General features: G+C 68.6%; 51 protein-coding genes and 1 pseudogene (1 of these 52 cut by a window edge). 29 read left to right on the top strand and 23 right to left on the bottom strand.

Features of this window, described 5'->3' with window-relative positions; all coding sequences use genetic code 11:
• The first annotated feature begins 183 nt into the window (after positions 1-183).
• Positions 184-495, top strand: a complete 312-nt coding sequence (locus tag CLV77_RS14590) for a hypothetical protein (RefSeq protein WP_076980280.1) — start codon at positions 184-186, stop codon at positions 493-495.
• A gap of 79 nt (positions 496-574) precedes the next feature.
• On the opposite strand, the gene CLV77_RS14585 is transcribed toward CLV77_RS14590, so the two are convergent.
• From CLV77_RS14585 to CLV77_RS14545, 9 genes are all read right to left on the bottom strand, one after another.
• Positions 575-1159, bottom strand: a complete 585-nt coding sequence (locus tag CLV77_RS14585) for a c-type cytochrome (RefSeq protein WP_233128122.1) — start codon at positions 1157-1159, stop codon at positions 575-577.
• A complete protein-coding gene (locus tag CLV77_RS14580) occupies positions 1156-2583 on the bottom strand; it encodes a multicopper oxidase family protein (protein WP_076980279.1) in 1428 nt (475 codons plus the stop codon). Before CLV77_RS14580 ends, CLV77_RS14585 begins: the two co-directional genes overlap by 4 nt.
• A gap of 217 nt (positions 2584-2800) precedes the next feature.
• On the bottom strand, positions 2801-3763 hold the full coding sequence (locus tag CLV77_RS14575) for a 2-hydroxyacid dehydrogenase (protein ID WP_076980278.1): 963 nt from the start codon (positions 3761-3763) through the stop codon (positions 2801-2803).
• A 28-nt stretch (positions 3764-3791) separates the two neighbouring features.
• Complete coding sequence (locus CLV77_RS14570; RefSeq protein ID WP_076980277.1) at positions 3792-3995, bottom strand: hypothetical protein; 204 nt, start codon at positions 3993-3995, stop codon at positions 3792-3794.
• 74 nt (positions 3996-4069) lie between these two features.
• Positions 4070-5410 carry an amidase gene (locus CLV77_RS14565; RefSeq protein ID WP_076981139.1) on the bottom strand — a complete coding sequence of 447 codons (1341 nt, stop codon included), beginning with the start codon at positions 5408-5410 and terminating at the stop codon, positions 4070-4072.
• Positions 5411-5423: 13 nt separating this feature from the next.
• Positions 5424-6788: a TRAP transporter large permease gene (locus CLV77_RS14560; protein WP_076980276.1), complete on the bottom strand. Its 1365-nt coding sequence runs from the start codon at positions 6786-6788 to the stop codon at positions 5424-5426.
• Between the two features lie 38 nt (positions 6789-6826).
• The gene (locus CLV77_RS14555) at positions 6827-7396 is read right to left on the bottom strand and encodes a TRAP transporter small permease subunit (RefSeq protein WP_076980275.1); all 570 of its coding nucleotides are present in this window, start codon (positions 7394-7396) and stop codon (positions 6827-6829) included.
• A gap of 83 nt (positions 7397-7479) precedes the next feature.
• Positions 7480-8574 carry a TRAP transporter substrate-binding protein gene (locus tag CLV77_RS14550; RefSeq protein ID WP_076980274.1) on the bottom strand — a complete coding sequence of 365 codons (1095 nt, stop codon included), beginning with the start codon at positions 8572-8574 and terminating at the stop codon, positions 7480-7482.
• A 158-nt stretch (positions 8575-8732) separates the two neighbouring features.
• Complete coding sequence (locus CLV77_RS14545) at positions 8733-10178, bottom strand: FAD-binding oxidoreductase (RefSeq protein WP_083707805.1); 1446 nt, start codon at positions 10176-10178, stop codon at positions 8733-8735.
• Positions 10179-10309: 131 nt separating this feature from the next.
• Between CLV77_RS14545 and CLV77_RS14540 the strand changes: the two genes are divergently transcribed.
• The 3 genes from CLV77_RS14540 (at position 10310) to CLV77_RS14530 (ending at position 14641) form a co-directional block, all read left to right on the top strand.
• On the top strand, positions 10310-10966 hold the full coding sequence (locus CLV77_RS14540) for an ABC transporter ATP-binding protein (RefSeq protein WP_076980273.1): 657 nt from the start codon (positions 10310-10312) through the stop codon (positions 10964-10966).
• A gap of 62 nt (positions 10967-11028) precedes the next feature.
• Positions 11029-13512, top strand: coding sequence for an ABC transporter permease (locus CLV77_RS14535; RefSeq protein WP_076980272.1), 2484 nt, complete (start codon positions 11029-11031; stop codon positions 13510-13512).
• On the top strand, positions 13502-14641 hold the full coding sequence (locus tag CLV77_RS14530) for a lipocalin-like domain-containing protein (protein WP_076980271.1): 1140 nt from the start codon (positions 13502-13504) through the stop codon (positions 14639-14641). Before CLV77_RS14535 ends, CLV77_RS14530 begins: the two co-directional genes overlap by 11 nt.
• 15 nt (positions 14642-14656) lie before the next feature.
• Here the strand turns inward: CLV77_RS14530 and CLV77_RS14525 are convergent, their stop codons facing one another.
• Positions 14657-15265, bottom strand: coding sequence for a histidine phosphatase family protein (locus CLV77_RS14525; protein ID WP_076980270.1), 609 nt, complete (start codon positions 15263-15265; stop codon positions 14657-14659).
• The gene (cobU, locus tag CLV77_RS14520) at positions 15262-15876 is read right to left on the bottom strand and encodes a bifunctional adenosylcobinamide kinase/adenosylcobinamide-phosphate guanylyltransferase (RefSeq protein ID WP_083707804.1); all 615 of its coding nucleotides are present in this window, start codon (positions 15874-15876) and stop codon (positions 15262-15264) included. Before cobU ends, CLV77_RS14525 begins: the two co-directional genes overlap by 4 nt.
• A gap of 75 nt (positions 15877-15951) precedes the next feature.
• On the opposite strand from cobU, the gene CLV77_RS14515 reads away from it, so the two are divergent.
• From CLV77_RS14515 to selD, 7 genes are all read left to right on the top strand, one after another.
• A complete protein-coding gene (locus CLV77_RS14515; RefSeq protein ID WP_076980268.1) occupies positions 15952-16830 on the top strand; it encodes an RNA polymerase factor sigma-32 in 879 nt (292 codons plus the stop codon).
• Positions 16831-16883: 53 nt separating this feature from the next.
• Complete coding sequence (locus tag CLV77_RS14510) at positions 16884-17690, top strand: ChaN family lipoprotein (RefSeq protein WP_233128137.1); 807 nt, start codon at positions 16884-16886, stop codon at positions 17688-17690.
• 142 nt (positions 17691-17832) lie between these two features.
• The gene (gene coaBC, locus CLV77_RS14505) at positions 17833-19068 is read left to right on the top strand and encodes a bifunctional phosphopantothenoylcysteine decarboxylase/phosphopantothenate--cysteine ligase CoaBC (protein WP_076981136.1); all 1236 of its coding nucleotides are present in this window, start codon (positions 17833-17835) and stop codon (positions 19066-19068) included.
• Positions 19065-19562 carry a dUTP diphosphatase gene (dut, locus tag CLV77_RS14500; protein WP_083707802.1) on the top strand — a complete coding sequence of 166 codons (498 nt, stop codon included), beginning with the start codon at positions 19065-19067 and terminating at the stop codon, positions 19560-19562. The genes coaBC and dut overlap by 4 nt, the downstream gene beginning before the upstream one ends.
• On the top strand, positions 19562-20698 hold the full coding sequence (locus CLV77_RS14495; protein WP_076980267.1) for a HesA/MoeB/ThiF family protein: 1137 nt from the start codon (positions 19562-19564) through the stop codon (positions 20696-20698). Before dut ends, CLV77_RS14495 begins: the two co-directional genes overlap by 1 nt.
• 110 nt (positions 20699-20808) lie before the next feature.
• Positions 20809-22833 (top strand): M3 family metallopeptidase, encoded by a 2025-nt coding sequence (locus CLV77_RS14490; protein ID WP_076980266.1) that lies wholly within the window; start codon positions 20809-20811, stop codon positions 22831-22833.
• A gap of 137 nt (positions 22834-22970) precedes the next feature.
• Positions 22971-25193, top strand: coding sequence for a selenide, water dikinase SelD (gene selD, locus CLV77_RS14485; protein ID WP_076980265.1), 2223 nt, complete (start codon positions 22971-22973; stop codon positions 25191-25193).
• Here the strand turns inward: selD and mnmH are convergent.
• The gene (mnmH, locus tag CLV77_RS14480) at positions 25190-26281 is read right to left on the bottom strand and encodes a tRNA 2-selenouridine(34) synthase MnmH (RefSeq protein WP_076980264.1); all 1092 of its coding nucleotides are present in this window, start codon (positions 26279-26281) and stop codon (positions 25190-25192) included. The two genes, selD and mnmH, sit on opposite strands and share 4 nt — an antisense overlap.
• Positions 26282-26432: 151 nt before the next feature.
• Here mnmH and CLV77_RS14475 point away from each other — a divergent pair, with 151 nt between their 5' ends.
• Positions 26433-27971 carry a YifB family Mg chelatase-like AAA ATPase gene (locus CLV77_RS14475; protein ID WP_076980263.1) on the top strand — a complete coding sequence of 513 codons (1539 nt, stop codon included), beginning with the start codon at positions 26433-26435 and terminating at the stop codon, positions 27969-27971.
• 57 nt (positions 27972-28028) lie between these two features.
• On the opposite strand, the gene gshB is transcribed toward CLV77_RS14475, so the two are convergent.
• From gshB to rsmI, 3 genes are all read right to left on the bottom strand, one after another.
• The gene (gshB, locus tag CLV77_RS14470; protein ID WP_076980262.1) at positions 28029-28973 is read right to left on the bottom strand and encodes a glutathione synthase; all 945 of its coding nucleotides are present in this window, start codon (positions 28971-28973) and stop codon (positions 28029-28031) included.
• A 183-nt stretch (positions 28974-29156) separates the two neighbouring features.
• Complete coding sequence (locus CLV77_RS14465; RefSeq protein ID WP_083707926.1) at positions 29157-29600, bottom strand: YraN family protein; 444 nt, start codon at positions 29598-29600, stop codon at positions 29157-29159.
• 67 nt (positions 29601-29667) lie between these two features.
• Positions 29668-30528 (bottom strand): 16S rRNA (cytidine(1402)-2'-O)-methyltransferase, encoded by an 861-nt coding sequence (rsmI, locus tag CLV77_RS14460; protein ID WP_076980261.1) that lies wholly within the window; start codon positions 30526-30528, stop codon positions 29668-29670.
• 96 nt (positions 30529-30624) lie between these two features.
• On the opposite strand from rsmI, the gene CLV77_RS14455 reads away from it, so the two are divergent.
• Genes CLV77_RS14455 through murJ form a run of 3 tightly spaced genes read left to right on the top strand, consistent with a single transcriptional unit; the run spans position 30625 to position 36146 of the window.
• On the top strand, positions 30625-31797 hold the full coding sequence (locus CLV77_RS14455; RefSeq protein ID WP_076980260.1) for a penicillin-binding protein activator: 1173 nt from the start codon (positions 30625-30627) through the stop codon (positions 31795-31797).
• Positions 31778-34576: a [protein-PII] uridylyltransferase gene (locus CLV77_RS14450; protein ID WP_416171624.1), complete on the top strand. Its 2799-nt coding sequence runs from the start codon at positions 31778-31780 to the stop codon at positions 34574-34576. Before CLV77_RS14455 ends, CLV77_RS14450 begins: the two co-directional genes overlap by 20 nt.
• Before the next feature lie 28 nt (positions 34577-34604).
• A complete protein-coding gene (gene murJ / locus CLV77_RS14445) occupies positions 34605-36146 on the top strand; it encodes a murein biosynthesis integral membrane protein MurJ (RefSeq protein ID WP_076980259.1) in 1542 nt (513 codons plus the stop codon).
• 45 nt (positions 36147-36191) lie between these two features.
• Here the strand turns inward: murJ and CLV77_RS14440 are convergent, their stop codons facing one another.
• Positions 36192-36872 carry a rhomboid family intramembrane serine protease gene (locus CLV77_RS14440; protein ID WP_076980258.1) on the bottom strand — a complete coding sequence of 227 codons (681 nt, stop codon included), beginning with the start codon at positions 36870-36872 and terminating at the stop codon, positions 36192-36194.
• 145 nt (positions 36873-37017) lie between these two features.
• Between CLV77_RS14440 and trpS the strand changes: the two genes are divergently transcribed.
• Positions 37018-38082 (top strand): tryptophan--tRNA ligase, encoded by a 1065-nt coding sequence (trpS, locus tag CLV77_RS14435; RefSeq protein WP_076980257.1) that lies wholly within the window; start codon positions 37018-37020, stop codon positions 38080-38082.
• 157 nt (positions 38083-38239) lie between these two features.
• On the opposite strand, the gene CLV77_RS14430 is transcribed toward trpS, so the two are convergent.
• Positions 38240-38854, bottom strand: coding sequence for a L,D-transpeptidase (locus tag CLV77_RS14430; protein WP_076980256.1), 615 nt, complete (start codon positions 38852-38854; stop codon positions 38240-38242).
• 356 nt (positions 38855-39210) lie between these two features.
• On the opposite strand from CLV77_RS14430, the gene CLV77_RS14425 reads away from it, so the two are divergent.
• From CLV77_RS14425 to CLV77_RS14365, 13 genes and pseudogenes are all read left to right on the top strand, one after another.
• On the top strand, positions 39211-41118 hold the full coding sequence (locus tag CLV77_RS14425; protein ID WP_076980255.1) for a PhoX family protein: 1908 nt from the start codon (positions 39211-39213) through the stop codon (positions 41116-41118).
• 333 nt (positions 41119-41451) lie between these two features.
• A complete protein-coding gene (locus tag CLV77_RS14420) occupies positions 41452-42570 on the top strand; it encodes an aminodeoxychorismate synthase component I (RefSeq protein WP_076980254.1) in 1119 nt (372 codons plus the stop codon).
• Positions 42567-43226, top strand: a complete 660-nt coding sequence (locus CLV77_RS14415; protein ID WP_076981132.1) for an aminotransferase class IV — start codon at positions 42567-42569, stop codon at positions 43224-43226. The genes CLV77_RS14420 and CLV77_RS14415 overlap by 4 nt, the downstream gene beginning before the upstream one ends.
• 65 nt (positions 43227-43291) lie before the next feature.
• Positions 43292-43747 (top strand): universal stress protein, encoded by a 456-nt coding sequence (locus tag CLV77_RS14410; protein WP_076980253.1) that lies wholly within the window; start codon positions 43292-43294, stop codon positions 43745-43747.
• Between the two features lie 137 nt (positions 43748-43884).
• Complete coding sequence (locus tag CLV77_RS14405; protein WP_076980252.1) at positions 43885-44448, top strand: NifU family protein; 564 nt, start codon at positions 43885-43887, stop codon at positions 44446-44448.
• Positions 44438-45097 (top strand): tRNA (adenosine(37)-N6)-threonylcarbamoyltransferase complex dimerization subunit type 1 TsaB, encoded by a 660-nt coding sequence (gene tsaB, locus CLV77_RS14400; RefSeq protein WP_076980251.1) that lies wholly within the window; start codon positions 44438-44440, stop codon positions 45095-45097. The genes CLV77_RS14405 and tsaB overlap by 11 nt, the downstream gene beginning before the upstream one ends.
• On the top strand, positions 45094-45597 hold the full coding sequence (locus tag CLV77_RS14395) for a GNAT family N-acetyltransferase (RefSeq protein WP_076980250.1): 504 nt from the start codon (positions 45094-45096) through the stop codon (positions 45595-45597). The genes tsaB and CLV77_RS14395 overlap by 4 nt, the downstream gene beginning before the upstream one ends.
• A 173-nt stretch (positions 45598-45770) precedes the next feature.
• A complete protein-coding gene (locus CLV77_RS14390; RefSeq protein ID WP_076980249.1) occupies positions 45771-46760 on the top strand; it encodes a BMP family lipoprotein in 990 nt (329 codons plus the stop codon).
• Between the two features lie 109 nt (positions 46761-46869).
• Positions 46870-48411 (top strand): ABC transporter ATP-binding protein, encoded by a 1542-nt coding sequence (locus tag CLV77_RS14385; RefSeq protein WP_076980248.1) that lies wholly within the window; start codon positions 46870-46872, stop codon positions 48409-48411.
• Positions 48411-49478: pseudogene (locus CLV77_RS14380) on the top strand (ABC transporter permease); the annotation flags it as partial. The gene CLV77_RS14385 and the pseudogene CLV77_RS14380, both read left to right, overlap by 1 nt.
• 228 nt (positions 49479-49706) lie before the next feature.
• Positions 49707-50705, top strand: a complete 999-nt coding sequence (locus CLV77_RS14375; RefSeq protein WP_076980247.1) for an ABC transporter permease — start codon at positions 49707-49709, stop codon at positions 50703-50705.
• A 153-nt stretch (positions 50706-50858) separates the two neighbouring features.
• Entirely contained in the window at positions 50859-51773 is a 915-nt protein-coding gene (locus tag CLV77_RS14370) for a sulfite exporter TauE/SafE family protein (RefSeq protein WP_076980246.1), read from the top strand.
• A gap of 26 nt (positions 51774-51799) precedes the next feature.
• Positions 51800-52696 carry a TIGR02186 family protein gene (locus CLV77_RS14365; protein ID WP_244901602.1) on the top strand — a complete coding sequence of 299 codons (897 nt, stop codon included), beginning with the start codon at positions 51800-51802 and terminating at the stop codon, positions 52694-52696.
• Positions 52697-52759: 63 nt separating this feature from the next.
• Here the strand turns inward: CLV77_RS14365 and CLV77_RS14360 are convergent, their stop codons facing one another.
• The 6 genes from CLV77_RS14360 to ccrA form a co-directional block, all read right to left on the bottom strand.
• On the bottom strand, positions 52760-53491 hold the full coding sequence (locus CLV77_RS14360) for an SDR family oxidoreductase (RefSeq protein ID WP_076980245.1): 732 nt from the start codon (positions 53489-53491) through the stop codon (positions 52760-52762).
• A gap of 181 nt (positions 53492-53672) precedes the next feature.
• Complete coding sequence (locus CLV77_RS14355) at positions 53673-55214, bottom strand: AAA family ATPase (RefSeq protein ID WP_076980244.1); 1542 nt, start codon at positions 55212-55214, stop codon at positions 53673-53675.
• A 73-nt stretch (positions 55215-55287) separates the two neighbouring features.
• Positions 55288-55980 carry an acyl-homoserine-lactone synthase gene (locus tag CLV77_RS14350; protein WP_076980243.1) on the bottom strand — a complete coding sequence of 231 codons (693 nt, stop codon included), beginning with the start codon at positions 55978-55980 and terminating at the stop codon, positions 55288-55290.
• A 119-nt stretch (positions 55981-56099) separates the two neighbouring features.
• On the bottom strand, positions 56100-56879 hold the full coding sequence (locus CLV77_RS14345) for a helix-turn-helix transcriptional regulator (RefSeq protein WP_233128113.1): 780 nt from the start codon (positions 56877-56879) through the stop codon (positions 56100-56102).
• Positions 56836-57045 (bottom strand): hypothetical protein, encoded by a 210-nt coding sequence (locus CLV77_RS16435; RefSeq protein ID WP_157802071.1) that lies wholly within the window; start codon positions 57043-57045, stop codon positions 56836-56838. The genes CLV77_RS14345 and CLV77_RS16435 overlap by 44 nt, the downstream gene beginning before the upstream one ends.
• A 299-nt stretch (positions 57046-57344) precedes the next feature.
• Positions 57345-57671: the 3' end of a crotonyl-CoA carboxylase/reductase gene (gene ccrA / locus CLV77_RS14340; RefSeq protein ID WP_076980241.1), read on the bottom strand. It continues 969 nt past the right edge of the window; only the last 327 of its 1296 coding nucleotides appear in the window; its start codon lies off the right edge, out of view — the gene reads right to left on this strand; it ends in the stop codon at positions 57345-57347.

Here is a 57671-nt window from a genome sequence, read left to right as displayed (position 1 = left end):
AGGCTCCCCCGGCGGGCCCGGGACCCCAACCCGGGACCCCCGCGGCCACGCCCGGGCCGGGCCACCCCCCCGTTGATCCGAAATTGATCGGCGGGGGATTCTCTGGCATGATGGTCAACAGGCAATGAACCGCGGGCCGAGCGACAGAAGAATCGCCGCCCGCCGCATTATCGAGGTAGTGACATGAGGCATGCAGTCCTTACGGCTTTCATCCTGGCATTGACGATCCCGGTCGCGCTTCCGGCCGACGCCGGCCCGATCGAGCGGGCCTGCCTGAGCGGCGGGCGCAAATCGGCAAACCGCGCCCTGTGCGGATGCATCCAGCGGGTGGCCGATTCCACCCTGTCCTGGTCCGAGCAGCGCCGGGCGGCCAAATTCTTCTCGGACCCGCACAAGGCCCAAGAGACGCGTCAATCCTCCAACCGCAAGGACGAACAGTTCTGGCGCACCTACAAGAGCTTCGGCCGCACCGCCGAAAGCTATTGCACCGGCTGATCCCGACACCGACAGGATCGCGACGCAAAAGGGGCGGCCCGGTGCCGCCCCTCTTGCCGTCCGTCTTGGGGGCCTGGTCCTACCGGGCCGCCAGCTCTGCCTCCGTCCGCGCGGCCTGAAGCTTCTGCACCCGGTCCGACCAGGTCGACCGGATATAGGCCAGGATATCGCGGATCTCGTCGTCGGTCAGGCTGTCCCCGAAGCCCGGCATGCCCGAGTTGAACTCGATCCCCTGTTCGGCCAGGGCCTGCTCGCCCCCTTTCTTGACGTAGTTGAAGAGCGTGGGATCCCCGTGGTGCCAGGTGTGGCCGCTTTCGTCATGGGGGGGTGCGGGCACGGTTCCGTCCTCGCGCGGGATGCGCCAGTCGGGCTCGCCCTCAAGTTTCTCGCCATGGCAGGAGGCGCAGTTCTCGGCGTAAAGCTGGGCGCCCGCCTCGAAGCCCGCGCGCGCGATTTGCGCACCTTCCGCAGGGGCGGCATTCTCCGCGGCCTCCTCCCCCACCTGGACGGTCTGCCCCTCGTCCGTCACCGGCGCAGTCTGGGTAGCCGCCTCGCGCCCGACCTGCGGATCGTCCCCGGGCGCCAAGAGCAGCACCACGACACCGATCAGCGCCACAACCGCCAGGCCGATGCCGACCAGGGCCTTCCTGTCCAGTCCGGTCACGACGCCACCTCGATCCGGGTCTTCATGCCCGCGACCTGGTGGCCCAGCATGTGACAGTGGAACAGCCAGCGGCCCGGATTGTCGGCGGCGAAGACGATGGTCACGACCTGGTCGGGATCGACCAGGATTGTGTCACGCCAGGGGCCCAGGGTGCCGTCCTCGTGCTCCTGCCGGAAGTGGTGACCGTGCAGGTGCATGGCGTGGGGGAACATGGTGTCGTTGCGCATAGGGATGCGCAGGGTCTCGCCCCGGCCGACCCCGGCGAAAGGTGCCGCCGGCATGCCCGCCACCCCGTTCAGGGCCCACACCTGCCCCTGCTCGGCCAGTTCGCGGCCCGACATCTCGCGCCCCAGGTATTCCGCCTTGGCCAGGCCGCGCATGGCGCCCCCTTCCAGCAGCATCGGCACCTCGCGCGCGCCCTTCAGGTCGGGCGCCGGCAGGTCGTTGGGCGCCAGGGCCTCGGGCGCGGGGCGCCGGGCCTGGGCGGCCTCGGACCCGGCTTCGAACGTGGCCAGGGCGAAGCCGCCGTCGCGCTCCAGCCCGACCAGGTAGGCCTCTTCGCCCGGCTCGGCGGTCACATCGACGATCAGGTCGATCCGCTGCGCGGGCGCCAGGCGGAAGACTTCCGCCGCAGGCTCGGGCTTTTCCAGCGGCTGCCCGTCCAGGGCCACGACCCAGCCCTCCAGACCTTGAAGGCCCAGATTGAAGATCCGCGCGTTGGCGGTGTTGATCAGCCGCAGGCGCAGACGCTCGCCGCCGCGCACGGGTTGGCGGTGGTCGAACTGGCCGTTGACCGTGACCAGGTTGCCGATGCGGCCGCCATGAGCCTGGTCGTGGAGGCCGTCAAAGCCCCCCGCGATTGCGGCGGTGGTCTGATCCAACCGCCAGTCGTCCAGCGTCAGGATGAGGTCGCGGTCGACGTCGGGGGGCGTCTCCTCGTCGATGATCAGCGGACCGTAAAGCCCCCGCGCCATCTGCTCCCACGAGCGGTTGTGCGTGTGGTACCAGAAGGTGCCGGCGTCGGGGACGGTGAATTCATAGTCGAAGCTTTCGCCGGGGCCGACGGCCTCCTGGGTCAGGCCGGGCACGCCGTCCATCGCGTTGGGCAGGCGCAGCCCGTGCCAGTGGATCGAGGTCGCCTCGGGCAACCCGTTGACCAGGCGTTGGCGCAGCAGTGCGCCGCGCTTTATCCGCAGGGTCGGGCCGGGGGCGGTGCCGTTATAGGCCCAGACCTCGGTCGCGGGATATTCGGCCGGGGTTAGCTGGGCCTTGGCAAGTCCCGCGCGCAGTTCGGCCCAGGCGTCGGCAGAGCCGTCGGCGGCAGCGCCGGAATGGGAGGCCGCCCGCAGCGGGCCGACGAGGGCCCCGTTGGCGACCAGCGCCGCGCCGGTGCCTGCAATCAGCTGGCGTCGTGTGATGGTCATCTGGGATCCTCCGGAAATTCTGACGCTGTCGAGGCGCAAAACTAAGCCCGGGCGGCGCCAATTCCAATGCGCCAGCGCGGTCCGCGACCGGCCCGGGCGGCGCTTTCCATCACGTCTGCGTCAACGCGGCCACCCTTCCAGCGCGGGACATCGGGGCGGGATTGCGCCCCGGACGTGCCCAGGAAGAATCAGGCGCGGCCGCGCTGAGAGGCGGCGCTCAGAGGCGGTCGCGGGGCTCCTGCCCGGCGACAAAGGCATCAAGGTTGTCGAGCGCCCTGAACCCCATGGCGTCGCGGGTCCGCACCGTGGCCGATCCGACGTGGGGCATCATGAAGATGTTGTCGTGATCGGCAAAGGCCGGGTTGCCCCCCGGCTCGACCTTGAAGCAATCCAGACCGGCGGCCATCAGATGCCCCGAGTCCAGCGCCCGCAACAGCGCGTCCTCATCGACCAGCGCGCCCCGGGCCGTGTTGACCAGCACCGCGCCGCGCGGCAGCAGCGCCAGCCGTTCGTCGTTGATCAGATCGACCGTCTGCGGGGTCGCCGGGCAATGAAGCGACAGGAAATCGGCCTGCGGCAACAAGGTCTCGATCGTCTCGTGGAAGGTCGCGCCCTGCTCCTGCTCGGGCGAAAGGCGGCTGCGGTTGTGGTAGTGGATTTCCATCCCCAGCCCGCGCGCCATGGTGGCGAAGGCCCGGCCGACCCGGCCCATGCCGACGATGCCGACCCGCGCGCCCGACACTTGCTTGCCGACCATGAAGGCGGGCGACCAGCTGTCCCACTCGCCGCGTCTCACCATCCGGTCGCCGGCCACCGCATGGCGGGCCGCGCCCAGCATCAGCATCAACGCGATCTCGGCCGTGGCGTCGGACAGCACGTCGGGTGTGTTGGTCACCACGATGCCCCGCCCGCGCAGGGCGTCCAGGTCGCAGTGATCGACACCGACCGAGTGGTTGGCCACGATCTTCAGCCGGGGGTCCAGCCGCTGCACCACCGCGTCCGAGAAGATCTCGGAATGACAGGGCAGCATGGCGTCGACCCGGCCGCTCATGGCGACGATCTCATCGGCGGTGCCGGGGGCGTCGTGCTCGGGGGTGATCACGTCGTAATCCCGCGCCGCCCGGGCCATGGTGGCATCGGACAGGCGGCGGGGGATCCAGAGGACGGGGCGCGGGCTCATCGCGGCGATCTCGGCTGCTGCGTCAGGCTCAGCGGCGGCGCTTGACGCATTCCTCGTAGTAGTCATAGGCCGCCATCGCCAGCACCACGATCGCGATGATCATGAAGGGCAGACCGCCCGTGAAGCCGGCGAACCCGGTCGAGATCGACTTGGACAGGCCGATGACGAAGGTGAACAGAAGAGCCGTGCCGATCAGGCCGACGACGATTGCGACGGGACGCTTGAGACGCATGTTGGATCCTTCCTTGTCGTGGTCCGGCCCGGGCCGGAAACGGTTTGAACGTATTCAGGTTTCACCGGGGCCGGTCAGCCCTCGGTCAGTGTCTTTTCCAGCCAGCGCGCGGTGCGCAGCAGGCGGTCGTCGCCCTCGAAGCTGCCGACAAGCTGCAACCCCATGGGCAAGCCCTGGCCCCCGGTCATCAGTGGCAGTGTCAGGCAGGGCAGACCCGCGAGGGTCCACAGGGTGGAATATATCGGATCGCCCGTGCCCTCGTCCATGCGGGGGGCCTCGCCGGGAGCGGCGGGGCAAAGCACGGCATCGTAATCGTAGAAGAACATGGTGAAGTATTCCTGGGCCATCTGCCGAAGCTCGATCGCGTCGGCATAGTCCTCGTCGCTGATGGCCCGGCCTTCCGTGACCAGCGGGCGGATGGTCTCGCTCAACTGGTCCCAGCTCTTGTCGAAGACCTCGGCCTGGTGGCGTGCCAGTTCGTAGAGGTGGATGCGGCGCTGCACGTTCGGCAGGTTGGAAAAGGCTGGCGGCGCGGGCAGACGCTCCACCCGGTCGGCGCCCAGCAGCGCGATCACCTCATCCATGGCCTCGACCATGTCGGGGCTGCGGCGGTCGTCGAAGGGCAGGTCGTAGACCGCCAGCGACGGCGGCAGCGGCACGTCGGAGAGGTAGCCGTCGCGCATCGCGGGGCGCGGGCGGGCGAAGCTGTCGCGATCCGTGGGGTCATAGCCCTTGATCGCGTCGCACAGAAGGGCGGCATCCTCGACCGTGCGGGCCATGACGCCGATCTGATCCAACGTCTCCGAGGTCTGCAGAACGCCCCGGCGCGAGATGACGCCGCGGGTCGGCTTGAACCCGACCGTGCCGCAGAAGGCTGCCGGCCGGATGACCGAGCCGTTGGTCTGCGTGCCCACGGCCAGAGGCACGTGATAGGCGGCCACCGCCGCGGCAGAGCCCGAGGACGAGCCGCCGGGCGAGTGGGCGGTGTTGTGGGGGTTGCGCGTCTCCGAAGGGTGCATGAACGCCATCTCGGTGGTGACGGTCTTGCCCAGGATGACAGCGCCGGCCTCTCTGAGGCGGTCGACCAGGGCCGCGTCGGCTTCGGGCACCCGCCCCGAGAAGATCGGGCTGCCGCGCTCGGTCGGCAGACCGGCAGTGTCGATGATGTCCTTCAGCCCGACGGGAATGCCGTGCAGCGGTCCCATGGCACGGCCGGCACGACGGATCTGGTCCGCCTGCTCGGCCTGGGCCAGGGCCCCTTCGCGGTCGACATGGGCCCAGGCCCGGACCTGGCCGTCGGTCGCGTCGATATGCGCAAGGCAGGCCTTGACCAGATCGACCGAGGAAAACCAGCCTTCGCGGATCCTGTCGGCGGCCTCGACCGCCGACAGGTTGTTTGGGGGCTCACGATCCATTGCGGGCGCCATATCAGGGAACGTAGGTGCCGAAGAGGTAGTCCGGCAGCCACAGGGCGATGCCCGGGAACTGGTACAGCATGACCATCGAGAAGAGCACGATCGCAAGATACGGCATCAGGCCCTTGAAGATCTCCATCAGCTCGATCTGCTTCTTCAGCACGCCCTTCAGATAATAGGCCGACATGGCCATTGGTGGCGTCAGGAACGAGGTCTGGAGGTTCAGCGCCACCAGCATCGCGAAGAAGTAGGGGTTCACCCCGAAGGTATCGAGCATCGGCAGGAAGATCGGCACGAAGATGATCAGGATCTCGGACCATTCCAGCGGCCAGCCCAGCACGAAGATGATAAGCTGAACCATGATCAGGAACTGCCAGGGCTCCAGGTCCATGGCCGCGAACCAGTGCTCGATCACGTCATGGCCACCCAGGTACGAGAAGACCGAAGCGAAGGTCCAGGAGCCGACGAAAAGCCAGCAGACCATGGCGGTCGCCTTGGCGGTAAGGAAGACGCTTTCCTTGACCTTCTGCCAGGTGAGCGAGCGATAGAGCATCGCCAGCACCAGGCCACCCAGCGCACCCATGGCGGCCGCTTCGGCCGGGGTTGCCAGACCCCCCAGGATCGAGCCGAGCACCAGCACGATCAGCACGAACAGCGGCACGAAGCTGACAAGCAGGTTCATGTAGATCTGTCCGACGGGGGGGATATCCTCTTGGCGCGGCTTGGGCGCGATGGAGGGCGTGGCGAGGGCGCGGGTCATCACGTAGACGATGTAGAGGCCGGCCAGCATCAGGCCCGGGAAGATCGCCGCCGCATAAAGGCGGAGGGGCGAAAGCTCGGCGATGGCGGCATAGACGATCAGCATGATCGACGGCGGGATCAGGATGCCCAGCGTACCGCCGGCACAGATCACGCCCGCGGCGAAGCTGCGGTTGTAGCCCGCGCCCGACATCGCCGGGTAGGCCAGCAGACCCATCAGCGTCACGACCGCGCCGACGATGCCCGATGCGGTCGAGAAGACCGCGCAGGTCAGCAGTGCCGCGATGGCAAGGGCGCCCGGAAGGTTGCGCGCCGCCATGTAGAGCGAGTGGAACAGCCGGTCGACGATGTTCGCCCGCTCGACCACGTAGCCCATGAACAGGAACAGCGGGATGGCGACCAGCGTGTCGTTCTCCATCACCGAGTAGGTGTTCTGGTTCAGCAGGTAGAAGATGTTGTTGTCGAAAAAGCCCGAGAAGGTGTCGGGCGGGCCCAGGTAGTAGGCATAGTAGCCAAAGGCCACGCCCATCGCGAGCAGCGTGAAGGCGATCGGGAAACCCAGCAGCACCAGCACGATGAACAGGCACAGCATCAGGATTGCGACTTCGGGATTGGTCATAGTCGTCTTCTCTTGTCTTTATCTACGCCGTGGCCGGCTCAGGTGTCTTTGCCGGAACCATGGACCAGCAGGTCCTCGGTCTCGTACACGTCGTCCAGTCGTTCCATCCAGACACCGGTTCGCATGGCGATCCAGGCCCGCATCATCTCGGCCACGCCCTGCACCATCAGCAGGAAACCGGCCAGCGGGATCAGTGTCTTGAAGAAATAGATCTGGATACGGGCGGGGCTGTTCCAGCTGACTTCCTTGTAGCGCCAGCTGTCAGCGGCAATCTCCCAGCCGTACCAGAACAGCGCCAGCATGCCGGGGAAGAAGAAGATGATGTAGAGGACGAAATCCACGCGCGCCTGCCAGCGCACCGAGAACAACCGGTACAGCACGTCGCCGCGCACATGGGTGTCCTGCGCCAAGGCATAGGGGCCCGCCATCAGCAAGAGGGCGCCGTACATCTGCACCATCATGTCGAAGGCCCAGACCGTGGGCGCATTGAGTACGTAGCGGACGAACACCTCATAGCTGACCGAGAGGGTCAGGATCAGGATGCACCAGCCGAACGCGCGTCCGACCCAGATGCTCAGCCCTTCGATGGCATAGATGAAGTTTCTCACGTCTTCCCTCCCGGGGGGTCTTGTCAGGTCTCAGAATAGAAATGCGGGGGCCGCCTGGCCCCCGCATCCGTGTGATCGCAAGATCAGCTGAAGTAGTGGTTGTAGGCCAGCTTGTAGTCGGGCTGGTTCAGGTTCAGGTAGTTCATGACGTCCTTGGCATAGGCCTTCTGGCTGTCGAGAACCTTCGCGAAGAACGGATCTTCGGAAACGATCCGGTCGACGACCGTGTCCCATGCGCCTAGCTGCGCCTCGAGCACCGAGTCGGGGGTGCGGTAAACGTTCACGCCCTGCTCTTCCTGCAGCTTGATGAGGTCGTCCGAGTAACGCTTGGTGTTGTGCCAGTAGAACCAGGAGTTCTCGGCCATCGAAGCGTTCTTGATGATCGCCTGATGCTCGGGCGACAGCGCGTCGAACTTCTTCTTGTTGAAGGAGATCTCGAAGAATTCCTGGCTCTGGTGGTAGGAGGCCAGGTGGTAGTGCTTCGAGACGTCCTGCATGCCGAAGTCACGGTCGGAGGTCGGGTTGTTGAACTCGGCCGCGTCGATCAGGCCGGACTTCATGGCGGGCTGGATCTCGCCGCCGGGAAGCTGAACCACGGACATGCCCATTTCCAGCAGAACGTCGGCGGCAAGACCGACGGTGCGGTACTTGAGGCCGTTCATCTGGCTGGCGTCCTTGATCTCTTCCTTGAACCAACCCAGCGGCTGGGCGGGCATCGGCGAGTTGAAGAAGGACACGATGTTGAGCTTGAGGTCTGCCATCAGCTCGTCGAACAGCTCTTGGCCGCCGCCCTGGTAGACCCAGCCCAGAACTTCCTGGCTGGACCAGCCGAAGCAGGGACCGGTGCCGAAGAGCGAGGCGGTCTTGGACTTGCCGTACCAGTAGGCCGACACGTAGTGACAGGCGTCGAGCACGCCGCGGTGGACCGCGTCCTGCATCTGGCTGGTCTTGACGACCGAGTCCACCGACAGGACTTCGATCTTCAGCGAACCGCCACTCATCTCGTTCACCCGCTCGGCGAAGGATTTGGCGTTCTCAAGGAAGATGCCGCCGCCCCAGGCAGCTTGCATCTTCAGCGTGGTCGCCTGCGCGCGCGCGATCGAAGGTGCGGCAAGAGACGCACCGGCAGCCACGGCGCCGCCCTTGATGAAGCGGCGACGGTTCACGGAATTGTTCATGGTATCCTCCCAATTTGGTAAAAGTTCCTTACCAAAGTATGGAACCTGGTGACAACGAAATTCTGTCATCCGCGATTACATTACACGATGGGACAGGTTTCGTCGGCCCGGACCTTAGCACAGCCATTTCAGGCTCAGTGCGAAAAGCTTGAGGTTTTTCACAAAATCTTGCCCGGATTCATGATATTCAGCGGATCGACCGCCGTCTTGATCGCCCGCATCATGTTGACGGCCCCCGCGCCCAGCTCGGCCTCGAGATAGGCGCGCTTGCCTTGGCCGATCCCATGCTCGCCGGTGCAGGTTCCCTCCATCGAAATCGCAAGCTCTGCCAGCCACGACAGGTATTCCCGTGCCTTGGCGCGCTCTGCCTCGTCCTCGCGGGCGATCATCAGGGTGACGTGGAAATTGCCGTCGCCCACGTGACCCAGCACCGGCCCGGTCAGACCGATCCGCTCGCATTCCTGCTGGGAGCGGGTCACCGCCTCGGCCAGGCGCGAGAGGGGCACGCAGACGTCGGTCGCCAGCGCATCCGAATCGGGACGCAGGGCGCGGATCGCCCAGTAGGCGTCGTGCCGGGCCTGCCACAGGCGCGTCCGCTCGGCGGGATCCGTCGTCCATTCAAAGGCCGTCGAGCCGTGATCGCGCGCCACCTCGCCGAAGGTCGCGGCCTGCTCGGCCACCCCCGCCTCGGAGCCGTGGAATTCCAGCAGCAGCAGCGGCGTCTGGGGCAGCGACAGGCCCGAATAGGCGTTCACCGCCCGCACCGACATTGCGTCCATCAGCTCGATCCGCGCCATCGGCAGGCCGAACTGGAACGTGGCGATCACCGCGTCGCAGGCGGCCTCGACACTGGGGAAGGAGCAGACGGCCGAGCTCATGGCCTCGGGGATGCCGGTCAGGCGCAGGGTAAGCTCGGTGATAAGGCCCAGCGTCCCCTCGGACCCGACCATCAGCCGCGTCAGGTCGTAGCCGGCCGAGGTCTTGCGCGCCCGCCGCGCGGTGCGCACTACCTCGCCCGAGGGCATGACCGCCTGAAGCGCCAGCACCACGTCCTTCATGGTGCCGTAGCGCACCGCGTTGGTGCCCGACGCCCGGGTCGAAGCCATCCCGCCCAACGAAGCATCCGCCCCCGGGTCGATGGGAAAGAAAAGGCCCGTGTCGCGCAGGTGGGTGTTGAGCGCCTTGCGCGTCACACCCGGCTGCACCCGGCAATCCATATCCTCGGCGTTGACCTCCAGCACCCGGTCCATGTCGCGCATGTCGACCGAGATGCCCCCCAGCGGCGCGTTCACGTGCCCCTCCAGCGAGGTGCCGGCGCCGAAGGGCACGATGGGCACCCGGTGGTCGGCACAGATGCGGACGATCTCGCGCACTTCGTCGACATCCTGCGGAAAGACCACCCCGTCGGGCGCCTGGGACGGCAGCCATGTCGTCGTATGGGCATGCTGTTCGCGCTGGGACTTGCCGGTGTCGAAACGCGGACCGAACCGCTGGGCCAGGATGTCCGAGACGGTGGCGATGCCCCCGTCGTTGCGGAGGTTCGCGGTGGGATTGGCCGGCGTGCTGCTGGCGGCCTGGGCGGGGTTCTGGGTATCGGCGGACATTTGAGACAATCCTGTTATTGGCGGGTTGGGCCGCACGTTACAGCCCGTCACGTAAATGAAAAGGGGCCGCGGGCCCTTGCGCCCGCCCCCGTTCCCCCCGAGGCTGAAGCGCCAGGTAAGGAAGGACCGCGATGCTGCTGGAAGGACGCGACATCACAAAGGCCCACGGCACCGGCGAGGGCCGGGTCGAGGTGCTGCGCGGTGTCGACCTGGCGATGCGGCCCGGCGAAAGCGTCGCCCTGACGGGCGAGTCGGGGTCGGGCAAAAGCACCCTTCTGCATATCCTCGCCGCGTTGGAGCCTGCCGATAGCGGCCACGTCTCTCTGGGCGGGCAGGACCTGGGCAAACTTGATGATCGCGGCCGGGCGGCCCTGCGACGGCGGGACATCGGCCTGGTCTTTCAGCAATTCAACCTGATCCCCTCGCTCAGCGTTGCCGACAACCTGGCCTTCCAGGCGCGGCTGGCCGGGCGGCACGAGCCGCATCGCATCGCGGCCCTGGCCGAGCGGCTGGGCCTGACATCCACGCTTTCGCGCTACCCCGAGCAGCTATCGGGCGGCCAGCAGCAGCGGGTCGCCATCGGGCGCGCCATCGCCGCCCGCCCGCGCCTCCTGCTGGCCGACGAACCGACGGGCAACCTGGACGAGGCCAGTGCCGACGGGGTGCTTGAGCTGATGCGCGAGCTGGTGGCCGAGACCGGCGCGGGCTTCCTGATGGTCACCCATTCCGAACGGCTGGCCCGTCGCCTTGATCGTCGGCTGCGCCTGCACGCGGGCCGGCTGGCATGAGCGGCGCGGGCCAATCACCCCCTGCCCCGCCTTCGCCAACGGACGCCCTTTTCCGCCCCGTGATGGCGGCGCTCCTGTCCTACTGGCTCCGCCAGCCGCTTCAACTTCTGACGCTGGTGCTGGGCCTGGCGCTTGCCACGGCCCTGTGGTCCGGGGTGCAGGCGATCAATGCCGAGGCGCGGGCCAGCTATGCCCGGGCGGCAGCGGTGCTGGGCCAGGACCAGCGCGACAGCCTTGTCCCGACCGTAACCGGCGGCGGCGTGGATCTGACCGATTTCGTGCGCCTGCGCCGGGCCGGCTGGCGCGTGGCCCCGGTGATCGAGGGGGAGTTGCCGCCCGACATTGGGCGGCTTTCGGTGCTGGGGGTGGATTACCTGTCGCTGCCGCCCCCTGACGCCACAGCGGGCGAGGCCCAGGGCGTAATCCCGGGGGAGGAGGCCGCGCCGACCTACGAACGGGCCTTCGCCGCGCCCGAGACGCTGGCCACCCTTGCCCCGACCGCCCGCGCCGCCCTGCCGCCGCTGGCGCCCTCGGATATGCTTCCCCCCGGTCTGCTGCTGACCGACATCTCCGTCGCGCAACGCTTGCTGGGCCGGCCGGGTGCCATCGACCGGCTGATCGTGCTGGAGCCCCCGGCGGTGTGGGCGCCGCCTCTGGAAACCCTCGCCCCCGGGCTGAGACGCGTCGCTGCGGGCAGCGCCCTCGACGGCGCGCAGACGGGCGGTGTCGGGCGGCTGGCGGACAGTTTCCACCTCAACTTGACCGCCTTCGGCCTGCTGGCATTCGCCGTCGGGCTTTTCATCGTCCACGGTGCCATCGGCCTTGCGATGGAGCAGCGGCGCGGCGTCTTCCGCACCCTGCGCGCCCTTGGCGTGCCCCTTGCCACGCTGATCGCGGCGCTGTTGGTCGAGTTGCTGGCGCTGGCGCTGGTGGCCGGCCTGCTGGGCGTGGCGATGGGCTACGGAGTGGCCGCGACGCTGCTGCCCGATGTCTCGGCCACGCTCGAAGGGCTTTACGGCGCCCGGATCGCGGGCGGCCTGTCGTTTCGGCCCGTCTGGTGGCTTGGAGGGCTGGCGGTTGCACTGCTGGGCACACTGATCGCGGCGGCGGGCGCTTTGGCGCAGGTGGTCCGCCTGCCGGTGCTGGCCCCCGCGCGGCCCCGGGCCTGGGCGATGGCCAGCCGGGGCGGCCACCGGGTCCAGGCGCTGGCCGGGCTTGGCCTGCTGGCGGGGGCGGCAGCGACGGCCCGTTGGGGTGCCGGGGTTCTGGCCCCCCTTGCCGGCGATCAGCCGGGCCGCCTTTTGGCGGGCTTTTCCCTTCTGGCGATGCTGCTGCTTGGGGCCGCGCTGCTGTTGCCGACCCTGCTGGGGGCGGGCCTGTCGCTGGGGCACCGGCTGACACGATGGCTGGCTCCCGGCCCGTTGCGCGAATGGTTCTGGGCCGACACGCGCCAGCAGCTTCCCGGCCTGTCGCTGGCCCTGATGGCGCTGCTGCTTGCCCTGGCGGCCAACATCGGCGTCGGCACAATGGTCTCTAGCTTCCGCCAGACCTTCACCGCCTACCTCGACCAGCGGCTGGCGGCCGAACTTTACGTCACCGCCCGCAGCGATGCCGAAGCCCGCGCCATCGCTGGCTGGCTTGCGGGCCGGGCTGACGCCGTCCTGCCCCTCTGGCGCGCCGAAGGCAGGGTCGCGACACCGGCGGGGCCGCGCGCGGCAACGATCTACGGGATCACCGATCATGCCACCTATCGCCGCAACTGGCCGGTCCTCACCGCCCTGCCCGACGCCTGGGACAGGGTGGCCGACGGAACCGGTGCCATGGTCAACGAACAGCTTTGGCGGCAGGACGGTATCGGGCCTGGCGACGCGCTGAACATCGGGGGCGCGCCGCTGGCGGTGGTCGGGGTCTATTCCGACTTCGGCAATCTCGAGGGGCAGGTCCTGATCTCTCCACCGCCCCTGCGCGCGCGCTATCCCGGGGCCGAGGGGCGGCGTCTGGTGGTGCGGGCCCCGGCGGACGCGGTTGCCGGCCTGACCGCCCGGCTGCGCCAGCGGTTCGCGTTGCCGCCCGCAGCCCTGATCGACCAGGCGGCGCTGAAAGCCCGGTCCCTGCGCATATTCGAGCAGACATTCACCGTGACCGCCGCCCTCAACGCGCTGACCCTCTCGGTTGCCGCCTTCGCGATCTTCACCTCGCTTCTCACCCTGTCGCAGATGCGCCTGCCACAGCTTGCGCCGGTCTGGGCCATGGGCCTGACCCGGCGCAAGCTGGCGATGCTGGAGCTTGGGCGCTCGGTCCTGCTGGCGGTGGCGACCTTCCTGCTGGCGCTGCCGCTGGGCCTGCTATTGGCCTGGGTGCTGCTGGCGGTGGTGAACGTCGCGGCCTTCGGCTGGCGATTGCCGATGCAGCTTTTCCCGGCCGACTGGGCGATCCTGCTGGCGCTGGCCGTGGTGGCGGCCCTGCTGGCCGCGGCGATCCCGGTGCGCAGGCTGGCCCGAACCCCGCCCACCACCTTCCTTCAGGTCTTTGCCCATGAGCGCTAGGATCCCGCCATATCCCTTTGCCCGCAGGCTGATCGCCCTGCTGCTGGCCTGCATCTTCTCCGGCCCGGCCCTTGCTCAGGGCTTTGCCGGGCTGGGCCGGGATGCGCAGGGATATGCCCTTCCCGACCCCGGCCGCGCGCTGGACTTTCCCCGCGACCACGGCCCCCACCCCGGCTTCCGGATCGAGTGGTGGTACCTGACGGCCAACCTGCGGGGGGCCGACGGGCGCGAATACGGGGTGCAATGGACCCTGTTCCGCAGCGCCCTGCGCCCTGGCGACAGCGATATAGGGGGGGTCAACTGGTCCTCGCCCCAGGTCTGGCTGGGCCACGCCGGCCTGACCACGCCCGAGCGCCATTTCAGCGCCCAGCGCCTGGCTCGGGGCGGGCTGGGCCATGCCGGTGCCCGCGCCACCCCCTTCGCGGCCTGGATCGACGATTGGGAAATGGTCGCGGACGCGGAGGTCACAGAGGATCCCCGCCCCGCCGACCCTGACGCGCTGGACCGGCTGGAACTGCGCGCCGCCGCGCCCGGCTTCGCCTTCGATCTTGCGCTGCGGGCCGAGGGGCCGCTGGTCGCGCACGGGCAAGGCGGCTACTCGGTGAAGTCGGCCGAGGGGCAAGCCAGCCGTTACTATTCCCAGCCCTTCTACAGGGTTTCGGGCCAGCTGTTCCTGCCGCCGGGCGCGGGCGCCGCCGGGTTGGCGGTCGAAGGAACGGCCTGGCTGGACCGGGAATGGTCCTCCCAACCCCTCTCTGCGGGGCAGGAGGGGTGGGACTGGTTCTCGCTGGGGCTGGAGGACGGCACGAAGGTGATGGCCTTCCGCCTGCGCGAGGCGGAAGGGCCGGGCTTTACCTCGGGCACCTGGATCACGCGCGACGGTCAGGCCACGCCCCTCCCCCCCGGCGCGATCGTGATGGATCCGCTGGAATACGCCAGGATTGACGGGCGGCGGGTGCCCGTGGCCTGGCGGCTGCGCATCGCGGAACGCGGCCTCGATATCACCACCCGCCCGCTCAACCCCGAAAGCTGGATGGATGTCTCGCCGCCCTACTGGGAAGGGCCGATCAGCTTTGAGGGCAGCCACAGGGGCAAGGGATATCTGGAGATGACGGGGTACGGCGACTGAACGCGCGACAGCACCCTAAGGCACGAGGTTGACGCATTCGGCCTGCCACGCACCTTCGTGGCGCAGGCGGGTCAGGGACAGGTTGTCGATCTTCTGGCCCAGCGCCCCATAGGCCGTCAGGCGGCGGGCCCGTTGCACCTGGGTCAGGATCGCGCCCAGGTGGGCCACGACGATCACGTCGCGCGCGATCTCGCCGCTTCGGGCTAATCCCAGGAGGCGGTCGGCGCCACGGTTCACCCGGGCGCAAAGCTGGTCCCAGCTTTCGCCTTCGGGGGCCGCAACCGCACCCGGCCGTTCCCAGAAGGCGCGGATGTCGCCCGGGCCGTCGCGCTCGGCTTCCTCGGCGCTGCGCTGCTCCCAGAGGCCGAAGTTGATCTCGCGAAGGTCGGGGTCATGGGGCAGGCGCAGGCGGCCCGCGGAAAGCGCGTCGGCGGTCATCACCGCCCGCCCCAGGTCCGAGGAGATCACAGGCGCGCCGGCCGGCAGGCGCGCGTTCAGCCGGTCCAGCGCCGCCCGGTCGCCCAGATCGGCCGGAAGGTCCGTCCAACCCAGCATCGTGCGGCAATTGGTGGGGCCATGACGCACCCACCAAAGGCGCACCCCGGCCGTCCCGGCACCGCTCATGTCCAACCCGCGGGATCGGTCCCCTTCAGCACTAGCGGCAGACCCGCCATCACGGCGACCACGTTCTCGACCGCGCCGGCAAGACGCTGGTTCAGCTGGCCCTGTGCCTCGCGGAATTGCCGCGCCAGCGCGTTTTCGGGAACGATTCCCGCCCCTACCTCGTTGGAAACTATGAAGACGGGCGCCTCGGCGCCGTGAAGTGCCGAGATCAGGCGGGTTTGCTCAGCCTCGAGATCGTGCCCCTCGAGTAACAGATTGGTAAGCCACAATGTCGCACAGTCCAGCAAAACAACGTTCTGCGCAGACAGGCTGGACAGGGCTTGAGGTACATCTAGCGGCACTTCGCGGGTTGTCCAGCCCGGCCCGCGCTGAAGCTCATGGCGCCGCACTTTCGCGCGCATCTCGTCATCATGGATCCGCGCGGTCGCAAGGTAGACCCGGGTCAGACCGCGCTTTTCCGCAAGCCGTGTCACCAATGTCTCTGCGGTCCGGGATTTGCCCGACGCCGCACCGCCCAGCACCAGCACATGACCGGGACGCTGCCCGGGCCCACCCGAACCGGAGTTTGCAGGACCCGAGGATGAGGCCCCGGCGGCCGCGTTTCGATCCATCGCCAATTTCCATCCGTAGCTAATCAAGAACCGGGCGGGCCGCACCCGCCAGCCTCAGACGACAAGGGGATCATTATGGCACTAGACGCAAGATCAGATCAGGCTTTTTCCCGTCAGGCGATGCGGGCCGAACTGCTGGACGCGGAAACCGAGCTGGCCCTGGCCTATGCCTGGCGCGATCAACGGGACGAGGCCGCACTGCATCGTCTCATCACCGCATACATGCGTCTGGCCATCTCGATGGCATCGAAATTCAAACGCTACGGCGCCCCCATGAACGACCTCATCCAGGAGGCCAGCCTGGGCCTGATGAAGGCCGCCGACAAGTTCGATCCCGACCGCGGCGTGCGCTTCTCGACCTATGCCGTGTGGTGGATCAAGGCATCGATCCAGGACTATGTGATGCGCAACTGGTCGATGGTCCGGACCGGATCGACCTCGTCGCAAAAATCGCTGTTCTTCAACATGCGCCGGGTTCAGGCCCAGCTGGAGCGCGAGGCCGCCGCAAGGGGCGAGCGGCTGGACCGCTACCAGATCCGCCAGATGATCGCGACCGAGGTGGGCGTGCCCCTGCACGATGTCGAGATGATGGAAGGGCGACTGTCGGGCTCGGACTACTCGTTGAACGCCACCCAATCCTCGGACGACGAAGGCCGCGAGTGGATCGAGACGATCGAGGACAACTCCCTGCAGGCCGACGAGACCGTGCCCTACAGCAAGGACATGAACACCCTGCGCGAATGGCTGATCCGGGCGCTCTCGGAACTGAACGAGCGGGAGCGGTTCATCGTCTGCGAACGCAAGCTGCGCGACGATCCCCGCACCCTTGAAAGCCTGGGCAACGAGCTGGGCCTTTCCAAGGAGCGCGTCCGCCAGTTGGAAGCCGCCGCCTTCGGCAAACTGCGCAAGACGCTTGAAGGACAATCGAAAGAAGTCCACCACCTGCTGGCATGAGATCCGCGCCGCCTCCCGCCCCCCGACCGCTTCCGCAGTTGCGGGGGGTGGCGGTGGCCGCGTTGCTTCTGCTGGCAACAGGCGCCACGACCGCCCGGGCCGCCGGCGACGCCCCCGCAGATCCCTTTGCCAACCCGCCCGCCGCCGACGTGCTGATCCTGGGCGAGGTGCATGACAATCCCGACCACCATCTGAACCAGGCCCGCGCGGTCGCCGCCGTTTCCCCGGCGGCCGTGGTCTACGAGATGCTGACGCCGGAACTGGCGGCCCGCGTCACCCCGGAGCTCACCGCCGATCCGGGCGCCTTGGCAACGACGCTGGAGTGGGAGGATCGCGGCTGGCCCGATTTTGACCTCTACGCGCCCATTTTCGCCGCCTCCCCCATGGCCTCGGTACGTGGCGGCGGCCTGCCCGTGGCCGAGGTGCGGCGCGCCATTTCACAGGGCGCGGCGACCGTGATGGGCAGCGACGCCGCCCGCTTCGCCCTCGACCAACCCCTGCCGTCGGAGGAACAGGACCTGCGCGAGGCCGGGCAGATGGCCGATCATTGCGACGCCCTGCCGCCCGAGATGCTGCCGGGAATGGTCGAGGCCCAGCGCCTGCGCGACGCGGCCATCGCCCGTGCGGCGCTTCAGGCATACGAGGAAACGGGCGGCCCCGTCGTCGTCATCACCGGCAATGGCCACGCCCGTCCCGACTGGGGCGTGCCGGCCCTTCTGGCGGTGGCCGCCCCCGATCTTCGTGTCGTCGCCATCGGCCAGTCCGAGGGCGAGGTGCCCGCCGAGACCCCGTTCCAATTGATCGCCGCCAGCCCCCCGGCCCCCCGCGAAGATCCCTGCCTGGCCTTCACCCGGCGCTGAGCGTCCTCGCGGCCCCTCCGCTTGTCACCCGCCGCGTCCCTGCATAGAACGGTGGGGCGGCCTTCTGACCCCGGCTTTCCAGGGCCGCGCGGCAGGGGGCGCCGAATTTGGCTGAACGGGGCGGAACGGGGACGACATGGGCATGCTCGGCGGCAAACGCATCCTTCTGGTGATCGGCGGCGGCATCGCCGCCTTCAAATCCCTCGACCTGATCCGCCGCTTGCGCGACGAGGGGGCGACCGTCATCCCCGTCCTGACCCGCGCCGCGACCGAGTTCGTGACGCCGCTGTCGGTCTCGTCCCTGGCCGCGCAGCGGGTCTGGACCGACCTTTTCGACCTGACCGACGAGGCCGAGATGGGCCATATCGAGCTGTCGCGTGCCGCGGACCTGGTGGTGGTCGCGCCCTGCACCGCGGACCTGATGGCCAAGATGGCGGGCGGCCATGCCGACGACCTGGCGTCGACCCTGCTGATGGCGACCGACAAGCGGGTGCTGATCGCGCCGGCCATGAACGTGCGCATGTGGGAACACCCCGCCACCCGCCGCAACCTCAACACCCTGACCGGCGACGGCATCCTCTGCGTCGGCCCCGACGTGGGCAACATGGCCTGCGGTGAAACGGGCCCCGGGCGCATGTCCGAGCCGCCCGCCATCGTCGATGCCATCCGCGCGGCCCTGAGCGGGGATACCGGGGATCGCCCCCTTGCGGGTCGCCACGTGATCGTCACCTCCGGCCCCACCCACGAGCCGATCGACCCGGTGCGCTACATCGCCAACCGCTCGTCCGGGGCGCAGGGCACGGCCATCGCCCAAGCGTTGGTGGCGCTGGGTGCGCGCGTGACCTTCGTGACCGGCCCCGCCACCGTTCCGCCGCCCGCCGGGGTCGATCTGCGCGCGATCGAGACGGCCGAGCAGATGCGCCAGGCGGTCGAGGGGGCCCTGCCCGCCGATGCCGCCGTGCTGGCAGCCGCCGTCGCCGACTGGCGGATCGAAAGCCCTGCGCAGGGCAAGATCAAGAAGGATCGAAACGGCGCGCCCCCCGCCCTGTCGTTTGCCGAGAACCGCGATATCCTGGCCGAGCTTTCGCGCCCCGGCCCCGACCGCCCGGCGCTGGTCGTGGGCTTCGCCGCCGAGACCGACGACGTCATCGCCAATGCCACCGCCAAGCGCGCGCGCAAAGGCTGCGACTGGATCGTGGCCAACGATGTCTCGCCCGGAACCGGCATCATGGGCGGGGCCGAGAACGCCGTCACCCTGATCCGCGCCGACGGCGCTGAGACATGGGAGCGGATGTCGAAACCCGAGGTCGCCGCGCGCCTTGCCCGCCGCATGGCCGAGGCCCTCGGCCACGGCACCGCCGAGGAGGCTGCCCAATGAGCCAACCCGAAACCACCCAAGGCACGGCCGCGCCGCACCTGGTCCTTGCTCGGACCGGGGATGCCGATCCCGCCATCGCCCTGCCGGCCTATGAGACGCCGGGCGCTGCCGGTGCAGACCTCCGCGCCAACCTGCCCGAGGCGGACCGCGCAGCGGGGCTGACCATCTATTCGGGGCGATGGCTGCTGGTGCCGACGGGGCTGCGGATGCAGATCCCCGCAGGGTTCGAGGTGCAGGTCCGCGCCCGCTCAGGCCTGGCATTGAAACACGGGGTCGGCGTTCTGAACGGGCCCGGCACGATCGACAGCGACTATCGCGGCCCGGTGGGCGTGATCCTGGTCAACCATGGCGACACGCCCTTCGTGGTGGCCCACGGCGACCGCATCGCCCAGATGATTGTCGCCCCGGTCGTCCAGGCCCGGTTCGTCCAGCAGGACAGCCTTGAGGACAGCGCCCGCGGCGCGGGTGGCTTCGGCTCGACCGGGGTGGCCTGATGCTTCTGGTTCTGGCGGTCGCGGCGGCGCTATGGGTGCTGGGCGCATTGATGGGGGTGCGCCGGGGCCAACGGCTGATGGTGCTGGCCCTGCTGTTCGCGGTGGTCGCGCTGATCCAGATCCTGCTGCCCGAGGGCGATCCCCTACGCGAGGCGACCGGCGGCTCATTGCGCAACTGGTCGGTGGCGCTTCTGATCACGGGGGTCGTGCTGATCTACCGGCTGATCCTGCCGCCGCTGCGGGCCCGTGCCCGGGCACGGGCCGAGGCGCCGGACCTGCCCGACCCCGCGACAGGCGATGACGCCCAGACCCAAGGCCAAGGCCAGACCCAGGGCCCGGCCAGCTTCGCCCCGGCCGAACTGGAACGCTATGCACGCCACATCATCATGCGCGAGATCGGCGGCGCCGGTCAGAAACGGCTGAAGGGCGCCAAGGTGCTGGTCGTGGGGGCCGGCGGGCTGGGCTCGCCTGCGCTAATGTACCTGGCGGCGGCGGGCGTCGGCACGATCGGGGTCATTGACGACGACGCGGTCGAAAACTCGAACCTGCAACGCCAGATCATCCACCGTTACGACACGATCGGCATGCCCAAGGTCTTCTCGGCCCAGCGGGCGATCGAGGCACTGAACCCCTTCGTCCGGGTCCTGCCCTACAACCGGCGCCTGGATGCCGCCACCGCCGAGGCGCTGATCGGCGGGTTCGACCTGGTGCTGGACGGGACCGACAATTTCGACACCCGCTATCTGGTCAACAGCGCCTGCGTGGCGACCGGCACGCCGCTGATCGCCGCCGCGATCACCCAGTGGGAAGGGCAGATCTCGCTCTACCACCCTGCCGCGGGCGGGCCCTGCTATCAATGCGTCTTCCCCCAGGCCCCGGCCGCCGGGCTCGCCCCCTCCTGTGCCGAGGCCGGCGTGATCGCGCCCCTGCCCGGTGTCGTCGGCTCGATGATGGCGGTCGAGGCGGTCAAGCACATCGCCCGCGCCGGCGAGACCCTGGCCGGACAGCTTCTGATCTATGACGCGCTTTACGCCGAAAGCCGACGCATCGCCGTTCGCCCCCGGCCGGGCTGTCCGGTCTGCGGCGGCCAGATGGCACCGGGTGGTGAACCGGCGAAGGGCGCGGGCGCGGGCTGATCCCCCGGGGGTCGGGCAGGGCTGGCAAGTCCGCCGCGCAGCACATAGCTTGAAGGCCGGGCGGCGCCGCCCGTCCGGCCCGCACCGAACCCACCCCCACCGGAGGCCCCATGACCAACCCGCTTCTCGCCGAATGGACCACCCCTTTCGGCCTGCCGCCCTTCCAGCAGATCTCGGACGAGGATTTCGCGCCCGCCCTCGACATCGCGCTGGATCGCGCCCGGGCCGAGCTGGCCGCCATCGCCGGCAACCCTGCCGCGCCCGATTTCGACAACACGGTCGCGGCGCTGGAGCGGATGGGCGGGGACCTCGACAAGGTCCTGTCGACCTTCTTCCCGCTGGCGGGGACCGACAGCACCCCGCGGCGCCAGGAACTTCAACGTGAATTCGCACCGAAGCTTTCCGCCTTCTCGTCCGAAATGGCCCTGAACCCCGAGCTTTTCGCCCGGCTCGACCGCCTCTGGCAGGAGCGCGACAGCCTGGGGCTGAGCGACGAGGAAGCCCGTGTGCTGGAACTGAAGCACCGCGGCTTCGTGCGGGCCGGTGCCCGCCTGGAAGGGACCGAGCGTGAGCGCCTGCGCGAGATCCAGGCCCGGCTGGCCGTTCTGGGCACCGAGTTCACCCAGAACCTGCTGGCCGATGAGCGTGACTGGTTCATGGAACTCTCGGATGACGAGATGGAGGGGCTGCCCGGCTTTCTGCGCGATGCCGCCCGGGCGGCGGGCAACGAGAAGGGGGCGGCGGGCCCCGTCATCACCCTGTCCCGCTCCCTCATCGTGCCGTTTCTGCAATTCTCCCCCCGCCGTGAGCTGCGCCGCCGCGCTTACGAGGCCTGGGCCGCGCGCGGCGCCAACGGCGGCACGACCGACAATCGCGCCATCGCCGCCGAGATGCTGGCCCTGCGTCACGAGCGCGCGCGCCTGCTCGGCCACGAGGATTTCGCGGCCTACAAGCTTGAAACCGAGATGGCCCGCACCCCCGAAGCGGTCGAGGATCTGCTGATGCGGGTCTGGACACCCGCCCGGGCCCAGGCCATGGCCGATGCCGAGAAGCTGGAACAGCGCCTGCACGCCGATGGCGGCAACGGCCGGCTGGAAGCCTGGGACTGGCGCTACTATTCCGAGAAGCGCCGCGCAGAGGAGCACGACCTCGACGAGGAGACGCTGAAACCCTATTTCCAGCTGGACCGGATGATCGAAGGGGCTTTCGACGTGGCCGGGCGGCTTTTCGGGCTGGAATTCGCGCCGATCGACGTGCCGCTCTATCACCCGGACGTGCGCGCCTGGGAAGTGCGCCGCGACGGGCGTCACATGGCGGTCTTCATCGGGGACTATTTCGCGCGGGGCGGCAAGCGCTCGGGCGCATGGTGCTCGGCCTGGCGCAGTCAGAGCAAGCTTGCGGGCGAGGTGCGGCCGCTGGTCCACAACGTGTGCAACTTCGCCAAGCCCGCCGACGGGGGCGTGGCGCTGCTGAGCTATGACGACGCCCGCACGCTCTTTCACGAATTCGGCCACGCGCTGCACCAGATGCTGTCGGACGTGCGGTTCGAATCGATCTCAGGCACCTCGGTCGCGCGGGACTTCGTGGAGCTTCCCAGCCAGCTTTACGAGCATTGGCTCGAGGTGCCCGAGGTGCTGGAAAAACACGCCCGCCACGCCGAGACCGGCGCGCCGATGCCGCCCGCCCTGCGCGACCGGCTGCTGGCCGCGCAGACCTACGACATGGGCTTTGCGACCGTCGAATACCTCGGGTCCGCCCTGGTCGACCTCAGCTTCCACCGGGGCGCGCCGCCGGCCGATCCCATGGCCCGCCAGGCCGAGGTTCTGGAACGGCTGGGCATGCCCCACGCGATCCGCATGCGCCACGCCACGCCGCAGTTCGCCCATGTCTTCTCGGGCGATGGCTACGCCTCGGGCTATTACAGCTACATGTGGTCCGAGGTGATGGACGCCGACGCCTTCCAGGCCTTTGAGGAAGCGGGCGATGCCTTCGATCCCGCCATGGCCCGCCGCCTGGAAGAGACGATCCTGTCCAAGGGCGGCGCCGAGGAGCCCGACCGCCTTTATACCGCCTTCCGGGGACGGATGCCGGGGGTCGAGGCGTTGCTGAAGGGGCGCGGGCTGGTCGCGGGCTGAGGGCCCGTCGGCGGCGGGGCTGAAGGATCGGCCCCGCCGCGTCTGGCAGCGGGCGCGCCGCGATTGTGCGCGCCCCCGCCCTTCTGCTAAGGAATGGGTCGGCCCGAGGGCCCGTCGCATCCACGAGGCCCGAGACCGTGCAGTCAGAGATCCCGCTCGCCAGTGACATCGTTCTGCTAGGCGGGGGCCATGCCCACGCGCTTGTCCTTCGGAAATGGGGGATGGACCCGCTGCCGGGCGTGCGCCTGACGCTGATCGATCCCCAGGTCGCGGCCCCCTACACGGGCATGCTTCCGGGTCATGTCGCGGGCCATTACACCCGCCAGGACCTTGATATCGACCTGGTGGCGCTGGCCGGTTTCGCAGGCGCCCGCCTGGTGACCGCCGCCGCCACCGGCATCGACCTCGACGCCCGCACCATCACGCTGCCGGACAGGCCGCCGCTGGGCTGGGACCTGCTGTCGATCGACATCGGCATCACCTCGTCCATGGACGAGGTTCCGGGCTTTGCCGAGCACGCGGTCGCGGCCAAGCCACTGGGCGCCTTCGCGCGCCGGTGGGAGGCCTTCCGCGACGCCGTCGCCAAGGGCGACCTGCCCGGCCGCGTGGCGGTGATCGGCGGCGGCGTCGCAGGGGTCGAGCTGGCGCTGGCCATGGCCCATGCCCTCCGCCGCACGGGCGCACGCCACCATGTCACCGTGATCGAGCGTGACCGCGCCCTTTCGGGCCTGGGCGACGGCCCGCGTCAGGTGCTGCTGGACGAGATGGCACGCGCCGGTATCACCCTTCAGGAACAAAGCGCCGTCCAGCAGATCGATGCAGAGGGCGCGACCCTGACCTCAGGTGCCCGGGTCGAGGCTGCGTTGGTCGTTGGCGCGGCTGGGGCGCGGCCCTTCGGCTGGCTGGCCGACACGGGGCTGGACCTGACGGACGGGTTCATCTCGGTCGGGCCCGGGCTGCAAAGCGTCAGCCACGCCTCGGTCTTCGCGGCGGGCGATTGTGCGGCACTGGGCCATGCACCCCGGCCCAAGGCCGGAGTTTTCGCCGTGCGCCAGGCGCCGGTGCTTTTCCACAACCTGCGCGCCCGCGTCGCCGGCGGGCAGAAACGCCGCTATGACCCGCAGGGCGATTACCTCAAGCTGATCTCGCTGGGCGACCGGCGGGCGCTGGCCGTGCGCGGGGGTCTGCACTACCAAGGGCCGCTGATGTGGCGCTGGAAGGACCGGATCGACCAGGCCTTCATGGACAAGTTCCGCAAGCTGCCGGTCATGCGCCCGGCGGCACCCCCCGCCCGCATCGCCACCGCCGCCCGCGAGATGATCGAGGGGGCGCCCCCGCTCTGTGGCGGCTGCGGCGCAAAGATCGGGGCCGGAACGCTTCAGGGTGTCCTGGCGGATCTGGAGGCCCGGCGCGGCACCGGCAAGGCCGCACCCCCTGCCCGAAGCGATGTCCTGGGCCGGATCGGGGATGATGCCGCGATCCTGTCGCTGGGCGGCGTCACCCAGGTCCTGACCACCGACCACCTGCGCGGTTTCCTGTCCGACCCGCTTCTGATGGGCGAGATCGCGGCCGTCCACGCGCTTGGCGACATCTGGTCGATGGGTGCCACCGCCCAGTCGGCCCTGGTCAGCCTGACCTTGCCGCGCATGTCGCCGCGCCTGCAACGGCGCACCCTGACCGACCTGATGGCTGGCATCTCGGGCGTGGTCGAGGCTGCGGGCGCCGAGATCGTCGGCGGCCACACCGCCCAGGGCGCCGAGATGATCCTGGGCCTGACCATCACCGGCCTGGCCGAGGACACGCCGATCACCCACGCGGGCGCCCACCCGGGCGACGCCCTGATCCTGACGCGGCCCGTCGGCTCGGGCATCCTGCTGGCCGGAATGATGCAGAACCGGGTGCGCGGCGCCTGGGCGCAGGCCGCCACCGACACGATGTGCCGCCCCCAGGGCGATGCCGCCGCGATCCTGCGCAAGGGCGGCGCGCGGGCGATGACCGATGTCACGGGCTTCGGCCTGGCGGGTCACCTTCTGAACCTGCTGCGCGCCTCCGACGTGGGGGCCGAGGTGACGCTGTCCGACGTGCCGCTGATGGCGGGGGCGGCCGACCTGGCCCGCGCCGGCATCCGGGCCTCGTTGCTGGATGAAAACCGCGCCGCCGTGGCCGCAAGCATCGAGGGCAGCCTGCCCGAACGGGCCGAGGCCGCGTTGCTTTTCGACCCGCAGACGGCGGGCGGTCTGCTGGCGGCGCTTCCGGCCGACCAGACGCCCGGGGTGCTGAAGGCGCTTCAGGCGGCCGGGCACACGGCGGCCCGGATCGGCACGCTGGCCGAGGGGCCTGCCACGCTGCGGGTGGTCTAGGCTTTCCGGCTCTCGTCAGCGAGCCCACGCATCCCGTCGATCCTCAGCATGGCTTCGGCGATGCGATCGACCTCTGCCTCAAGGGTCGCGTCCGAAAGGTCGGGAAGGCTCAGATCCGCCGCCGCGTCCGAGCCTGCGCGCGAGGTCGACTTGGCGTAGCGCGGGTCATAATGTTCGACCATCAGCTCCTGCGCCAAGCTGCGGTATTTCTGGCGCTTGGCCAGCTCGCTCCAGCGGGCGATCCGCTCCACCGGGTGAAACCCCGACAGGCCCGCGATCGCCCCCAGCAGCCGCTCGGGATCCTCGGACAGATCATCATAGGCCCGCGTCAGGTACTCGGCCCGTGCCTCCACCGGCACCCGCAACCGCAGGCGCGGCGCCTCGCACATGCGTTTCCACAGCTGCGGCGGCACGCCCAGGGTGCCGATCCGGCTCGACTCCGCCTCGACGAAGACGGGGCGGTCGGGATCCATCGACGACAGGCAAGCGGCGATCAGGCTTTCAAATGCCTTCTGGGCCGGCTGCGGCGCAGCCACATCGCCGAAAATCGACCCGCGATGGCTGGCCAACCCTTCAAGGTCCAGAACCTGGTGACCGCGATCAGCCAGGCGCAGCAGGATTTCCGTCTTGGCCGTGCCGGTGTTGCCGTCCAGCAGAACCACCCGGTGGGGCAGCGGATCGTCGTGCAACATGCCCGCCACCAGCCGCCGATAGGAGCGATAACCACCGTCCAGCAGGCGCACCCGCCAGCCGACCTGTTCCAGAATCGTCGCGAACGAGCCCGAGCGCTGCCCGCCGCGCCAGCAATAGACCAGCGGCTGCCACTCCCCGCCCCGGTCGGCCAGCGCCGTTTCCAAGTGCCGGGCGGCATTGCGCGACACCAGCGCGGCGCCGATCTTGCGGGCGGTAAAGCGGCTTTGACGGACATAGATCGTGCCGACGCGGGCACGCTCCTCGTCGTCCAGCACCGGCAGGTTGATCGCACCGGGCAGGTGGTCCTCGGCGAACTCGGACGGGGAGCGGACGTCGATGATCGTATCGACCTCCAGGTCACGCAGCTGGGACAGGCGGGAGAGCTCTAGCTTCATGTCGCCCTTATACCGCGCGCCCCGCCAAGGGAAAGGGTCGCCGGACAGCGGGCGGGACGGGAATGGCGCGGCGGGGCGCGTTAAGGTTTCCTCAACCACGGTGCCCGCAAGCTTTCCCCGCCGGGGCACAGTGAAAGGGGGCGCGGGCCGCATGGTCGCAAGGACCCATACCGTCGCCTTTGAGGGGTTGGAGGCCCGCCCGGTCGAGGTGCAATGCGCGGTGACCGCGGGCATGCCCGCCTTTGCCGTGGTGGGCCGGCCCGACAAGGCGGTTTCCGAGGCCCGCGAAAGGGTCCGCGCCGCGCTGGGGGCGATGGCGATCGCCCTGCCCTCCCGCCGCATCAGCGTCAATCTCTCGCCTGCCGACCTGCCGAAGGAGGGCTCGCATTTCGACCTGCCCATCGCCCTTGCGGTGCTGGCCGCGCTCGAGGTGATCCCTGCCGAACTGGTGGAGAACACGGTTTCGCTGGGCGAGCTGTCGTTGGACGGCACCCTGGTCGCCGTAGCCGGCGCCCTGCCCGCCGCCGTCACCGCCGCCGCCCGGGACGCCACCCTGATCTGTCCCGAGGCCTGCGGCCCCGAGGCCGCCTGGGTCCGCGACGCCGCGGTGCTGGGCGCGCCGTCGCTGGCGGCGGTCCTGCGCCACTTCACCGGCCAGTCCGTCCTTGCCGCCGCCAGCCCCGGCGAAGTGACGACCGAGGAGGCAGGGTCGAGGGATCTGCGCGACATCAAGGGGCAGGAACGCGCCAAGCGTGCGCTGGAGGTGGCGGCGGCCGGGCGGCACCATCTGCTGATGATCGGCTCTCCGGGTTCGGGCAAGTCGATGCTGGCGGCGCGGATGCCCGGGATCATGCCGCCGATGTCCCCGCACGAGATCCTGGAAACCTCGATGATCCATTCGTTGTCGGGGTTGCTGGGGGCGGGCGGCATCTCGCGCCGCCGGCCGTTTCGCGAACCCCACCACACCGCCTCGGTCGCCGCGATCGTGGGCGGCGGGCGCAGCGCCCGGCCGGGGGAGATCTCGTTGGCCCATAACGGTGTCCTCTTCATGGACGAGCTGCCGGAATTTCCCCGGACCGTGCTGGAAACCCTGCGCCAGCCCATCGAATGCGGCGAGGTGGTGATCGCCCGCGCCAACGCCCATGTCCGCTATCCCTGCCGCTTCCTGCTGATCGCGGCGGCCAATCCCTGCCGCTGCGGGCATATGCACGACGCGGCCCGCGCCTGCCCCCGCGCGCCCGGCTGCGGTGATGACTATATGGGCCGGATCTCGGGGCCGTTGCTGGACCGGTTCGACCTGCGGCTGGAGGTACCGCCGGTCGGCCTGTCGGACCTCAGCCTGCCCGACAGTGGCGATACCACGGCGCAGGTCAGGGCCCGTGTCGCTCGGGCGCGCGAGATTCAGGAGCAACGCTACGCCGATCACCCCGGCGTCCGCGTCAACGCCGAGGCCGAGGGCCGGCTTCTGGAGGAGGTCGCGAACCCGGATGCCGAGGGGCGCGCCCTTCTGATGCGGGCGGCCGAGCGGTTCGGCCTGACGGCGCGGGGTTATCACCGGGTGCTGAAAGTGGCGCGGACCATTGCCGACCTGGACGGGGGCGGGCCGGTGCACCGGGCCCACCTGGCCGAGGCGCTGGCCTTCCGCCAACCCGGAAATGACCGGGAGGGCGCGTTGGTCGGCAACGGCTGAACCGGGGGGCCTGACCCGCGTTTGCTCAGGGCGGGCCTGCCCGCCGGCGGGCCGCGGTCAGCCGGCCCGGCGCGCCTCGATCGCTTCCCAGATCAGGGCCGCGATGTTGCTGCCGTCGAACCGCTCCAGTTCCTGGATGCCGGTGGGCGAGGTCACGTTGATCTCGGTCAGCCAGTCGCCGATCACGTCGATCCCCACGAAGATCTGTCCCTTCTCGCGCAGAAGCGGGCCGATCGCGGCGCAGATTTCGCGGTCGCGCTCGGTCAGGCCGACCTTCTCGGGGCGGCCGCCCACGTGCATGTTCGAGCGCGTCTCGCCCGCCGCCGGAACCCGATTGATGGCGCCCACGGGCTCCCCGTCGACCAGGATGATCCGCTTGTCGCCCCTGGAGACGGCGGGCAGGAATTTCTGCGCGATCAGGGGCTCGCGGTTGATGCCGGCGAAAAGCTCGTGCAGCGAGGCGAGGTTGCGGTCGTCGGGACCCAAGCGGAAGACGCCGGCGCCGCCGTTGCCATAGAGCGGCTTGAGGATGATATCCCCATGCTCCTGCTTGAAGGCGCGCAGGGTGGCGAGGTCGCGGGCGATGGTGGTCGGCGGCGTCAGCTCGGGGAAGCGCAGCACCAGCAGCTTCTCGGGGTAGTTGCGGACCCAGAACGGGTCATTCACCACCAGCGTGCCGGGTGTGATCATGTCCAGCAGGTGGGTGGTGGTGATGTAGCCCATGTCGAAGGGCGGGTCCTGGCGCAGCCAGACCACGTCCCAATCCGCCAGGTCGACCTCCTCGAAGGGGCCAAGCTCGGCGTGATTGCCCTGCTCGCGCCTGACGGTCAAACGGTGGCCGCCCGCCACGATGCGCCCGGTGCGATAGCTCAGCTTGTCGGGCGTGTAGTAGAACAGCGAATGCCCGCGTTTCTGCGCCTCCTCGGCGATGCGGAAGGTGCTGTCCGCGTCGATGTTCACATGCTCGATGGGATCCATCTGGATCGCGACTTTGAGAGCCATTGGCCGTTCCTCCGGGGTTTGAGGATACATGACCCAGCCCGGCCCGCTTTGCAATCATGCGGGGCCAATCCGACGGCGGCTACGGCGGCCCATAGGCCGTTTCGGGCCGCAGATAACGACGCGACCGCCCGCGTCACCACGGCCAGCACCTGCGCCGCGCCCCACCCGGGAGCCAGCCTTGGATCAGAAGCCGATCGCGTTCTCGATGACGCGGATGTCGCCCTTGGCGTCCACCAGCGCCACGTCGAACCGGGTTTCGGTGTTCTGACCCGCTGGCTCCCCGCCCAGGAACTCGGAGCCCGTGGCATATATGCGCCTGATCTGCCGGTCGGTCAGATGGGCGGCGGCCTGGTCAAAGCTGCGGCTTTTCTTGACCTCAACAAAGACGACGCGCCGGCCCTCGCGAAAGACAAGATCCACCTCCCCGATGCTGCCGCGCCAGCGGCGCGCAGCCAGGTGTGCGCCGGCCTGCTGGTAGCGGCGGGCGACGCAATCCTCGGCGGCCAGGCCGGCAAGATGGTTGCGCCGGCCCCGATGGCGGCGCGACGGCAGCGGCGCGGGCGCATTCCTACGGGGGTCGATCGGCCCATCAAGCGCGGCCAGGAAATCGGACTGATCGGGGTGCATGGTCATCGCGCCACTCCTTTCCCCCAGCGTGGCCCCCATCCCTTTCGATTTGGTGAAGACCCCCGCGTCACTCCGGCGATTTCAGGGTCAGGCCGATCTGGTAGACCTCGCGGCGGGGCAGGTTCAGCGCCTCGGCCACCTCGCGGGCCGCATCCTTCAGGCGGCTGGTCTCCATCGCCCGGCGCAGGGCGGCCTCCACATCCTCGGCATCGGCGCGGGTCTCGCCCGGACGGCCGCAAAGCACGACGATCTCGCCCTTCAGGGTCATCTCGGGCAACGCCGCCACAAGCTCGTCGAGCGTGCCGCGGCGGGTCTCCTCGAACCGCTTCGTCAGCTCGCGGCAGATGGCGGCGGGGCGGTCGCCGCCCAGGGTCTCGACCATCGCCGCCAGCAGCTTGCCCAATCGATTCGGAGACTCGTAGAAGACCAGCGTCGCGGGCACCTTCGAGAGCTCCTTGAGGAACGATAGGCGGGCTCCCGCCGCCGGGGGCGGGAAGCCCGCAAAGAGGAACCGGTCGGTCGGCAGGCCCGAGACCGAAAGCGCCGCCAGCACCGCCGAGGGTCCGGGCGCCGCCGTCACCGGCAGGCCCGCGTCGATTACCGCCCGGCCCAGCGCATAGCCCGGGTCCGCGACCAGCGGCGTGCCGGCGTCCGACACGTAGGCCACTGATTTTCCATCCTTAATATAGCCGATGAGCCGTGGGCGCTGTGCCTTGCCGTTGTGGTCGTGATAGGCGACCAGCGGCCGGCCGCCCAGGCTGATGCCGTGGATTTCCATCAGGTGGCGGGTGTTGCGCGTGTCCTCGGCGGCGATCACGTCGGCGGATTTCAGGATGTCGAGGGCCCGCAGGGTGATGTCGCGCGCGCTGCCGATCGGGGTCGACACGAAGTAGAGCGCGGGCGCCAGCGGGGCGGGATGTGGGTCCAAGGGTGATCCTTTCGGGTGGTCCGTTTACTTGTCCCGGGGAAACAATTAGCGTGCCGATAAGAACGGCCCGGGCCGCAGAGGGAGTAGGAGTACAGAATGTTCGCTATTTTGAAAACAGCCCGCAAGTCGGTCGCAGCGCTGGCGCTGACCGTCGCGGGATTTGCCCTGTCCGCCTGTGGCGGCGGCGGTGGAATCGCCCTCGGCGGCGGGGGCCCCGCGGCCAGCGGCGGCCCGGTCCAGGTGGCCCTGCTGCTGCCCTACGGCTCGGGCGTTTCGACGGACGAGCTGGTGGCGCGCAACCTCGAGAATGCGGCCAAGCTGGCGGTTGCCGACCTGGGCGGCGAGATCAACCTGAAGGTCTATCCCACCGGCGCCAAGGCCGCGCAGGCCTCGGCCTCGGCCAAGACCGCGATCGCCGAGGGCGCGCAGGTCATCCTTGGCCCGCTTTACGCCGAGGCCGCCAATGCGGCAGGCCTCGCGGCTGCCGGAAGCGGCGTCAACGTGCTGGCCTTCTCCAACAACACCGCCATCGCGGGCGGCAATGTCTTCCTGCTGGGCAGCACCTTCGAGAACAGCGCCAAGCGCCTGGTGCGTTACGGCAAGGGCCAGGGGCGCGACCGCATCCTGATCGTCCACGCCCAGAACCCCGCCGGCGAGCAGGGTCAGCAGGCGATCGCCAGGGCGATCTCGGCCAATGGCGCGATCCTGTCGGGCACGGTCAGCTACGAGTTCTCGCAGCAGGGCATCGTCTCGGCCATGCCGCGGGCGGCCAAGCTTGCCAACAGCTCGGGCGCCAACTCGGTCTTCCTGACGGCGGGGGTCGATGCCGATCTTCCCTTCGTCTCCAAGCTTCTGCCCGAGGCCGGCGTCACCCCCGGCACTTTCCAGTACATGGGCCTGACCCGCTGGGACGGCCGGCCGCAGCTCTTCACCCAGGATGGTATTCAGGGCGGCTGGTTCACCATGCCGGACACCCAGCGTTACGCCCAGTTCGAAAGCCGCTACCAGTCGACCTACGGCTCGCGGCCGCACGTGCTGGCAGGCCTGGCCTATGACGGGATGGCCGCGATCGGCGCCCTCAACAAGAGCGGCCGCGCGATCTCGGGGACGGCCCTGACACAAGGCTCGGGCTTCTCGGGCGTCTACGGGGCATTCCGGCTTCGTTCCGACGGCACGAACGAGCGTGCGCTCGCCGTGGCCACCATCGAAGGCAATTCAGTGAAGGTGATCGACGCTGCCCCGAAAAGCTTTGGCGGGATCGGCTTCTAAGCAAGCCACAGGACCGCAGGACCGCGAGACGCCGGGCAAGTATATCTGCCCGGCGTCCGATATTTTCGACGCCCCCCGGGTGCGCGCCGAGCTGACCGAGGCGCTGGCTGAGGCAGGCCCCGACGCCAAGGCGCAGCGCGCCGCGGTGGTGGCGGTGCTGCATGCCGCCAACAAGGCCGGCCGTGCCCGCCTGGCCGAGGTCTTCACCGAGCATCCCTGGGTCTCGCGCCCGCTGAAACGCTCGTATTCCTACCTGACCGATCGGCTGGTGATCGAGGCCCATTGGGTCGCGACCGAGGTCATGCACCCGGCCCCCAACCCCACCAGCAGCCAGCACCTGGCGGTCTGTGCCGTCGGCGGCTACGGCCGGGGTGAGATGGCACCCCATTCCGACGTCGACCTGTTGTTCCTGACGCCCTACAAGATCACCGGCTGGGCCGAGAGCGTCATCGAGACGATCCTCTACACCCTGTGGGATCTGAAGCTGAAGGTCGGCCATGCCAGCCGCACGGTGAAGGACTGCCTGCGCCTTGGGGCCGAGGATTACACGATCCGCACCGCCCTGCTGGAAGAGCGGTTCGTGACGGGCCACCGCCCCCTCGCCGACGAGCTGCGCGAGCGGCTGTGGGATGAGCTGTTCAGCTCTAGCGCCAGCGACTTCATCGAAGCCAAGCTGACCGAGCGCGGCGAGCGTCACACCCGCCAGGGCGGGCAGCGCTATGTGCTGGAGCCGAACGTCAAGGAGGGCAAGGGCGGGCTGCGCGACCTGCAATCGCTCTACTGGATCGCGAAATATGTCCATCAGGCCGAAACCATCCAGGCGCTGGTGGCGATGGATGTCTTTCACCAGGACGAATACGACTCCTTCCAGGAGGCCGAGGATTTCCTTTGGGCCGTCCGCTCGCACCTGCATCTCATCACCGGGCGGGCCGCGGACCAGTTGACCTTCGACCTGCAGGTCGAGGTGGCCCAGCGCATGGGCTACACCGATCGCGGCGGCCGCCGCGCGGTCGAGCATTTCATGCAGGACTATTTCCGCCACGCCACCCGGGTCGGAGAGCTGACGCGCATCTTCCTCACCGCGCTGGAGGCCGACAGCGTCAAGCAGGCCCCTTCCCTGAGTGGCTTCTTCCGGCGCCGCAAGAAGCTGCGCGACGGCTACGAGCTGGTTCAGAACCGCCTCCGCTTCGTCTCGGAGGAGGCGTTCCTGTCGGACCGTCTGAACCTGCTGCGGATCTTCGACGAGGCGCTGCGCACCGGCTATCTGATGCACCCCGACGCCATGCGGGTAATCGCCGCCAACCTCGACGCCATCGACGACAGCGTCCGCCGAGACCCCGAGGCCGTTCGCATCTTCATGGAACTGCTGCTGAAACGCGGCAATCCCGAACGCGCCCTGCGCCGGATGAACGAGCTTGGCGTGCTGTCGGCCTTCATCCCCGAGTTCGAGCCCATCGTAGCGATGATGCAGTTCAACATGTATCACCACTACACGGTGGATGAGCACACGATCCAGACGATCTCGACCCTGTGGCAGATCGAGCGGGAGAACCTGCTGGAAGAACTGCCCATTGCCAGCCGCATCCTGTCTGGCGGGGTCAACCGCAAGGTGCTCTACGTGGCTCTCCTGATGCACGACATCGGCAAGGGCCGGCGGGAGGATCACTCGGTCCTGGGGGCCAAGATCGCGCGCAAGGTCTGCCCGCGTCTGGGTCTGACCCCCGAGGAATGCGACACCGTGGAATGGCTTGTCCGCTATCACCTGCTGATGTCCGACATGGCCCAGAAGCGCGACATATCCGAGCCGCGGACGGTGCGCGATTTCGCCAAGGCGGTGAAGACGCGCAAGCGGCTGGACCTGCTGCTTTTGCTGACTGTCTGTGACATCCGCGGCGTCGGCCCCGGGGTCTGGAACAACTGGAAGGCCGTTCTGTTGCGCCAGCTTTACGGCGCCACCGCCGAGGCCTTGGACACCGGGCTTGAAGATCTCAACCGCGACACGCTGGAAAAGGACGCCAAGAAGGCGCTGCGCATGGCGCTGCGCGACTGGCCCCGGACCGAGCTGCGTCACGAGACCGACCGCCATTACGGCACCTACTGGCAGGGCCTGCCGACCGAGGCGCACGTCGTCTTCGCCGAGTTGCTGCGCGACCTGCCCACCGACGAGATCCGCCTGGACCTCAAGCCCGACGAGGATCGCGATGCCACCCGAGTCGCCTTCGTCATGGCCGACCACCCCGGCATCTTCAGCCGCCTGGCTGGCGCGCTGGCGCTGGTCGGGGCCAACGTGGTCGACGCGCGCACCTACACCTCGAAGGACGGGTTTGCGACGGCGGTCTTCTGGGTCCAGGACGCCGAGGGATCGCCCTTCGAATCCGCCCGCCTGCCCCGCCTTCAGGCGATGATCCACAAGACCCTGGCCGGCGAGGTCGTCGCCCGCGACGCCCTCAAGGATCGCGACAAGATCAAGAAGCGCGAGCGCGAGTTCCGGGTGCCCACGACCATCACCTTCGACAACGAGGGCTCGGAGATCTACACGATCATCGAGGTCGACACCCGCGACCGCCCCGGCCTGCTTTACGACCTGACCCGGACGCTGGCCGATTCCAACGTCTATATCGCCAGCGCCGTCATCGCGACCTACGGCGCGCAGGTCGTCGACACCTTCTACGTCAAGGACATGTTCGGTTTGAAATTCTATGCCGAGTCCAAGCAGAAGGTGCTGGAACGCCGCCTGCGCAGCGCCATAGAACAGGGCGTGGAACGCGCCCGGGCATGAATCCGCGCCGCAACTGGGGGACATCCGCTTGAACGCACCCATCCGTCTGGGCAGGGCTTTCGCGACGGTCGGCATCTGGACACTGGCCAGCCGGCTGCTGGGCTTTGCCCGCGACATCATGATCGCCGGTTTCCTGGGTTCGGGCCCGGTGGCCGAGGCCTTCCTGATCGCCTTTTCCCTACCCAACATGTTCCGCCGCTTCTTCGCCGAGGGCGCATTCAACATGGCCTTCGTGCCCATGTTCTCGAAAAAGCTCGAGGCCGGCGACGACCCGGTGACATTCGCCCGCGACGCCCTGTCGGGGCTGGCGACGGTGCTGATCGTCTTCACGGTGCTGGCCCAGCTTCTGATGCCTTGGCTGGTGCTGGCCATGGCCTCGGGCTTCGCCGAGGACGGGCGGTTCGAGATGGCCGTCACCTTCGGCCGCATCGCCTTTCCCTACATCCTGTTCATCTCTCTGGCCGCATTGCTGTCGGGGGTGTTGAACGCGGGCGGGCGGTTCGTGGCGGCGGCGGCGGCACCGCTTTTGCTGAACATCCTCTTTGTCGGCGCCATGGGGCTGGCAAGCTGGCTGGACTGGCCGATGGGCCTGACGCTTGCGTGGACCGTGCCGGTGGCGGGCGTGGCCCAGCTTGCGCTAGTCTGGCAGGCGGCGGCGCGGGCCGGCTTCCGCCTGGTTCCGCGCATGCCGCGCATGACCCCCGACCTCAAGCGGCTGGCAATCATCGCGGCCCCCGCCGCGCTGGCCGGCGGCGTCGTGCAGGTGAACCTGCTGGTCGGCCGCCAGGTCGCCAGCTTCTTCGACGGGGCAATCGCCTGGCTGAACTACGCCGACCGTCTCTACCAGTTGCCGCTGGGCGTGGTGGGCATCGCCATTGGCGTGGTGCTGCTGCCGGATCTGTCGCGCAAGCTGCGTGCGGGTGACGACGATGGCGGCCAGAACGCCCTGTCGCGCGCGGCCGAGGTGTCGATGGCCCTGGCCCTGCCCTCGGCGGTGGGGCTGCTGGTTGTGCCGATGCCCATCGTCTCGGCCCTGTTCGAGCGGGGCGCCTTCGGGCCCGACGACACCGCCGCGACGGCGCTTGCGCTGGCGATCTATGCCCTGGGCCTGCCGGCTTTCGTGCTTCAGAAGGTGCTGCAACCGCTTTACTTCGCGCGTGAGGATACGCGCAGCCCGTTCCGCTACGCGCTGGTCTCGCTGGTGGTGAATGCTGTCGTCGCCATAGGCCTCGCCCCGGTCATCGGCTTCTACGCGGCCGCCCTCGGGACCACGCTTGCGGCCTGGGCCATGGTCCTGCTGCTTTATCGTGGCACAAGGGGCATGGGGCGCGCGGCCAGTTTCGACCGCCGCTTCCGCAACCGGATCTGGCGGATCCTCGCGGCCTCGTTGCTGATGGGGGCGGGCCTGTGGCTGGCGATGATCGTGCTGGGGCCGTTCTTCGGCATCCCCGGGCTGCGCTATGTCGCGCTGAGCGCGCTCATCGTGCTGGGGGCGGTGATCTATTTCGGAGCAGGCGGCCCCTTGGGCGCCTTCCGCCTGTCCGAACTGAAATCGGCCATGCGGCGGTGACGGGCGCGCCGGCGCAGGTTGCGCAGGCGACCTCGGTTCCTTGTCCTAGCGGCGTCGCAGACGCGCGATCACCCGCGCGCCGCCGCCGGGGCTGACCACGAAGGACATGGCAAAGCCCGCGGCAAAGCCCGCGATATCCGCCACCCAGTCGTTGCGCGCATCGAAGATCAGCGAAAACGCCAGCTGGATGCCCAGGAGCATCCCGATCAGGATGAATGCCTGGTGGCGCGGCCCGCCCGTCGCCGTCAGGTTGACCCACAGCAGGAAGGTATAGGCCCCGATCAACCCGTAGACTCCGGGATAGCCACCGATCAGCGGAAAGCGCTCGTCCAGCACCAGCCCGTAGACCAGCGCCCCCACGACCGACGAGGCGAAGAAGATCGCCAGCACCGCCCAGGGGCGGAAGACGTGGGCCACCATATTGCCGATCGCCAGCACGAAGACGATGGCGAAAAGCGCGTGGGTCATCGACTGATGGATCAGCGGGTAGGAGACGAAGCGCCGCAGGATGTCGGCGCGCCAATCACCGGTCTCGATCATGCGCCGGGCCAGTTCCCCGAAGAAGCCCCAGTTGCGGACGGCCTCGGTGCGCCACTCGGCGCCGCCGGGCAGCAGGCCGACCTCGCCCAGCCAGAACAGCCCCTCGATCCCACCGATGATCACCGCCAGGGCGATGATGACGGGGGGAAGGGCGTGAAAGATACGCGGGCCGCTGGGTTCGTTCATGTGACTGTTCCGACTGATCGCGCGGCCGGGGCCGGGCGTGGGGCAAGGGGGGCGAGGTTGACGGTTCTGAGGCTCATGGGTAAGCGAGTGCCAGCCGGAAATCCAGACGGCCCCCAACCCGGCCGCATTCCAGACGGAGCACCCCATGTCCGAAACCCAGTCCCCGACCGATCAGACCGCCGCCACCGATACCGGCACCAGCCGGCACCAGCCGCGGGTCTTCTCGGGCATCCAGCCCTCGGGCGGGCTGACGCTGGGCAACTACCTGGGTGCGATCAAGCGCTTCGTCCAGATGCAGGACAGCGGCATCGAGACGCTTTACTGCATGGTCGACCTGCACGCGATTACCGTCTGGCAGGATCCCGCGAAACTACGCCATGCCACGCGCGAGATCTGTGCCGCCTATATCGCCTGCGGCCTCGATCCCGAACGCTCGATCCTGTTCAACCAAAGCCAGGTGGCCGAGCACGCGCAGCTTGCCTGGATCTTCAACTGCGTCGCCCGGATGGGCTGGCTGAACCGGATGACCCAGTTCAAGGACAAGGCCGGCAAGAACCGCGAGAACGCCAGCGTCGGCCTCTTCGCCTACCCCAACCTGATGGCCGCCGACATCCTGATCTACCACGCGACCCATGTGCCCGTGGGCGAGGACCAGAAACAGCATCTTGAGCTGACCCGCGACATCGCCGCCAAGTTCAACAACGATTTCGGCGTGGACTTCTTCCCGATCACCGAACCGGTGATCGAGGGCACCGCCACCCGGGTGATGAGCCTTCGCGACGGCTCGGCCAAGATGTCCAAGTCCGATCCTTCGGACATGAGCCGGATCAACCTGACCGATGATGCCGACACGATCGCCAAGAAGATCCGCAAGGCGCGCACCGACCCCGAGGCCCTGCCCTCCGAGGTGGCGGGCCTGGCCGAGCGCCCCGAGGCGCGCAATCTGGTCAACATCTGCGCCGCCCTCTCGGACCGCACGGCGGACGAGGTGCTGGCAGAGTACGGCGGCCGCCAATTCTCGGAGTTCAAGCCGATGCTGGCCGATCTGGCCGTGGACCGGCTGTCGCCCATCTCGTCGCGGATGGAAGAGCTGATGCGCGACACGACCGAGATCGACCGCATCTTGGGCGCCGGCGCCGACCGCGCCCGCCAGATTGCGGCGCCGATCCTCAAGCAGACCTACGACATCGTGGGCATGATCCGCAGCTGACCGGGTTGCCGGCCTGTTACGGCCCCTCCGATACCCCGCCCAAAAAATGACCCCGCCGGAAGCATGAACTTCCGGCGGGGCGGTGGGCCCCGTGGGAGGCGGGGCCGGTCAGCCCCGGGGGAGACGGGGCATTCCTGAAACTTTCAGTATCGGGCGATCAGACCAGTTTGACCTGGGTGCCAACCTTGGCCAGGCTGAACAGCTCGGCGATCTGGGCGTTGTAGAGGCCGATGCAGCCATCGGACGAACGGCGGCCGATCTTGCGCGTGTCGTGGGTGCCGTGCACGCGATAGTACTGCCAGCTGAGATAGAGGGCATGGGTGCCCAGCGGGTTCTTGGGGCCGGCCGGCACGGTGACGGGCAGGCTGGGATCACGCTCACGCATGGAGGGGGTGGGCGTCCAGGTGGGGCCCTCGACCTTGCGGATGACGCGGGTCATGCCGCGCTTGGTCAGCTCTTCGCTGATCGGAACCGAAGTGGGGTAGATCTTGTAGATCGACTCGTCCTCGGACCAGAAATGGGCCACGCGGGAAACGGTGTCGCAAAGCAGGACGCCGTTCTTGGTGTTGGGGAAGTGCTCACGCCAATCCAGCATGCGGAAGCTCGACAGGTTGCGCGACGCCGTCTCGCGCTGCTCGGCGGCGAGATCCTCGGCCAGGGCCGGATCGTTGGTCGCGGTCTGGGCGCGCAGGATTGCCGGCGCCGAGAGTGTTGCAAGCCCGACCGAGCCGGAAAGAACGAACCCGCGGCGCGAGAAAGATTTTCCTGTCATGGAGTGCCTCCTTGTTCATATTCATAATATTGCATGTATCTGCCTTTTCAATGCCTAGAACCCCGATCTGTTCCGAGCAATTCAACTGATCGTGTGGATCGCGTGCTGAGGCAGAAGGGCCACGCCACCCCTCCCGTGCCGGAGGGTTGGGGGCCTTCCGGCACCTAACGTCAACCATGTATGGGCCCCCGCCCTTACGGGGGCCGTCAGCCGTGCCCGAAAGCGCGCGCCGCTTGTCACAAAAGCTTCGGAAAACCGTGGGCTGCCTGTCACACTGCGGGGCTAGCAGACACCCGGACCCGGCGCCTGCCGGGCACCGGACCGATGACCGGCCGGCATTCATGGGAGCATAGGATATGGCTAACGACCGCATGTCGTTCGACGAATACGACGAGATCATCAATCCGCGCGACGAGCGCACCCAGTTCGACGAGGTGGTCGACCGCGCCCTGTCGCGTCGCGGCTTTCTGGGCGGGGTGATGTCCTTCGGCGCCGGCGGCTTCGTGGCCGGCACCGGCACCGCGACCGCCCTTGGTGCGGCACTGCTGCCCCGCCCGGCGGGCGCCGTGGCCGCCGACCGCTTCGGCTTCGATGCGATCGCCGCCAACACCCTCGATACCGTGACCGTGCCCGAGGGCTACGAGTGGAAGATGCTGGTCAGCTGGGGCGACCCGCTGTGGTCGGACGTGCCGGCCTTCGATCCGGCGACCCGGGGCACGGCCGAAAGCCAGGCCCGCGCCTTTGGCGACAACAACGACGGCATGGCCCTGTTCGAGCGCGACGGCACCACCGTCATCGCGGTCAACAACGAATACACCAACCGCGACATCATCTGGGGCAACCGCCCCGAGGGCAAGCCCGCCGACGCCGACGACCTGCGCAAGGGCATGATGGCCCACGGCGTCTCGGTGATGGAGATCCGCGCGGGCGACGAGGGCTGGTCGGTGATCCAGGACAGCCCCCTGAACCGCCGCATCACCCCGATGACCGACATGACCCTGACCGGCCCCGCCGCCGGTCACGAACTGCTGCGCACCGCCGCCGACCCCGAAGGCACCACCGCCCGCGGCACCTGGAACAACTGTGGCAACGGCCGCACGCCCTGGGGCACCTATCTGACCTGCGAGGAAAACTTCAACGGATACTTCTCGGCCTCGCAAGACGGGTTCGAGCCGGTGGCCGAGCTGAAGCGCTATGGCATCTCGGACAAGGACTGGGGCTATGGCTGGGCCGCGATCGATGCGCGTTTCGACGTGAGCCAGGAGCCGAACGAGCCCAACCGCGCCGGCTACGTGGTCGAGGTCGATCCCTTCGATCCCCAATCGACCCCGCGCAAGCTGACCGCCCTTGGCCGGTTCAAGCACGAGAACGCCGAGCTGGTGATGACCGGCGACGGCCGCGCCGTGGTCTACATGGGCGACGATGAGCGGGGCGAGTTCCTGTATCGCTTTGTCTCGGACCCGCCCGAGGCCGGTGCCAAAGCCGGTCCCGCCCTTCTGGAAAAGGGCACGCTTTACGCGGCCCGGTTCACCGACGACCAGACCGGCCGCTGGTTGCCCCTTACCCCCGAGACCACGGGCATGACCGAGGCCGAGATCTGCATCCACACCCGGCAGGCAGCCTCGAGCGTCGGGGCCACCACGATGGACCGCCCCGAATGGGTCGCCTCGCACCCCGAGCGGGCCGAGGTCTATGTGGCGCTGACCAACAACAAGAACCGCGGCCTGAAGCCCAACGCGGGCGGCGACGAGACCCCCGTCGGCGGCCCCAACCCGCGCGAGGCCAATGTCTACGGCCAGATTCTGCGCTGGCGCCCGGCGGACGAGGACCATACCTCGGACGAGTTTGCCTGGGATCTCTTCGCCCTTGCCGGCAACCCCGAGGTGCACGACGGGCCCAAGGCGGGCTCTGACAACATCAACGCCGGGAACATGTTCAACTCGCCCGACGGGATGAGCTTCGACCGTCGCGGCATGCTGTGGATCCAGACCGACGGCAAATACTCGAACGAGGGCGATTTCGCCGGCATGGGCAACAACCAGATGCTGGTCGGCGACACCACCACCGGCGAGATCCGCCGCTTTCTGGTCGGCCCCCGCGAATGCGAGGTCACGGGCATGATGTGGGCGCCCGACGGCAAGACCGTCTTTGTCGGCATCCAGCATCCGGGCGAGGACGGCAACAGCGCCTTCCCCGGAACCCAAGGCGTTCCGCGCTCGGGCATCGTCGCCGTCCGCCGCACGGATGGGGCCCAGATCGCCTGAGGGCCAAGCTCCTGTCTTGGGCGAACGACCCCCGGCCCCCGGCGCATTCGTGCCGGGGGCTTTTTTCTTGTCAGCCGGGCTTTGTGGCGATGCAGGCGGTGAGGGCCGCATGGTGCCCACCGTGGCCGAAAGGTCGGATCACGGCCCTTGCCGCGTGCCCGCCCCTTGCGTTTGCCTGTCACCTCTCTAGGAACGGCGCGGTAAGTCGAAACCGCGCCGCAGGCCCAAGGCCGCCGCCTGCCGCGCCGCCATCCGGAGGCCCCCGGTGCTCCACTCCCCGCGCCACCCCTTCCTCAGATGCCCCGCCCCCGCGGCGGCGCCAGGGGCGTGCCGATGATTCGCCTCGACGACGGGCCCGGCGGGCGGCCGGCGGTCTTTGACCGGCCCAAGCGCCTGATCCGCGCCGACAGCGTGGCCGAGGTGGCGCCCGCGCTGGACAAGCTCGACGAGGCGTTGCGCGCCGGCGACTGGGTCGCGGGGTTCATGAGCTACGAGGCGGGTTATGCACTGGAAGAGCGTCTTGCCCCCCTGATGCCCGCCGACCGGCGGATGCCGCTGGTGCTTTTCGCGGTCTGCGACGCGCCCCGCCCCCCGCGCCCCGAGGATGCGGGCGAAGGGCCCGTCGCCCTCAGCCCGCCGCGCCCGCTGCTGGATGCCGCGACCCATGGCGCTGCGGTTGAACGGGCGCTGGAATACATCCGTGCGGGCGATTGCTACCAGGTCAACCTGACCTTCCCCCTCGATGCCGAGTACGAGGGCGATCCGCGCGCCCTTCAGGCGGCGCTGGCGCGGGTGCAGCCGGTGGGCCACGGCGCACTGGTCGATCTGCCGGATGCGCCGTGCATCGCCTCGCTCTCGCCCGAGCTTTTCTTTCGCACGGACCCCCAGGGCCGCATCGCCACCCACCCGATGAAGGGCACCCGCCCGCGTCACGACGATCCTGCCCGGGACGCGCGCCTGCGCCAGGAGCTGCGCGACAGCATCAAGGACCGGGCCGAGAACCTGATGATCGTCGACCTGATGCGCAACGACCTGTCGCGCTTTTCCAAAGTTGGCAGCGTCCGGGTCCCCGGCCTTTTCGAGGTCGAGACCTATGCCACCGTGCATCAGATGGTCTCCCGCGTGACCGGAGAGCTGCGCGCGGGCACGGGTCTGGCGGACATCATGCGGGCGCTCTTTCCCTGCGGATCGATCACCGGCGCGCCGAAGATCCGCGCCATGGAAATCATCGTCGAGCTGGAGCACGCGGCGCGCGACGTCTATTGCGGCAGCATCGGCTGGGCCGCGCCCGACGGCGCCTCGTCCTTCAACGTGGCGATCCGCACGCTGACCCTGTTCGACGACGGGCGCGCGCGGCTGAACGCCGGCGGCGGCATCGTCGCCGATTCGACCCCCGAGGACGAATATCAGGAGGCGTTGTGGAAGGCGCGTTTCGCGCGGCTGGTGCCATGACTGGCCCCGACGCCATATCTGTCGACCCGCACCCCCTGTTGATCGAGACCCTGGGCTGGGACGGGCAGTGCCTGAACCGTCGCGACCTGCACCAGGCGCGGCTGGCACGCAGCGCGGCGGCCTTGGGTTATCCCCACGATCCGGCCCACGTTGCTGAAGCGCTGGACCGGATCGCAGGCCCCGCCCCCCTCCGCGTACGCCTGACGCTGGATGCGACGGGAAGGGTGGAACTGACCTCGGCCGCCCTGCCCCCGACACCGGCCAGCTGGCGTGTCATGCTGGCCGACACCCGGCTTGACGAAGACGATCCCTGGCTGCGCCACAAGACCGGCAACCGCGCCCTCTACGACCGCCACCGCGCCGACCTGCCCCAGGGGGTGGACGAGGTGATCTTCGTCAACCGGGCCGGGCGGATGGCGGAGGGGACGATCACCAACCTCTTCTACCGCCTGCCGGGCGCAGGGGATCTTTTCACCCCGCCGCTTGCCGACGGCTGCCTGCCCGGCTGCCTGCGCGCCGAGCTTCTGGCGCGGGGCGATTGCACGGAACGATCCCTGCCGCTGTCCGACCTGGGGAGCGTCCCCCTGTTCTGCGGCAATTCCCTGCGCGGGCTGATCCCGGCCACGCTGACCTCGGGACCGGCCCCAACACACTGAGGAACGCGACGTATTGCGCCCGGCGGACGGGTTGGCCATGATGCGCCGCAACCCGGGAGACACCAATGCGCAAGTTCCTCGTCATCCTCGACAACAGCCGCGAATGCCTGAACGCGATGCGTTTTGCCGCCATGCGCGCCAAGAAGACCGGCGGCCAGGTCGAGATCCTGGCCATCATCCCGCCCGAGGAATTCAACCACTGGCTGGGCGTCGGCGACCTGATGCGCGAAGAGGCCCGCGACCGGATCGAGGCCCATTTCGAGGTCTTCGCCAAGTGGATGCGCGACAAACAGGGCATCGACCCCGAGCTGGTCATCCGCGAGGGCGAGGCCGTGCCCGAGATCCTGGCCCAGATCCGCGAGGATTCCGAGATCGGCGTCGTCGTGCTGGGCGCGGGAACCGACAAGGCCGGGCCCGGGCCGCTGGTGAATGCGCTGTCGCGCGCCTCGGGCGATTTGCTGGTGCCGCTGACCATCGTTCCGGGGGAGCTGTCCAAGGAACGGCTTGATGCCATTACCTGAACTGGCCCGAGGGGCGGCATCGGCCTGCGTTGAAAGGCCCGCGACCCTCGTTTTCCACCCATCTTAGAATCATTCTAAATCTTGACACGCGCCCCGCCGGGACGCATATCTGTAACCCAGATCGGAGGCGTCATCCCATGTTCATCCAGACCGAATCCACCCCGAACCCCGCCACCCTGAAATTCCTGCCCGGCCAGACGGTGATGACCGCCGGCACGGCTGATTTCCCCGCGGCGGACACGGCGGCCAAATCGCCCCTCGCCACACGGCTCTTTGCCGTCAGCGGCGTCACCGGCGTCTTTCTCGGCAATGATTTCGTCACCGTCACCAAGCAGGCGGATGTGGAATGGGATCACGTGAAACCCGCGATCCTGGGCGCCATCATGGAGCATTTCCAGTCGGGTCAGCCCATCATCGACGAAGGCTCCGACACCGGCGACGGCCACGCCGCCCATGACGGTCCCGACGCCGAGATCGTCGGCCAGATCAAGGAGCTGCTGGATACCCGCGTGCGCCCCGCCGTGGCCCAGGACGGCGGCGACATCACCTTCCACGGCTTCGAGCGTGGCGTCGTCTACCTGCACATGCAGGGCGCCTGCGCCGGCTGCCCCTCGTCGACGCTGACGCTGAAGATGGGGATCGAGAACCTGCTGCGCCACTATATCCCCGAGGTGGTCGAGGTGCGCCCAGTTGCCGCCTGACCTTCTGACACTGGCATTCGACACATCGGCCGCGCATTGCGCGGCCGCTTTGCTTTGCGGCGACCGGGAATTGGCCTCCGCCCACGAGGAGATGCGCAAGGGCCAGACCGAGCGGCTGTTCCCACTGCTCGAAGAGATGCTTGAGCGCGGTGGCGCCAACTGGGCCGACTTGGACCTGCTCGGCGTGGGGATCGGGCCGGGGAACTTCACCGGCATCCGCATCTCGGTCTCGGCGGCGCGGGGACTGGCGCTGTCGCTGGGGATCAAGGCGGTAGGGATCTCACCGCTGGAGGCCCAGGCCGAGGGGCACGCGCACCCGCTTCTCTCGCTTGGCGCGGCCCATGCGGGCCAGGTCTACGCCGCCCGCGTCGATCGCAACGCGATGGCCACGCCCGCCCTGATGGCGCCGGAAGAGGCGCTTGAGCTGGCCAAGGCGCAGGACCTGCCTGTCTGTGCCGCCCCCCCGCTGGTCGAGGGGGTCACGACCGCCCCCGGCCTGCACCTTCTGCCGTCCGGCCCGCTGGCCCCCGCCATCGCGCGGCTTGCCCAGCGCCGTGCCGACGACGCCCCGGAGCGGCCCGCGCCGCTTTACGTCCGGCCGGCGGATGCCGCCCCCTCCCGCGACACGGCGCCGGTGATCCTGCCATGAGCGGGGCCGGCGGCGCGCCGACCCCGACGGCAGGCGCCAAAGCGGCCCCGGACCCCGCCCTGCTGGCCGACCTGCACGCCCGCTGTTTCACTACCCCCCGCCCCTGGAGCGCGGAGGAGATCGCCGGATTGCTGGGCACGCCCGGGGTCTTCCTCAAGGGCGACGCCACGGGCTTTGTCATGGGCCGGGTGATCCTGGACGAATCCGAACTTCTGACCCTCGCCGTCGATCCGGACCTGCGCGGCCAAGGGCGTGGCCGCGCCCTGCTGCGGGGATTCGTCGAAGCCTCTTCTGCCCGTGGCGCCACCCGCGCCTTTCTCGAGGTGGCCGCCGACAATATCGTGGCCTTGTCCCTTTACGAGGGCGATGGCTGGCAGCGGACCGGCCTGCGCCGAGGCTACTACCGGCCCCATGCGACCGGAACGCCCCCGCCCGGCGCCCCGGGAACAGCGGCAAGGGGCGCGCCGATCGACGCCGTGGTCATGGCCCGCGCCCTCTGACTGGACCATTTGGTCCACCGGGTCGCACGCAAGGGCCCGCCTGACGCCGCGATCCCCCACTTTACTGTTGACCCCCTTGCCGCCCTGCGGCCTTAATCGGGCGTGTTCGCCTGGGATCAGGGCGATGCCCGTGCGGTGTGATCCGCCCCACTAAGACAACTCGGGAGAGTGCGATGACCTTCATGAAACCCCTTCTCGGCGCCGCCGCCGTCCTTGCCATGACCACGGGCACGCTGCTGGCCGAACCTGCGCTGATCTATGACCTGGGCGGCAAGTTCGACAAATCCTTCAACGAGGCCGCCTATACCGGCGCCGAGCGTTGGGCCAAGGAAAACGGCGCCACCTACCGCGAGATCGAGATGCAGTCCGAAGCCCAGCGCGAGCAGGCCCTGCGCCGCTTTGCCGAGGCCGGCGCCAACCCGATCGTGATGACCGGCTTCAGCTTTGCCAGTGTCCTCGAAGAGGTGGCCCCCGATTATCCCGACACCAAGTTCGCCCTGATCGACATGGTCGTCGATCAGCCCAACGTGCGCTCGGTCGTGTTCAACGAGCACGAGGGGTCGTACCTGGTCGGCATGCTGGCGGCGATGGCCTCCAAGACCGGCACCGTCGGCTTCATCGGTGGCATGGACATCCCGCTCATCCGCAAATTCGCCTGCGGCTACAGCCAGGGCGCCAAGGCCGCCAATGCCGATGTCACGGTGATCGAGAACATGACCGGCACCACCCCCGCCGCATGGAACGACCCGGTCAAGGGCTCCGAGCTGACCAAGGCCCAGATCAGCCAGGGCGCCGACGTGATCTATGCCGCCGCCGGCGGCACCGGCGTGGGCGTGCTGCAGACCGCCGCCGACGAGGGCATCCTGTCCATCGGCGTCGACAGCAACCAGAACTACATGCACCCCGGCAAGGTCCTGACCTCGATGGTCAAGCGCGTCGACAACGCGGTCGAGGAGGCGATGGCCCAGGGCACCGAGCTTGAGACCGGCTTCAACGTGATGGGCCTGGCCAATGACGGCGTTGGCTACGCCGTGGACGAGCACAACAAGGATCTCATCACCGACGAGATGAAGGCCGCCGTCGAAGAGGCCAAGGCCAAGATCATCGCCGGCGAGATCAAGGTGCACGACTACATGTCCGACAGCAGCTGCCCCAGCTCGTAAGGCGCGGGGCGTGACGCGGAACGATCCTACGGGGCGGCCGGTGACGGCCGCCCCTGACACGTCCGGGCCGGCCCATGCAGGTGCGGGTGGCGGGGTCGGGCACGATTCGGTGCCCGCGATCGAGCTGCGCGGCATCTCGAAGGCCTTCGGCCCGGTGCAGGCCAACCGCGACATCTCGCTGAAGGTCATGCCGGGCACGATCCACGGCATCATCGGCGAGAACGGCGCAGGCAAGTCGACCCTGATGTCGATCCTCTACGGCTTCTACAAGGCCGACGCCGGCGAGATCCTGATCCGCGGCAAGCGCGTCGAGATCCCAGACAGCCAGGCCGCGATCGCCGCCGGCATCGGTATGGTCTTCCAGCATTTCAAGCTGGTGCAGAATTTCACCGTGCTGGAAAACGTGATCCTGGGGGTCGAGAGCGGCCGCCTGCTGAAACCCTCGAAGGCCAAGGCGCGGGGGCTGCTGAAACAGCTGGCCGAGGAATACGAGCTTCACGTCGATCCCGACACGCTGATCGAGGAGCTGAACGTCGGTCACCAGCAGCGGGTCGAGATCCTCAAGGCCCTCTATCGCGAGGCCGACATCCTGATCCTGGACGAGCCCACCGGCGTGCTGACCCCGCCCGAGGCCGACCACCTGTTCCGCATCCTCGAAGGCCTGCGCCGCGAGGGCAAGACCATCATCCTGATCACCCACAAGCTGCGCGAGATCATGGAAATCACCGACACGGTCAGCGTCATGCGCCGTGGCGAGATGACCGCCACCCTGCCCACCGCCGACACCTCGCCCGAAGAACTGGCCGAGCTGATGGTCGGCCGCAAGGTGCTGCTGCGGGTCGACAAGCACCCCGCTCGCCCCGGACCCGTCGTGCTGTCGGTCGAGGGGCTGCGCGTGACCGACGACAAGGGGGTCGAGCGGCTGCGCGGCATCGACCTGGACATCCGCGCAGGCGAGATCCTGGGCATCGCCGGCGTCGCCGGAAACGGGCAGTCCGAACTGTTGAGGGTGCTGGGCGGCATTGCCAAGGGGCGCGGGCGCGTCACCATGAACGGCACGCCGCTGCCGCTGGAGGGCGCGGGCGCCGACGGTCGCAGTCGCCGCGCCGCCGGCATCGCCCATGTCCCCGAGGATCGTCAGCACGAAGGCCTGATCATGGATTTCTCCGCTTGGGAGAACGCGGCCTTCGGCTACCATGATGACCCGCGCTTCGGCAGCGGGACACTGATGGACAACCGCGCCATCCAGGACGACACCCGCGCCAAGATCGAACGCTTCGACATCCGCCCCGCCGACCCGATGCTGTCGGCGCGCAACTTCTCGGGCGGCAACCAGCAGAAGATCGTCCTGGCACGAGAGATCGAGCGCAATCCCGACCTGCTGCTGATCGGGCAGCCGACGCGCGGCGTCGACATCGGCGCGATCGAGTTCATCCATCAGCAGATCGTGCGCCTGCGCGACGCGGGCAAGGCGATCCTGCTGGTCTCGGTCGAGCTGGACGAGATCATGGGCCTGTCGGACCGGATCGCCGTGATGTTCGACGGGCGCATCATGGGCTTTCGCGATCCGCGCATCACCGACGAGAAAGAGCTGGGCCTGCTGATGGCGGGCATCGCCGATCCGGCACCGGCCACCGGGGGAGAGGGCTGATGGATCGGATGCCGAAATGGGCGGACGTGCTGCTGATCCCGCTGATCAGCCTGACCCTGGCCGCGCTGCTCTCGGCGCTGGTGATCCTGGCCATCGGAGAGGACCCGCTGGCGGCGGTGACGATGATGGTCAAAGGCTCGCTGGGGTCGACCTATGGCTGGGGCTACACCCTCTACTACGCCACGAATTTCATGTTCACCGGCCTGGCGGTCGCGGTTGCCTTCCACGCCCGGCTTTTCAACATCGGCGGCGAGGGGCAGGCGGTCCTGGGCGGGCTTGGCGTCGCCATCGTGGCCCTGTCGGTGCCCTGGCCACACTGGAGCCTCGCGCTGGCGGCGGCGCTGGTCGCGGCGGCGCTGTTCGGGGCCGGCTGGGCACTGATCCCGGCCTATCTTCAGGCCCGGCGCGGCAGCCATGTCGTGATCACCACGATCATGTTCAACTTCATTGCCGCCTCGCTGCTGAACTACATCCTGGTCAACATCATGCGCCCCACCGGCCAGATGGAGCCCGCGACCGCCAAGTTCCCCAAGGCAACCCACCTGCCGACCCTGCACGATCTGCTGGCGCCGCTGGGCATCCCGTTTTCCAAGGCAGCGCCGGTGAATATCACCCTGCTGATCGCTGTGGCGGCCTGTATCCTCGTCTGGGTGCTTCTGTGGCGCACGCGGGCCGGCTACGAGATCCGCGCCTACGGCCATTCCGAGCCGGGCGCGCTTTACGCCGGGATCTCACCCTTCCGCATCACCATGCTGGCGATGCTGCTCTCGGGCGGGCTGGCGGGGATGATGGCCGTCAACAATGTCATGGGCGAGGCCGAGCGGCTGGTGCTGAATGCGGTCGAGGGGGCGGGCTTCATCGGCATCGCCGTGGCGCTGATGGGCCGCTCGCACCCGTTCGGGGTATTCCTGGCGGCGATCCTGTTCGGCTTTCTCTACCAGGGCGGGGCCGAGCTGGCGCTCTGGACCAATATCCCGCGTGAGCTGATCGTGGTGATCCAGGCGCTGGTGATCCTGTTCACCGGGGCGCTGGACAACATGGTCCGCATGCCGCTGGAGCGTCTTTTCCGCCGCCGTGCCGGTGGCGGTGCCCGGGGCGGTGCCGGTGGTGCAGGATCCTCGGGTTCGGGCGGTGCCGAAAGCACGGCGCCCAAGCCCCACACCCGCACCACCCCCATCCCCGGCGCCCCGGCCGACGAGCCGGCGGCAGGGCCCACCGCCGCCGACAGCCCGGCCGCGTCCGACCCCGCCACCCCCGATGGCCGCCGCCATCCGCCGGTCTGAGGAGAGATTGCCATGGGTCCCGCAGACATCCTGACCATCCTCGACAACGGTATCGAGCCGCTGGTGGAGCTTCTGGCCTCGACCATCCGGCTGGCGACGCCGCTGCTGCTGGCTTGCCTCGCGGGTCTTTTTTCCGAGCGGGCGGGCATTTTCGACATCGGGCTCGAAGGCAAGATGCTGGCCGCGGCCTTCTTCTCGGCGGCGGTCGCGGCGATGACCGGCTCTGTCTGGCTGGGGCTGCTGGCGGGGATCGCGGCATCGCTGGTGCTGTCGGGCATCCACGGGCTCGCCTCGATCACCTTCCGGGGCAACCAGCTGATCTCGGGCGTGGCGATCAACTTCCTCGCCGCCGGGATGACGGTGCTTGTGGCCCAGGACTGGTTCAAGCAGGGCGGGCGCACCCCTTCGCTGATCGCCGGCGGCCGGTTCGAGGCGATCGACCTGCCCTTCGCCACCGAGCTGCGCGACGTGCCCCTTCTGGGGCCCCTCTATTCCGAGCTGCTGTCGGGCCACACGATTCTGGTCTACCTGGCCTTCCTGGCCGTGCCGCTAAGCTGGTTCGTGCTGTTCCGCACCCGCTTCGGCCTGCGGCTGCGGGCGGTGGGCGAGAACCCGGCGGCGGTGGACACGGCCGGTATCTCGGTCGTGCGCCTGCGCTACGCGGCGGTGGCGATCTGCGGCGTCCTCTGCGGCATCGCTGGCGCCTATCTGGCCACCGCGCTCCAGGCCGGGTTCGTCAAGGACATGACCGCCGGGCGCGGCTTCATTGCACTGGCGGCGCTGATCTTCGCCAAGTGGCGCCCGTGGCACGCGCTGTGGGCCTGCCTGCTGTTCGGCCTGCTGCAGGCGGCGGCGCTGCGCTACCAGAACATCGACGTGGTCGGCATCCTTATCCCGGTGCAGCTGATGGACGCCCTGCCCTACGTCCTGACGGTGGTGATCCTTGCCGGCTTCGTCGGGCGCGCGATCCCGCCCCGCGCGGGGGGCGAGCCCTACGTGAAGGAAAGATGACACCGGGCGTAACCGGGGCTTAACCTGGCCCCGTCGCGATCGGTGAAAAGCCGCCCCACGAGGCGTCCGATCCCCTTTTGTCGGCCCTGCCTATTGTTTCCTGCCGGGGCCCGGGTGTATGGCAGAAGCATCCTTTGTCTGAAAACGTGTTCAATGCAGATATACCTTCCGATTGCCGAAGTATCGGTAAACGCTTTCGTCCTTCTGGGACTGGGCGGGATCGTGGGCATATTGTCTGGCATGTTCGGCGTCGGCGGCGGATTTCTGATCACCCCCCTGCTTTTCTTCATCGGCATTCCGCCGGCGGTGGCGGTCGCGACCGGCACCAACCAGATCGTCGCCTCCTCCTTCTCGGGGCTGCTGGCGCATCTCAAGCGCAAGACAGTCGATCTGAGGATGGGCACGGTGTTGCTGGCCGGGGGTCTGGTCGGGGCCGCGCTGGGGGTCCAGGTCTTTGCGATGCTGCGCGAGATGGGCCAGGTCGATCTGCTGGTCAAGCTTTGCTACGTCGTCTTCCTGGGGATCATCGGCGCGCTGATGTTCATAGAAAGCCTGCGCGCGCTGCGCCGCTCCAGAACCCCGGGCAGATCCGCACCCCGGCGGCAGCGGACCTGGGTCCACGCCCTGCCCCTCAAGATGAAATTCCGAACCTCGGGCCTCTACATCTCGGCCATTCCGCCGGCGATCGTGGGCATGATGGTGGGGGTCCTGGCGGCGGTCATGGGCGTCGGCGGCGGCTTCATCATGGTGCCCGCGATGATCTACGTGCTGGGCATGCCGACCAAGGTCGTCGTGGGCACGTCGCTCTTTCAGATCATCTTCGTCACCGCCTTCACGACCCTCATGCACGCGGTCACCAACTACACCGTCGACATGGCGCTGGCCGCGCTGCTGCTAGTGGGTGGGGTGATCGGCGCCCAGGTCGGCACCCGCATCGGCATCAAGATGAAGGCCGAGCAGTTGCGCATTCTTCTGGCGCTGCTGGTGCTGGTCGTCTGTGGCAAGCTGGCTCTCGAGCTGCTGCTTGAGCCGAGCGAGCTCTACTCGATCGGGCCGGTGGGGCAATGATGCGGCGACTCCTCCGTTCCGCGGCCGTGATCCTGGCCACCGCGCTGATGCCTGTGGCCCTGGCCGCGCAGGAGGCACGGGACGCCCCCGAGGCGACGCAGTCCGCGCCGGCCGCCGCCGAGGCTGCCGCGCCGACTACCGCGGACACCCCGGACACGCCTGGCGCCGAGGCGCCCCCCACCGCCGCCGAAAGCAAACCCGAGAAGGAGGAGAGCGCGCCCGAAACGATCGTGGCATCGCTTTCTCAGAACCGGGTTTCGATCACCGCCAGTTTCGATGGATCCGAGATCCTGATCTTCGGCGCCGTCAAGCGTGAACGGCCCGCCCCCGACGGGCCGCTTCACGTCATCATCACCGTCTCGGGCCCCAGCATGCCCACCACCGTCCGCCGCAAGGAGCGGGTGGCGGGCATCTGGGTCAACACCGACGCGGTCGAGATCGACGCCGCCCCCAGCTTCTACGCCGTGTCGACCACCGCGCCCCTGCCAGAGATCCTGTCCGAGGTGTCGGACCTGCGCCACCGCATCTCGATCGAACGGGCGATCCGGTCGGTCGGGGCACCGGCGACGATCACCGACTCCCCCGCCTTCACCGAGGCGCTGATCCGCATTCGCGAGAAACAGGACCTCTACGCCCTGCTCGAGAACAGCACCACGCTGCTGGACGATGCGCTGTTTCGGACAGAGATCGCCCTTCCGGCCAACCTGGTCGAGGGCAATTACACGACCCGCATCTACCTGCTGCGCGGCGGCCGGGTGGTCGAAGAATCCGACACCACGATCTTCGTCAGCAAGGTCGGGGTGGAGCGCTGGATCTTCAACCTGGCCCATGAACAGCCGCTGATCTACGGGCTGCTGTCGCTCTTCATCGCCATCGCGGCGGGATGGGGCGCCTCAGCCGTGTTCCGCTACATGCGGTTCTAGGACGACTTCTGAAGGGCGGCACGCCCCTGCCACGGGGGCAGGGAAGCGCCTTCTCAACAGGTCCTAGCCGCGCCCGATAAAGGGCATCTTGGTCGCCATCACGGTCATGAACTGCACATTGGCCGACAGCGGCAGCCCCGCCATGTGCAGAACCGCGTCCGCCGCGTGGCTGACATCCATGGTCGGGGGCGGCTCGTGCCCGTCGGCCACGGCGCGCGCGGCGATCCCTTCCAGAAGCTCGGTCCTGGCGTTGCCGATGTCGATCTGTCCGCAGGCGATGTCGAAGGGGCGCCCATCCAGGCTGATCGACTTGGTCAGCCCGGTGATCGCGTGCTTGGTGGTCGTGTAACAGACCGCCCCCTCGCGCGGCGACTGGGCGGAGATCGAGCCGTTGTTGATGATCCGCCCGCCCTGGGGGTCCTGCCGGCGCATCAGGGCGAAGGCCTTTCGCGCGCAGAGGAACATGCCCGTCAGATTGACACCCAGCGCCTGTTGCCAAGCCGCGACCGGCACTTCGTCGATGGGGGCCGCGGGGGTAAAGATACCGGCGTTGTTGAAGAGCACGTCCAACCGACCGACCTTGTCGGTGAAACTGGCGAAGGCGGCATCGACCGCGTCGGGGTCGGTGACATCGGCGGCCAGCACGACGGCCCCGTCGCGGCCCCCGGCCACCTCCTGCAAAAGCGACTCGCGCCGGGCGACGAGGCCGACAGTCCAGCCTGCGTTCAGAAATGCCTCGGCGGTGGCGCGCCCGATCCCCGAGGAGGCGCCGGTGACGATGATCGTTCCCGCCATGCTATCGTCCCCCGTTCAGTTGCAATTGCCCCAGGATCACGGCCCGCGCGGGCCCCGCTCGTAGGAATGAAAAGCGCATCGGATCGTCCCCTGTCACCGGGCCGGCGCGCCCGGGTCCGCGTGCGTGGTCGCGTCCCCGTTCGCAGGCCCTTGCCTACCGCCTCATGGCGTCGGGCGCAGGCTAGACCGCCTCTCCGGCATCTTCCAGCCCCTCCAGCGCCAGGGGCGGCGGTGCGGCTTTCAGATCATCGGTGACAAGCGGCCCGGTCGGCCGGGCCAGCCGGTTGCGCGTCACCCAGTAGAGCCGGGTCGAGGCGCGGGTGATCGCGACATAGGCTAGGCGTTTCCAAAGGGGCTGACCGGCCTCGATCCGCCCCGCGCGGGAGGCGGCGTAGAGGTCGGGGGCAAAGACCTGGACATTCTCCCACTGGCTGCCCTGAGCCTTGTGGATGGTGACGGCGGCCCCGTGCAGGAAGGCCGCGCCCATGCGAGCGGCATAGGGGATGAACGGTTCTTCCTCGTCGGGATGTTCGATCTTGACGATCGAGGCGGCGCTGACCTGGGGATCCTCGGCGCCGATCACATGCAGCTTGCTGAACCCCGGCTTGCGGCCGGGCCCCAGGTAGACCACCTGCGCCCCCTTGATGAGGCCGCGCGCCTCGAGGTCGATGCGCTTCTTGCGGTGCTTGAGCGGCAGTTCCAGACCGTCGCAGATCAGCGGCTCGCCGGGCAGCAGCGCGTCGGCGGGGGCGCCGTAGGCCGCGCGGAAGGCCTGGATCAGGCGGATGCGGGTCGCGTTGCGCCACACCAGCACCGGCGAGCGGGCCATCAGATCCGCGATCACCCGCTGGCCCAGGACGACCCGGTCATCGCGGCTGGCGGCCTCCTCGATCATGCGCTCGAAACTGTAGAAATCCAGCGCGGGGTCGCCCAGCGCATGAGCCAGATCCAGGATCGGGTTGTCCTCGGCCTGACGGTGGATGCGGCTCAGGACAAGGCGCTGGGGTTCGGGCAGCTCGTCGAAGACCATCTTTCCCGACTGGCCCACCGGGGCAAGCTGCGCCGGGTCACCGAAAAGCACCAGCGTCGGAAAGATCTCACGCAGATCGTCGAGCTGCTTTTCGTCCAGCATCGAGGATTCGTCGACAAAGCCGATATCCAGCGGATCGTCGCGGCGCTTCCAGCCGGTGATGAAATCCGACCCCCGCAGCCCGGCAGCGGCAAGCGCCCCGGGGATCGAACGGTGCAGTTGGTAAAAGGCGTGCGCCCGGTCCAGCGCCTGCTCCGGCAGGTCCGCGATGTCGGGGCGATCACCGTCGTTGACCAGCCACTCGGCGATCCGCTCGTATTCCGGGTCATAGACGGGGGTGTAGAGGATGCGGTGAATGGTGGTCGCCGACACGCCGCGGTTGCGCAGTACGCTGGCGGCCTTGTTGGTGGGCGCCAGAATCGCCAGGCTGCGCTTTTCGGCCCGGCGGCGGCTTTCGTAATCGCCTGAAACCGTCTCGACGCCCAGCTCAGCCAGGGCGCGGGCCAGCTCGGCCAACAGCAGGGTCTTGCCCGACCCGGCCTTGCCGATCACCGCCACCACGCCCGACCCGCCGCCCCCCGGTGGGCGCATCAACCCGCCGTCCAGGTCGATGCCGACGCCGCGCAGCAGGTCGGCCACGCGGTCATAGGCCTGGGCCTGGTCTTCCGAGAATTTGAGGGCGGGAACGGACATCCGCCGACAGTATCGCGCCCTCCCGGCGGGCACCAGACGGGCAATGCCGCGGCGCGCGAAAAACCGGGGCCGTTCAGGCCGCGCGCGGGGCTGGGTCGGGTGCCATCGCGGGCACAATCCCCGGCGCCAAGGCAGGCCGTGCGCGGCCATCGCCGCCAGCCCCGCCCAACCCGCCCCGTCGCCACCAGTGGCGCGCCAGGTCCGGCGCCACGCCCGAGGGGCGCGCCAAGGCGTGGGGCACGTGGGGCATCACCTGCCAAAGGCCCAGGCTGATCGCCTGCCGCCCGCTGCCGCAACTGGCCAAGACCCGGGGCTGCCAGGCGAGGCGGCGATATATCCGCACCATCCGCGCGTCGAACACGCCCACCAGTCGGCGCGCGCCCACGCCCAGCCCCGTGGTGACCGCCCCCTGCATCAACGCCGCCGAGATTGCCAGTCCCGCCCCCGGCGCCAGGCAGAACCGGGTGCATTCCCACAGGTCGGGCGCCGAAAGCGGCTGATCTGTCAGATGGCCGAAGTGATCGTTGACCATGACCGGTCCCGTCGTTGGCAGAAACCGCATCGAGCCGCCGTGACGCCCGTCGGGTCGCTGCCAGATGGCATAGATGGGGCCGCACTCGTCATAGGCGTCCCGCTCGTGCCCCCGGGCGTCGACCGTGACCTCCCAGCCCAGCCGGTCCCGGAACTGGGCCGCGCGGTCGCGGAACATGCTGTCAGCCAGCCTTGGATGATCGACCAGCCGGTCGGCGGTTATGAAACGCAGCATCGGTACTTCCCCCCGGATCAATGTCCGGGGGCTCTGCACCTTTCGGGGCGAAGGCGTGGTTAACGCGCGCCGGGATAAATTTCTGGCAACGGGGCCGGCGGGACCACGGAGGCGCCGCCTCACACCACGATCAGCCCCCGCGTCAGGGCGTTGGCGACCGCGTGGGTCACGTTGCTGCCGCCCAGCTTCATCCGGGCGCTTTCCAGATAGGCCCGAAGCGTGTGTTCCGAGATCTTCAGCCGCTCGGCCGCCTGGGCGCGGCTCCAGCCAAGGGCCAGCAGGGTCAGGACATCGGCCTCGCGCGGGGAAAGGGTGACGGCGGCGGGGGCCGCGTCCGCCCCGGTCAGCCAGGCACCCGACTGCGGCCTCTCGCCCGGGGCGGGACCGGCACCTGGACGGCGCGGCTCGGGCCGGGTGACCGCGATCTGCTGGGCGCGGTTGTTGATGTAGTGGGCAATCAGCAGCATGTCCTGCTGGCTGCGGCGCGAGAATTTCTCCCACTGGTCGTCAGTGGCGCTGCAATTGACGGAAAACAGGGCGAACTGCCCGTTGGGGCCGCGAACGGGCACCGAAAGACCCTGGTTGCCGACACCGGCGTCGCGGGCCTCGTGCAGGAAATTCTGCACGGTGCGTCCGCTCCAGTCGAGGTCCTTCCAGTTCAACGCGGTGAAGCACGAAAAGCACCCCCGCACCACCGGATCCAACCGTTCGTAATGCTGGCTGAGGTAGTGGTCCACCCAGGCGTCTTCATAGGTCAGGATGGCATATTGCTCGCCGGCGCCACTGACCGAGTGATAGACGAGGTGATCGACCTCGTAGACATCCCTGAGCGTGGTGATGAGGCCGTCCAGATCATCAAGCGTGGTTGCCGCCAGCACGTGCTCGATGAAGGTTTCCATTCGTCGCGTCATCGCGTGCCCATTCCACCGGTCCGGCGGTGGCTGCGATGTCGGCGGCGGCCACGATCATGGTGTCCTCGAGCTGGTCCGCCAATTTGACCATCCCGTTCCGAGCCGCAAAACTGCGCAGATCCGCCAAGACATCAAATACCCAGTCCTGTCGCATGGTTCACACTCCGGAAAATTGGTTAATGGGCCGTTAATCTAGACTATCAAACCCGTAACAGCCCGACACGTCCGCTGTATCCGCCCCCTCATTTCCGGGGGGATGCTCATACGCCAAGCCATTGAAATCACAGACCTCAGCGGGTGCTCGCCCGGAAACCGCCATCTGGCGTGCGATTCGCCCCCCACTCAACGCAAGGTTGACGACCGCACCCATGGAAAAGGGCGGCGCCCTGCGGCACCGCCCTTTTCCGATCTCTTGGCGTTCGCGCTTGCGGCTACAGCAGCCCGCGCCGGCGATCACCGCGCCTGGCGGCTGGCCTCCAGCGTATCCTCGAAGGTGCGCAGACCGGTGCGCGGGGCCTGGACCAGCACCGCCATGTTGCCGGGCTTATGCTCGTTGCGCAGCATCTTGATGTGGGCGGCGGGGATGTCCTCCCACGGGAAAACCTCGGACATGCAGGGATCGAGACGCCGCTCCACCATCAGCTTGTTGGCGGCCGCGGCCTGTTTGAGGTGGGCAAAGTGGCTGCCCTGAACCCGCTTCTGGTGCATCCACAGGTAGCGTGCGTCCAGCGTCAGGTTATAGCCGGTGGTCCCAGCGCAGATCACGACCATGCCGCCCTT

Source organism: Brevirhabdus pacifica (assembly GCF_002797755.1).
In the GTDB taxonomy this organism is placed as follows: Bacteria; Pseudomonadota; Alphaproteobacteria; order Rhodobacterales; family Rhodobacteraceae; genus Brevirhabdus; species Brevirhabdus pacifica.
Note: the sequence above shows the minus strand (reverse complement) of the source record. Positions and strands in the feature narration are given on the sequence as shown.

Bases quoted from the DNA above. Each gene is read 5' to 3' on its own strand.
- CLV77_RS14590 (WP_076980280.1), top strand. From the start codon at position 184: ATGAGGCATGCAGTCCTTACGGCTTTCATCCTGGCATTGACGATCCCG.
- CLV77_RS14580 (WP_076980279.1), bottom strand. From the start codon at position 2,583: ATGACCATCACACGACGCCAGCTGATTGCAGGCACCGGCGCGGCGCTG.
- CLV77_RS14575 (WP_076980278.1), bottom strand. From the start codon at position 3,763: ATGAGCCCGCGCCCCGTCCTCTGGATCCCCCGCCGCCTGTCCGATGCC.
- CLV77_RS14570 (WP_076980277.1), bottom strand. From the start codon at position 3,995: ATGCGTCTCAAGCGTCCCGTCGCAATCGTCGTCGGCCTGATCGGCACG.
- CLV77_RS14565 (WP_076981139.1), bottom strand. From the start codon at position 5,410: ATGGATCGTGAGCCCCCAAACAACCTGTCGGCGGTCGAGGCCGCCGAC.
- CLV77_RS14560 (WP_076980276.1), bottom strand. From the start codon at position 6,788: ATGACCAATCCCGAAGTCGCAATCCTGATGCTGTGCCTGTTCATCGTG.
- CLV77_RS14550 (WP_076980274.1), bottom strand. From the start codon at position 8,574: ATGAACAATTCCGTGAACCGTCGCCGCTTCATCAAGGGCGGCGCCGTG.
- CLV77_RS14545 (WP_083707805.1), bottom strand. From the start codon at position 10,178: ATGTCCGCCGATACCCAGAACCCCGCCCAGGCCGCCAGCAGCACGCCG.
- CLV77_RS14540 (WP_076980273.1), top strand. From the start codon at position 10,310: ATGCTGCTGGAAGGACGCGACATCACAAAGGCCCACGGCACCGGCGAG.
- CLV77_RS14535 (WP_076980272.1), top strand. From the start codon at position 11,029: ATGGCGGCGCTCCTGTCCTACTGGCTCCGCCAGCCGCTTCAACTTCTG.
- CLV77_RS14530 (WP_076980271.1), top strand. From the start codon at position 13,502: ATGAGCGCTAGGATCCCGCCATATCCCTTTGCCCGCAGGCTGATCGCC.
- CLV77_RS14525 (WP_076980270.1), bottom strand. From the start codon at position 15,265: ATGAGCGGTGCCGGGACGGCCGGGGTGCGCCTTTGGTGGGTGCGTCAT.
- cobU (WP_083707804.1), bottom strand. From the start codon at position 15,876: ATGGATCGAAACGCGGCCGCCGGGGCCTCATCCTCGGGTCCTGCAAAC.
- CLV77_RS14515 (WP_076980268.1), top strand. From the start codon at position 15,952: ATGGCACTAGACGCAAGATCAGATCAGGCTTTTTCCCGTCAGGCGATG.
- coaBC (WP_076981136.1), top strand. From the start codon at position 17,833: ATGCTCGGCGGCAAACGCATCCTTCTGGTGATCGGCGGCGGCATCGCC.
- dut (WP_083707802.1), top strand. From the start codon at position 19,065: ATGAGCCAACCCGAAACCACCCAAGGCACGGCCGCGCCGCACCTGGTC.
- CLV77_RS14495 (WP_076980267.1), top strand. From the start codon at position 19,562: ATGCTTCTGGTTCTGGCGGTCGCGGCGGCGCTATGGGTGCTGGGCGCA.
- CLV77_RS14490 (WP_076980266.1), top strand. From the start codon at position 20,809: ATGACCAACCCGCTTCTCGCCGAATGGACCACCCCTTTCGGCCTGCCG.
- mnmH (WP_076980264.1), bottom strand. From the start codon at position 26,281: ATGAAGCTAGAGCTCTCCCGCCTGTCCCAGCTGCGTGACCTGGAGGTC.
- CLV77_RS14475 (WP_076980263.1), top strand. From the start codon at position 26,433: ATGGTCGCAAGGACCCATACCGTCGCCTTTGAGGGGTTGGAGGCCCGC.
- gshB (WP_076980262.1), bottom strand. From the start codon at position 28,973: ATGGCTCTCAAAGTCGCGATCCAGATGGATCCCATCGAGCATGTGAAC.
- CLV77_RS14465 (WP_083707926.1), bottom strand. From the start codon at position 29,600: ATGCACCCCGATCAGTCCGATTTCCTGGCCGCGCTTGATGGGCCGATC.
- CLV77_RS14455 (WP_076980260.1), top strand. From the start codon at position 30,625: ATGTTCGCTATTTTGAAAACAGCCCGCAAGTCGGTCGCAGCGCTGGCG.
- CLV77_RS14440 (WP_076980258.1), bottom strand. From the start codon at position 36,872: ATGAACGAACCCAGCGGCCCGCGTATCTTTCACGCCCTTCCCCCCGTC.
- trpS (WP_076980257.1), top strand. From the start codon at position 37,018: ATGTCCGAAACCCAGTCCCCGACCGATCAGACCGCCGCCACCGATACC.
- CLV77_RS14430 (WP_076980256.1), bottom strand. From the start codon at position 38,854: ATGACAGGAAAATCTTTCTCGCGCCGCGGGTTCGTTCTTTCCGGCTCG.
- CLV77_RS14425 (WP_076980255.1), top strand. From the start codon at position 39,211: ATGGCTAACGACCGCATGTCGTTCGACGAATACGACGAGATCATCAAT.
- CLV77_RS14420 (WP_076980254.1), top strand. From the start codon at position 41,452: ATGATTCGCCTCGACGACGGGCCCGGCGGGCGGCCGGCGGTCTTTGAC.
- CLV77_RS14415 (WP_076981132.1), top strand. From the start codon at position 42,567: ATGACTGGCCCCGACGCCATATCTGTCGACCCGCACCCCCTGTTGATC.
- CLV77_RS14410 (WP_076980253.1), top strand. From the start codon at position 43,292: ATGCGCAAGTTCCTCGTCATCCTCGACAACAGCCGCGAATGCCTGAAC.
- CLV77_RS14405 (WP_076980252.1), top strand. From the start codon at position 43,885: ATGTTCATCCAGACCGAATCCACCCCGAACCCCGCCACCCTGAAATTC.
- CLV77_RS14395 (WP_076980250.1), top strand. From the start codon at position 45,094: ATGAGCGGGGCCGGCGGCGCGCCGACCCCGACGGCAGGCGCCAAAGCG.
- CLV77_RS14390 (WP_076980249.1), top strand. From the start codon at position 45,771: ATGACCTTCATGAAACCCCTTCTCGGCGCCGCCGCCGTCCTTGCCATG.
- CLV77_RS14375 (WP_076980247.1), top strand. From the start codon at position 49,707: ATGGGTCCCGCAGACATCCTGACCATCCTCGACAACGGTATCGAGCCG.
- CLV77_RS14370 (WP_076980246.1), top strand. From the start codon at position 50,859: ATGCAGATATACCTTCCGATTGCCGAAGTATCGGTAAACGCTTTCGTC.
- CLV77_RS14360 (WP_076980245.1), bottom strand. From the start codon at position 53,491: ATGGCGGGAACGATCATCGTCACCGGCGCCTCCTCGGGGATCGGGCGC.
- CLV77_RS14355 (WP_076980244.1), bottom strand. From the start codon at position 55,214: ATGTCCGTTCCCGCCCTCAAATTCTCGGAAGACCAGGCCCAGGCCTAT.
- CLV77_RS14350 (WP_076980243.1), bottom strand. From the start codon at position 55,980: ATGCTGCGTTTCATAACCGCCGACCGGCTGGTCGATCATCCAAGGCTG.
- CLV77_RS14345 (WP_233128113.1), bottom strand. From the start codon at position 56,879: ATGGAAACCTTCATCGAGCACGTGCTGGCGGCAACCACGCTTGATGAT.
- CLV77_RS16435 (WP_157802071.1), bottom strand. From the start codon at position 57,045: ATGCGACAGGACTGGGTATTTGATGTCTTGGCGGATCTGCGCAGTTTT.